Source organism: Streptomyces sp. NPDC002867 (genome assembly GCF_053591895.1).
In genome coordinates this window covers 1-56,835 of sequence record NZ_JBSFUR010000040.1, presented here as the reverse complement: position 1 = coordinate 56,835, position 56,835 = coordinate 1, and the positions used below count along the sequence as shown (strand labels likewise).

The following is a 56,835-nucleotide window of genomic DNA, read 5'->3' as shown; positions in this document are numbered from 1 at the left end:
CCGTCCGCAGGTCAGCGCGCTGCGGGTGGGGAGAAATGTGAGCAGGTCTGGGGAACCCCTGAGCACCGGGTGGGGAAATTCAACGAGCCTCATCACCTCACGGATATCTGCTGGTCTTAAGGCACGTTGGGCACGTACGTGACGTCAGAACTCCCAACCTCGTTTCGGCCGTAACGAGGTCGCACATCGAGCGTTGCCCCTGGTCGGGGACCTCGGCGGCCCGGTCGAACCGAGGTTGGGTCACCGTGAGTACGACGTACGAAGCATCCGGGCTTGGTGGACACACGCAACTACCGGAAGTGTTTCGGTCGAAACAGCTTCCTCGGTCATGGCAACACGACATTCCTTTCTTGCCTTCACCCGCGATCAGCTGCCTGAGCGCTGGCCGGTAGCGCGTGGATCATTGCCAAGGGGGCGTCGGCGTACCATCCGGGTCCAGGCCGTAGGGCCACAGCCTTTCGAGCGCCTCCCACAAGTCGTAGTCGACTTGGGCCTCGGCGTTGCCGTGGTCGGCGGCCTGCCGGGCCAGGGTTTCGGCGCCCTCCCGGTCCCCGGCTTCCTCCCGCATCCAGGCCAGGTCGTAGAGCGCGGCGGTGTTGCCGTGGCCGGCGGCCTGCCGGGCCAAGGTTTCGGCGCCCTCCCGGTCCCCTGCCTCCTCCCGCATGCGGGCCAGGAGGTCCAGGGCACGGGTGTTGCCGTGGTGGGCGGCTTGCCGGGCCAGGGTTTCGGCACCTTCCCGGTCCCCGGCCTTCTCCCGCATCTGGCAGAGGCCGACCAAGGCGCTCGTGTTGCCGTGGTGGGCGGCTTGCCGGGCCAAGGTTTCGGCACCTTCCCGGTCCCCGGCTTCCTCCCGTATCAGGGCCAGGTGGTACAGGGCGCGGGTGTTGCCGTGGTCGGCGGCCTGCCGGGCCAAGGTTTCGGCACCTTCCTGGTCCCCGGCTTCCTCCCGCATGCGGGCCAGGAGGTGCAGGGCGCGGGTGTTGCCGTGGTCGGCGGCCTGCCGGGCCAGGGTTTCGGCGCCCTCCCGGTCCCCGGCATTCTCCCGCATGCGGGCCAGGTGGTACAGGGCGTCGGGCATGCCGTGGTCGGCGGCCTGCCGGGCCAAGGTTTCGGCACCTTCCCCGTCCCTGGCCTTCTCCCGCATCTGGGCCAGGTGGACCACGGCGTTCGTGTTGCCGTGGCCGGCGGCCTGCCGGGCCAGGGTTTCGGCGCCCTCCCGGTCCCCAGTCTCCTCCCGCATCAGGGCCAAGTTGTAGAGCGCGGCGGTGTTGCCGTGGTCGGCGGCCTGTCGGGCCAGGGTTTCGGCGCCCTCCCGGTCCCCGGCCTTCTCCCGCATGCGGGCCAGGGGGGCCAGGACGTTGGTGTTGCCGTGGTCGGCGGCCTGCCGGGCCAGGGTTTCGGCACCTTCCCGGTCCCCGGTCTCCTCCCGCATCAGGGCCAGCTCGGACAGCGCGTTGGTGTTGCCGTGGTCGGCGGCCTGCCGGGCCAGGGTTTCGGCACCTTCCCGGTCCCCGGCCTTCTCCCGCATCAGGGCCAAGTTGTAGAGCGCGTTGGTGTTGCCGTGGTCGGCGGCTTGCAGGTAGAGGGTTTCGGCGCCCTCCCGGTCCCCGGCCTTCTCCCGCATCAGGGCCAGCTCGGACAGCGCGTTGGTGTTGCCGTGGTCGGCGGCTTGCAGGTAGAGGGTTTCGGCGCCCTCCCGGTCCCCGGCAGCCTCCCGCTCCCGGGCCAGGCTGTACAGCGCGTTGGGGCTGCCGTGGCCGGCGGCGCGGAGGCGGAGGTGGTAGGCCCATTGCAGGCGGAGCCGGTCTTCGGCTGCCACGGTGAGGTTGTACAGGTCCTCGGGGCTGATGAGGTGGGTGTGGGCGGCGTGCCAGAAGGAGGCGGGCGGGCACACGTGGCGGCGGGTGGTGCGGCCGTATTGCTCAAGGTAGTCGGCGAGGCGGAACACCGGCCCCGCCGGCCGCGGTGAGGGGGCGTCGGCAGGCGCGGAGGGGCTGGGTGGGCGGCGTTGCGGCCGGGGGGTGACCCGGCTCAGGGGGGCCTGCTTGCCGTGCACCTGCTCGGCGAGTTCGGCATATGCCTTCTCTGCCCAGTCTGCGGTGAGCTGGTTCCAGTCGGAGTCGTGAAGATAGTCGGGGGCGGCGTCGGTGAGGCAGGCCTGCGGCAGGTGCAGGCCAACGCCGAGACGGCGGGCGTCCATCGCCGCTTCCAGGAGTGCTTTGGCGGCCGGGCTGCCGGTGCGGTAACGCTCCAGGAGCGCGGGGCCTCCGGCGAGGTCCTGCGTCAGACGTCTGTCGGCGCGGGCGCGGGTGAGGGCGTCGGCCAGTAGCCGGTCACCGTCCTCGGCCAATGCAGTCGCCGCGGCCAGGGCGCGGGTATCGAAGGCATCGGGGACGCTCACGGTGCGTCCGGCGAGCAGCTCCCGCACCCGGCTGTGCGGATCTGGCCCGCCGGGGGCGGGCAGGGCTGTGTACTGCTTGAAGTAGTCGGGCCACAGCGTGCCCAGTACGAGGACCGGCCCGCGCTGCGGGCTGGTCAGCAGGTCGTGCACAGCTGCAGCGATCCGCTCACCGGCCGTCGGGTCACCGAGGTAGTGGTGGGCCTCGTTCAGCCACACCACCGTTCGCGGGCCGACACGGTGCAGATCCTCCAGCGCGGCCTCCGCCCGGGTGGGGTCGAAGGGATGCCACAGCCGCCACCCCTGCTCCGCCAGCGGCTGCACGGCCTCCCAGCACGCCCGCGTCTTCCCCGTCGAGGACTCACCCACCAGGACCAGCATCCGGCTGTGGCCCTGCTGCGCCTCCCGCACCGCCTCCGCCAGGATCAGGTCGTGCTCGCGGGGCACATAGCTGGGCAGTAACTGCTGCTCCAGCAAGCCGGAACCGTCCAGGACGGTACCGGCCGGGTGGACCTCCAGCGCGTGCGGATCCCACTGCCCGATCGGCTGGCCGAGCCCCGGCCGTTCGCTGTTCCCGCCACCGGCCGCGGCCCGCTGCAGCGCCTGCAGATCATCCACCGGCAGTCTCAGCGCGCTTGCCAGCGCCGTCACCGTCGGTGCCGACGGCACCGGCCCGTCGGCCTGGAACGCCTGCTGCACGGTCGTACGGCTCAGCCCAGTCCGAGCGACGAGGGCAGTCTTCTTCAGCCGGGCCCTGGCCAGCCCGCCCTCCAGCCTCCTGCGCAGTTCGGTCAGAGCCGAGTCCGGAGTGTGACCGGTCCGTTCGTCGTGCACGTGCTCGCCCCCGGGTGGTGAGGTGTTCGCCGGTGTTCATCTTCGTCCCGGCGCACCATGGCGCACACCGATTCCGAGACCTTCGTCCACGTCAACACCCCACCTCCTGACGGGAGCCTGCCGTGAACGTCGCCGTCGTCCTCCTCACCACCACACTCGTGATCGTCGTCGCGCTGCTGGCCGCCGTCGGCGCGGGCAAGCTCGCCCGCATGGACGGCGCCACCTACCCCGCCGCTCTCACCCGCGCCGCCGTCACCTTCGCCGCTGTCGTCACCCTTGCCGCCACCGTGGCCGGCACCTTCGCCACCATCCTCACCTGACCGCTCACGCGGTGGCCCAGCCACCTACCCCACCCGACTGCACTCAACAACTTGCCAGACATGCCTGAAAGCCACAGAACTACGCTGACCTGCGCTGGGGCCCAGAAGCCACTAGGTAAGAGGCGGCGACCTTCGACAGCTGGAACCTGACGCTCAGAGTAAAGGCGATGCTCACCACGCTTCCGGCAGGCTGCGGAGACGTCTCTCAGACGTCAGGAGCAGCCCCCGGTTGAGGACTCCAAGCCGACGATCCTCCTACTGGGGGTGCGTGTTGACCGACTCCGCGGCCAGCAGCCGCCGCGCCTCTGCGACCAGCGCGCCCAGCGAGGACAGAGGGGACTCGTGCGCCTCCTGGAGGAGCGGTTGCACTGGCGGCTCGGCAGCGTCGTTCACCAAAGCCTCCACCTCCGAGTCTCCCAGCGCCGGCACGTCGTGCAGCGCCTGCCGTGCAGCCGGCCGGAAGGTCTCGACGTCCTCCTCCGACTGCGCCGCGTAGCTCTCTCGCAGGAGCACCAGCATCTCGCGCGCCCGCCTTGCCTCCACCCCCACCGCACGGTCGAGACGCACCTGAGCCCGACGGGCCTCCCCGCGCAGCCCGAGCAGGACGTAGAACTCTGAGACGGACTCGCGGAGTCTCTCCGCATGCCGCACGATTGCCTCCGGCGTGACCAGAGACAACTCGGCCACCTCGTAGACCAACTGATCGACCTGCGGACCGATCTGCGCGATGCCGCTCTCCGGGTCCGAACCGTCCGGCCGGGGAAGGAACGCGGCGGAGATCTTCGCATGTGCCTGCCGGGCCGTCACCACTACGCGGGCGAGTAGCTCCCTCCGGTCCGTGTGCAGAGCCGCCAACCGCTGTGCCTCCGCCGTGATCCACGCAGCGTCCCGCGCCGCCGACGCCTGCGCCCTTCCGGCACGAGACTGGAGCCACGCCCCAATCCAGTTGCCAGCGATGCCTCCGAAGATCGCGATGAACGCCACCATCACGGTGAACGCCTTTTCGTTGCTCCCTACCAGCTCTATGAGATCCACGGCCCCATACTGCCGTCCGCCGAACAGCGCCTGAGACAACCGATCGGGTGCCCTTGGCAACGGTGGCCGCCGGTGTCGACGTCGTTGTCACTGGCCCCGGCCCGCCGCAAGCACTGCGGCCAGGAACAGCGTGCCGAGCCCACGCACGGCGGCCGATTCCCGTAGCGCCGGGTGTTCGTGGACGACGTAGGCGACAAAGGCGAGCGACAGCAGCCCTTGACGATCTGGTATAGCAGCGGGTCACGGGATGGCTCCCAGCGCACCGGGCGGAGGCGGATCGGTCGTGGTCATAGGGTCCCGATCTGCCGTAACGCCACTCCAACACGGCGCCGGTGGGAAACAATCGTGGCCAGCCGGCACCCGCAGAACGCCGCTAGCCGAGAGCGGAGACGCACAGCGTGGACGAGGTACAAGAGCTGCTCGCCGAGTATGGCGAGTGGGCCGGGGACGACACCGCGCCGGCTCGGGAGCGGGCCGAACGGCTCGCCGTAATCGTGGCGGGACTACTGCGACGTAGCGTTCCTCATAGCGCCGTTCAGATCATTGACTTCGAGGGCTTGCCTGCGGCGGTGTCCTTCGACCACGAGGGACGGGACTACGTCGTCGGCCTCGTGGTGGACAGCGGGTCGGATCGGGGACGCAGCATCGCCCGCTCCGTGGAGAGCTTTGGCATTCCCCTCCCGCCGAAGGACGTGCGCTTCGTGTTCATGCCCTGGACCGGGACGCCGGAACCGGTCGAGGAAGATCTCATCGACCGGGTACAGCCTGCTGGAGTGGTGCTGGATCGCACGCACCTGGACGCCGCAGTCGCCAGCCTTGTGCCGCTCGCTGACCTCATTCGCGACGTCTTTCGTCGGCGCCAGCCCTACCTGCCGCTCGCCGACTTGGTCGTCTCGCCCTCGCTCCAGGGCCCTCCCCTGACCATGACCCCACCCGACCGGCTGACCGCTCCGAGGAAGGTGCCGACGCAGACGTGGGCGGGTGCCACGTCGGAGGTTCTTCTCGTCGGTGAGTCGACGCAGGCGCATCCGATGGGCATGGCTTGGCGCGCTGCGAACTCGCTGCTCGTCACCTACGAATCCGGCCTGGTTGAACTCGACCCGTCGCGTGGCCGGACGCGGTGGCTCGTGGAAGTGCCCGGCTGCCACGGCGCACCGATCATCGGGCCAGCAGGGGACGTGCTGATCATGGCCGGCCCAGCCGTGATCCGTTGGCAAGAGGGCAGGCTGACGGCTGTCGCAGGAGGCTTCGATGCGGGCGCACAGCTGCTGGCCGGGCCTGGTGGCGAGCCGTGGGTGCTCTCGGGTTCCGGAGTCACGTACGGGGCCGGCGAGGGGACCTTGGCGCTGACCCGGGTCGGCCAGGCGGTCGGTGACCAGTTGCGGTACCCGGTCTCCTTCGAGGCGGCCGTGCGCTCGGCAGTCTGGATGGGCAGACGCCGGTTCTTTCTGGCTGCCAGCGGGCACAGTGCCGTCGTCGATCTCAGCCGCACCACGGGCCTCGGCCGGCAGGATGACTGGATCCGCACCGCCGGCCACTACCCCGGGCACGTGCTCGTCACGGGCACGGACACGGTGCTGAGCGCCTCGCCCGATGGTTCCGGCAACCGGATCACCCTGTACCGCACCACGGTGGGCGACGGGGCGAGTGAGCCGCTCGTGGAGTACCGCCTCGATCGCGTCCTCGGTCTGACGCAGCCCCCGGAAGCCGGCCCCGCCTATCTCCTGGCGTCGGTGCCCGACAACGACCCCGCGCACTTGCGGCCGGTCCTGACCCGTATCGCCGGGCACCGCCTCACACCCGCCGTGGCCGAAGCCGAACCGAAGCCAACCGGCTACGACCTGGTGAGCGGGTCGGCCCAGGGCGTGAAGAAGGACTACCGAATGGACCGGCTGCCGATGGACACAGGGGGCCAGGCTGACGTCTTCCGGGCCGAACACAAGGCATCGGGCACGGTCGTGGCCTACAAGCGCCGACGCAGGCAGGACTCCGGGTCCCGCCGCCGGATGGTCAGGGAGGTGACGATTGCCCAGCTTCTGGGGGGACACCCCCACGTCATGCCCGTGCTCGACTTCAGCCCCGCCTACGACTGGTTCGTCATGCCGATGGCGGAGGCCACTGTCGAGGACAAGCGCACCGAGCTGGAGAGCGATGAGGCACTGCGGGAACTCGTGGACGCCGTGGCCGCCGCGCTGGCGGAAGCGCACGAACACGGCTGGGTCCATCGGGACATCAAGCCGTCGAACATCCTGCTTCTCAACAGTCGCTGGACCGTGGCCGACTGGGGTATCGCACGACGCCCGCGCGGTGAAACGAGCGTCGACAAGTCCCTGACGAACGCGTCGATCGGCTCGATCGGCTGGGCCGCCCCGGAGCTGTCCACGGACCCGCACGACGGGGCCAGCCCGGCGAGCGACATCTACAGCCTTGGACGGGTCATCGGCTGGGTCCTCACCGGCACGTGGCCCCAGCCGAACGTCCCCCTGCTGCCTCCGCCGGGGCCGTGGCGCGGCGTCGTACGCCAGGCCACCTCGCAGGACCCGGCCGCCCGGCCCCAGGACATGGCGGCCTTCATCGCGCTCGTCGAACGGGAGACCTCTCCCCAGGCCGAGCTGCCCATCACCCGTGCACAAAGGCTCCTGGCGGCCGCTGCCGAGGGGGACGAGGACGCCGCGGCGCAGCTGATCGCCCTCGCCGTGAACCAGCCCGACAACTACGAGCTCTACCTGGATGCCGTCGCCCGCATGGACATGGAGACCGCCGAGCCCTCGCTTGTGGCCCACCCCGACCAGTCCATCGCCCTCGTGCGCGCCATGGCAGCGCAGGTCGACGGCGACCGCGGTCAGTGGCCCGCCTTCAGCGAAGCGGACCGGGCTATCAGGTGGCTGCTGCGCGTGGCCAGGACCGCCGCCCGGGAAGAGGAGTGGGATCATCTTGACGCCGCAGCGCAGGGCATGTGCATCTGGGACGCCCGCTTTGACCAGTGGAATCCGCAGGCCTCCATCAAGGGCTGGCTGCGCTCACTGTCCGGGAACGCGGCAGAAGTCGTCGCGTCGGTGCTGCGCGAACACCCTGGCAGCGCCCGGCACTTCTGGGAGCTCGCGGAGGAGCGGGGGGTCGACATGGGTCTGCGTGAAGCCGTCCAAGCAGCCCTCGCGGCGAACCGGGCTGACCAGGACTAGAAGCGATCGTGCAGGCGCCGCGTTGACGACCTCCGAACACGAGGAGCGCACGGCAGTGCGTACCTCGGATTTCGACGGCCGCCGCGGCATGTGTCGCTGAGCTGGCGTTGTGGCCAGATGGTGCGATCCGCAACCAGGTCGGCCCGGCAGCTGCTCGACGACTTCCTCTCCGACCTCGGCCGGGAGCGCGCGGCCCCGGGCCGAGCGGTGAAGTGGAACAGCCGGTGCTGACACCGGTAGGAGGGGCGGCCATCCGGTCTCCGCGGTCCAGGACTTCAGGGGCGGAAGCCGATCACGCCGAAGCCCGGCCGTCCCGCCGCGTGACGCATCCAGCCGAGACACTGCATGACGGCTTCCAGGACTTCGGGCTCCAGCGGTGGCGCCTGGCCCGACTCATCGACCGCCCGCTTGGTGGCCTCGAACTGCTCCAGCGCCTGTGCGATGTGGTCAGGTGACCACTCGCCGCAGCCCGGCGTGAACGTGTACGGAAGAGGATCAGGCAGATCGCTGTAGCTGAAGTGCTCGACAGACACGGCGGTGATGCCCAGAGCCTTCAGGCCCTCATCGACCCTCGACAGCCAGTCACCCCGGTGCGGGGTGAAGCAGTCGTTGTCCAGGAACGAGCCGGTGAGCGAGCACAGCCGCTCGTAGGCGTAGCCGTACTGGAAGGCGTCATCCTTGTTCTCGCTGAAGGGCCCACCGTGGATGACCGCACGCAGTGCCTCGTATGCCTTGGGGGCGCCTTCCTCGATTGCGTGGCTGAAATAGTCGTCGTCGCGGGCGAGGTCGTCCTCGAACCTGGTGCGGATTACCTCCAGCAACTGGTCATCGCGGGATCCGACCAAGGCACGCGTAGCGGCCACGTCGAGCAGGTAGACGCTCAGAGAAGAACTCATGGGCCGAACCTAAGGGAAGCCTCTGACACCTGTGCGTGGCCGTGGACGGGCGGCGCGGGACCACGGCATCGGAGCTCGGCAACGTCGACCAGTCCTCACAGGCGCGCGATCTGCGAAATCTATCCACAGGCGATCCGGGTGAGACTCACGGCCTCACGATGGAAGGAGTCCGTGTGCAGACCACCCGCGTCCACCTCACACGTGCCCGCCGCGCCCTGATCGCGGTAGTGGTGATCGGTGCCGTCATCGTCGCCGCGATCGGCTTCGCGGGGTCGTACGCCGCGGTCCGGGAGCTCGCCGAGCGCAAGGGTTTCGGCTCCTTCTCCCTTGTCTTTCCCATCGGAATCGACGCCGGCATCTGTGTGCTGCTCGCGCTGGACCTGCTGCTGACGTGGATGCGGATACCTTTCCCCCTGCTGCGCCAGACGGCCTGGCTGCTGACCTTCGCGACGATCGCGTTCAACGGCGCCGCAGCGTGGCCCGACCCGCTCGGCGTGGGCATGCACGCCGTCATCCCCATCCTCTTCGTCGTAGCCGTCGAGGCGGCCAGGCACGCGGTGGGCCGGATCGCGGACATCACGGCCGACAAGCACATGGAGGGCGTGCGCCTCACCCGCTGGCTGCTCTCCCCGGTCCCAACCTTCAGGCTGTGGCGGCGGATGAAGCTGTGGGAGCTGCGCAACTACGAGCAGGTGATCAAGCTCGAGCAGGACCGGCTGATCTACCAGGCCCGCCTTCAGGCCCGCTTCGGCCGGGCCTGGCGACGTAGGGCCCCGGTCGAGTCGCTGATGCCGCTGCGCCTCGCGAAGTACGGCGTGCCGCTCGCGGAGACGGCCCCGGCCGGTCTGGCCGCCGCAGGCATCGAGCCGGTGCTGCTGCCGCCGGCCCCGGCGCAGCCGGAGCTGGCGCGCACCGCAGAGCTGCCAGCCCCGCGGGATGCGACACCGGTCTTTGACGGCAGGGGCGCTCAGCGCGGTGCGGCCGACGAGCGTACGGCGGAGCCGGAGCTCCGAGAGATCGAACCGGACGATCCGACCACCAACGACGAGCGCGAGGATCAGGCCCACGCGGCGGCTGACGCAGAACATGCCGCCCCTGGCGGTCTGGAGGCACGGGGCATGGACCACGAGCGAGGAAGGCGAGAAGAGAGAGCGGACGACGTGGAAGCGAACGGCAAAGGCGAAGCCAGCCGGGCCGATCGGCACACGCAGGCCATGGCCGCGATGAAGAACGCCGACGCGGTTCGCTTTGCGATCGAAGTGCTCGACTGTGTGGAGACGCCAGTTCTCCGGGAGTGGCTGAAGCGGCATGGCAAGGACGTCAACAGTGGCCAGATCTACAAGATCGCCAAAGCTGAAGCGCAGGAGCGTGCCCGTATGCAGGAGGGACAAGCCGAGCTCGTGGCAACCGCAGCCGCGTCCTGAGCTCGTCCGAGAGGCAGTGTTGCAGCGGTGCACGGAGCTGGCCGTGCAGTTCCTGTGCACCCGCGCAGCGGCATGCAACTGCAGCTGTGCAGGCGGCCGACTGCGCAGCGCAGCGCTGCTCGACCGAATGCTCGGGCTGCTCGAGTCGGAGTGAGGATCATCTGGCGGCCGGCTGGGTGGTGCGACGCGAGCCGGCTTGTGCACGCTTCGGCAGGGCCCTTGCAGTGGAAGCCCGGGCGCTGCACCGGCTGGGTCTACGGCGGGGACTCGAGGCGAGGCAGTCGTACGGACGAGCTGCGGCCCGCAGCGGAGTCTGTGCATTCCGCGGCCGGCCCGGACTGCACCAAGCGTCCTGAGCACTTGTCTGACTGTGCACCGGGGCATCGGGAGCAGCAGATCGGCACGTACTGCATCGCCTGCAGCGCTGCACAGGTCGCTTCTGTGCAGCGCGGGAAACAGTCATGCAGCCCGCGTGCCGCTGCACGTCTGCTGCACGCAGCCCGTGCTCGCTGCCGTGGAACCCGCCGATGCAGCGACCTCGCAGAGCAGCGCTCCATCGGCGAAATCTATCCACAGGTAACTCGGCTTAGCGTGCTGCAAGATCGCCGCCCGTGACCGACGGCGGCACCCCCTGTCAAGGAGACCGGCGATGGCGCGCAGTGAGGTGGACAAGCAGATCGAAGAGGCCATCGAAGCCGCCCTCTTCGGCTTCGGACGGTTCCTGTCCGGGAGGGACATGGACGGTGTCCGACGCACCAACGCCACCTTCCTCAAGTCCGGAACCTCCGTCCTCGACGGAGTCGACGGCCGGGTCGGACCGATGTCCTACCGGCCCGGATGGCAGCGCGCTGCAGCCCGCGTAACCGGTGCCGGCGCGATCGCAGGCGGCGGCTGGTCCTACTGGATCGACCCCGAACAGACCCTGGAGGCTCTCCAGTACGGGGCGGCCGGTGCCGGCGGCCTGCTCCTTGCCGGTGGAGTGATCCACGCGGTGCGCACTCGCGGCCGGCGGGAACTCATGCGCGAGTGGATCGAGCCCCTGCACCTGGCGCTCGCCGACCCCCTCGGCATACCTCCCGCCACCCGTCCCCGCTCCTACCTGCACATCCCGCAGAACTTCTCCGACGACGACGCCGAGATCCGCATCGATCTGCCGGTCAATCTCAAGTTCAACGAGCAGGCCGTCACCGAGATGGTCGTCAAGAAGCTTGCGCTGCAGGGCGTCTCTTTCAGCTGGAAGTACGACGGCCGGAGGCCGTACGTGACGGTGAAGAAGGTGCACCGCCCGCCGAGCAAGGTCATATTCAGCGACCCCAAGGTGAAAGAACTCGTTCAGAAAGCACCCGAATCGGCGCCGCTCATCGGACTGACACGAGGACACAAAGTCGTCTCGGTCGACCTCGACGCCGAGTCGCCGCACGTATTGGTATCGGCGGGCACCGGCGGCGGTAAGAGCGTCATCCTGCGTACCATCGCCTCACAGCTCATTCATTACGGCGCCCGCGCATACATCCTCGACTTCAAGCGCGTTTCGCACCTGTGGGCGCGCGGAGTGAAGAATGTTGAATACTGTCGCGATATAGCTGACATTCACGAGGCGCTGATATCGCTCGGAGCCGAAGGGCAACGACGAATTCACAGGGCAGAGCAGCTCGGAGATGACGCGGACCCGGCGGAGGTTGGTCCTCGCATCGTGATCCTCCTCGAAGAGATCAACGCGACGATGAAGCAGCTCACTCGCTACTGGGAGAAGATCAAGGAAAAGGGCGATCCGAAGATCTCCCCGGCGGTTGACGCGCTCGCAGAGATCCTTTTCATGGGGCGCGCCGTTCGTCTTCACGTACTCCTCGTTGCGCAGTCGGCCACAGCGCGTGCTCTTGGCGGCCCTGAAATGCGTGAGAACTTCGCCACCCGGATTCTCGCCCGCTACACCCAGAACGCATGGCGAATGCTCGTCCCAGAGGTGCAGCCGGCTCCCAAGTCCACCCGGCATATCGGTCGCGCCCAAGTGGTGCTGGGAGGCTCCGCCCATGAGACCCAAGTGATGTTCATGACGGATGCAGAGGCGCGCACGTGGGCGATGGGCCGCACCCCTGCGGAACCGTCTGCCGCCGGCGACAGGGACGAGGCCTCACAGGCTCACAGGCTCACAGGTCAGCCTGTCCTCCTGGGGAAACAGGGGGATGACCTCACAGGCTCACAGGGCGAACAGGGTATTTCGGGCTCCCTGGGGGAGGGTGCCTCACAGGTGGACGGGACAGCCCACAGCGGGCAATCGATGGAGATCGCAGAGGACGAGTCGCCCGGGCAAGCCGTCTTGGAGCCAGACTCCCAGGCACACGAGAACCCTGCGGATCAGGCGCACGTCGAAACACGTGGCGATGTCATCGACGATGTGCCGATGAGCCTTCGGGACGCCCAGGAAAAATACCTGCCGGACATTGCACTGACGGCGCTTCGCCGGGCGCGCGCCGACGACCCGGCATTCCCAGCGCACGTGAAGAAGAAGGGGCAGTTGATGCTGTACCTGCCGAGCGATCTACTCAAGTGGGAGCGCAATCGGCAACGTTCAGTGACGAGCACGCCGTACGACGAGACCGTCGACTTCTCCTGACTGCTTGCGGCGAACACGAAGGGCCCGCACTCGGTGCGGGCCCTTCGTTTTTGTGAGCGATTGGCGAATGGTGCCTCGGCTCCGAGAAATCTATCCACAGGTCATTCGGCATAGCTTTTCTTCGTGGGGTTCTTGCGCAGTGCGCGACGGGCCTTGCTGATGCATTGTGCCTGGCCGGGCATAGCCCCGGCCGCAATACGGCCGAGGAGTCCGAATGAGTTGGTGGCGGAAGGTCTTGAACCTTCCCAAGAAGAGCGCCGCTGGGGGTGACGAGCTTGCCGAAGCCCTCGCCGGCCGATCGGATCATGCATCCAAGGAAAAGAACGATGCACGGCCGGTCGAATCACGGGAGGGAAGTCCCCTGTGGGCTGAGGAGGATGAGCGTTCAGGGAGTGTCATCGCGCGCCGGACCGGTCGCCTCGTGGTGTGGAGTGTCATTGGCCTGCTCGCTTTCATCGGCGTGCGCAGCATCGTCTTCCCACCGGATCCGCCGGTAGCTCAACAGCTGGCCGACCCGCAGGCCGAAGCCCAGAAGGACGACGTGCCGGAAGCCGCCGCGCAGCAGGTCGCCGCCCGCTTCGCCCGCTCGTACATGACGTGGAACGAGAAGGATCCGAAGTCGCGGGAGAAGGAACTGGCTGCAGATCTGCCGAAGGGCGCGGACGCCCAGGTCGGATGGGACGGGCAGGGAGTTCAGCTCGTCGCCCAGAGCATCCCCGGCGAGGTCGTGCAGACGTCGCCGCGGCGCGCCCGGGTCTCGGTCGACGTGCGCGTCTCCTCGACTGCCGGCACTGGGACGAAGGCGCGAACCGTCTCGTCATGGCGCCGACTTCAGGTGCCCGTGGGCGTCAGCAGCGGCCGTGTGCTGGTGACGGGGCAGCCGGCCCTCGTCGGTGTGGAACAGCCGGTCGACTGGCGCGAGCCGGAACCGCCGACGGCCGACACGGTGCTTTCCGGCACCACGCGGACGCCAGTCGAGAACTTCTTCAAGGCGTGGGTCGCCGGCACGGCTGACCAGGCGGCGGCGCCCGGTGCGCAGATCGGGCCCCTGGGCAGTGATCTGCACCTGCAGTCTCTCGACACGTGGACGGTGCACAGCGGCTCCGGCTCACGGCGTACGGGCGTGGCGAGCGTCCGCTGGAAGTTGGCCGGCGCGGAGCTGCAGCAGACGTACCGCGTGACGCTCGCCGAAGTCCGGGCGGACGGCGCGTCCCGCTGGCAGGTCTGGCACGTGTCGGCCCAGTAGTGCAGCCACACATCCGGCGGCGCCCCTGCCTTCGCGCTGCCCATCCGATCGATCCCTCGTATCACTACCCGACCAAGGAGAGTCATGGGCGGCAACAACGAGCTGGCCTCCTACCTCATCAGCATCGTCGCGTCGATCTTCGGCGCCGTCCTCGCGATACGCACGTTCGCCCACTGGGGCAAGAGCGAGTGGGGCAAGCTCGTCACCTGCATCCTCGGGGCCGCGGTCGCCGCGTACTGCATCTTCAACTCCGCCCAGGCCATCGCACTCCTCAGCTTCCTCGGCTCGAAGATCGCCACGATCTTCCCGGCCGCCTGAGCCGGCGGGTCGACGATGCGCGAATCCCGCACCTACACACGCCACTGGGATCTGGAGACCCGGCAGCACGAGCTGCTCGGGATCGACCTGGGCGAAGGCATCCCCCGCACCACCCTTCGCTACGGGCTCCTCTTCTTCGGCACGTGGTGGACCGGATGGCTGGTGCTGTTCGGCTTCCCCGCCCAGCCGGTCGTCCCCTTCTTCCTCCTGCCGCCGATCTGGCTGACGTACGCCGGCGCGAAGCGGTCCCTCACCTACTGGCGGCGCACGAACCTCTTGGTGTGGGGGGTGCACGCGCAGTACCTCCTGCGCGGTGTCCAGCCGGTGATCGGTCGCGGCCGGATCCCCGCGCCGCGGCTCGGGCTTCGCCTTCGGGCGCGGCGGCTGGGCGAGCGGATGCCGCACCTGCCGCAGGTTCCGGGCGCCGGAGCGCTGTTCGCGGCGAAGGGCCCGGATGCGGCCCACTCGACCGGCGCGCCTGTCCGTATCCGGCCGCGGGTGCGGCTGTACGGGCCGGACGCGGTGGCCAAGTCCCGTCGGCGGCTGCGTCGCACGCGCCGAGCAACCCCCGACCTGGAGACGTCATGACCGCCCAGACCACCATGCCCATCGAAGCGCTGCGCAGCGCGGTGCACCTGTCCGACGAACCCACCATCCGGGCGCTGCAGCACGGCGACCGGATCCTGCTCGGCCTGGCCGACGGCGACGACCCTGTCTTCCTGCCCGCTGAGCCCGCCCACGTCCTGGTCGCCACGGGCGGGGCTGGGGGAACTAGGGTCCGTCTTCAAAGATCATCGGATGGTGGATCATGGTGGGGTGATACGCCGTCATGAACTCACCGATCAGGAGTGGGAGTTGCTGGCTCCGCTGATACCGCGTGCTGCAACGGGCCGACCGCGTGTATCGGACCGGCAGGTCATCAACGGGATGGTCTACAAGATCCGGACCGGGATCTCCTGGCGTGACCTGCCGGAACGCTACGGGCCGTGGAAGACGGTCTACACCCGCTTCCGCCGCTACGCGCTGGACGGCGTGTTCACCCGGGCTCTCCAGCAGATCCAAGCTCACGCCGACGCGGCCGGCGACATCGACTGGCTGGTGCAGATCGACTCCACGATCGTCCGCGCCCACCAGCACGCCGCCGCCACCGGCCGAAAAGGGGGACCCACCGGCCGGACGAACCGGACGATCACGCCCTCGGCCGATCCCGAGGAGGACTGACCACCAAAGTCCACCTCGCCTGCGACGGCCGTGGCCGGCCCCTCGCGATCCTGCTGACACCCGGCCAACGCCACGACAGCATCTGCGCACGCCCCCTGCTGGAACGCATCCGCGTCCCACGCACCGGTCAGGGCCGCCCACGCTGCAGGCCCGACCAGGTCATCGCCGACAAGGCCTACAGCTCCCGAGGCTTCCGCGCCTACCTGCGCCGACGCGGCATCGCGCACACCATCCCGGAGAAGACCGACCAGCGAAGGCACCGGCACAACCGAGGCCGGCGCGGAGGCCGTCCACCGGCATTCGACCGGCAGATCTACCGTCGGCGCAACATCGTTGAGCGCTGCTTCAACCGGCTCAAAGGCTTCCGCGGAATCGCCACCAGATACGACAAGACCGCCACTTCGTACGAAGCAGCGGTCAGTCTCGCGTCATTCCTGCTCTGGGCAAGATCCGTTTGAAGACGGACCCTACTACGGTTCTGCGCTCGATCGCCGCGCAGGCCCTGCACCACGGCGCGCACGTGGACTTCCTCGATCTCGACCGTCGCCGCCCCTCTCACCGGTGGGCCACCTCCCTTCCGGGGGCCCTCGTCCACTCCCGTGTCGAGGACGTCGAGAAGTTCCTCGTCGGCATGCTCGACCGGCTGCGCAGTGAACACGGCGAGGTGGCCGACGACTGGAGCCAGCGCCGGATCATCGTCATCGAGCATGGTGAGCGGCTGCTGGACGCGCTGCGCCACCACTTCGGGCAGACCAACGCGGACACGCAGCTCGACGAGGCCCCCGCCGTCGAAGCGCTGAGCATCCTGCTGGAAGTCGGCCACCACAGCGGGATTCAGATCGTCGCCGGGAACACCCGCGGCCTGCCGCCGTACCTCGGCACCCACGCCCGCGACGGGTTCCCCGTCCGCGTTCTGGCGTACGCCGGCGACACGATGTGGACCCGGATCGCTCCTGAGGTCTGGCCCGTGCCGCCCTACTCCGTCATCCCCGGCCGCATGCACGCCGTCCACGAGGGCTCCGCCCGGCGCATGCAGGCCCTGTACCTGAGCGAGTCCCAGGCCCGCGCCTGGGCGCGTCGCTCCGTTCCGAAGGAGTACCGATGAGCACCGCGAAGACGACGAAGAAGGGTGCATCGCGCCTGGGCAGGATGCTGGGCCTGGGCGCCGAACGGTTCATGCCCGTACCGCAGCTGGTCGCGTTGGCCGACGGCCTCGTCGTCACGACCACGAGCGCGGAGGCCTGGTTCGTGCTCTCTTCCGCGAACACCGACCTGATGCCCGAGGAGTCCCAGGACGTCGAGCAGGACGCGGCCGCGCTGGCGCTCAGCAAGATCCTGCCCGGCTACGACTGCCACCTGAAGGTCGTGTGGTCGCAGCTGGACGGCGAGATGTACCGCACCGAAGCGCACGAGATGTTCACCGCAGGCGACATCGAGGCCTTCGCCTCAATGTGGGCCGCGCGTCTGGACGGCCTCGACCTGCCGCAGCGCCACCTCCTGCTCGGCGTGAGGATCGGTGAACGGTCGACCGCCGCGAACGCCACAGTGAAGAACACCGCCGCATCCGCACTCGGCCTGCGCCACACCGGCCTGCCCGAAGGTGAACTCGCTCAACTGGATGCCGCAGCCCGCAGGCTGGAGCGCCGGCTCGAGGCGACTCCGTGGCGTGCGCGGATCGCACCGGTCGAACTCCTCGCCTGGGCCGTCTCCCGCGAGTCCTACCGGCCTCAGCCGGCGCCGCCCGCTCTGCCGACGGTCACCGGCGCGTCGCTGGTGCGGCTGACCCAGTCCCGCGCCGTGCCGCACTCCGACCACGTCCAGCTCCTCGACGCCCGCGGCGCAACCGCGGCGTGGGTGGCCATGCTCGCGATGCCGTCGTTCCCCGAGCAGCTGTACACGCCGGGCGAGCAGGAGTGGCTGCGTTGCCTGTCGGAGATCCGCTACACCCACGCGTCGGGCGACGAGCTCCTGGTCTGCCCGGAAGCGAGCGTGCGGTTCTCGGTGTGGCGCAAGGGCGCTGCGATCAAGGCGGTCGACAAAGTGCGGCAGTCGGCAAAGGAGCAGCGGCGCAGCGCAGCCGAGGGATCGGCGGGCGAGACCCTCGCCGAGACCGAGGAGACCGAGGCCACGATGGAGGCGCTGCGGCAGCGGATGTCGCGCGACAGCATGACTCTCCTCGAGGACCACCCGCGGCTCCTGGTCGCCTCCACCGATTCGCTCGAGGACCTGCAGGCCCGCTGCGACGCGGTGATCTCACACTTCGCCGGATTGTCGATCGACGTCATCGTCGCCGCGGACGAGCAGCGGGAGATGTGGCTGGAGAGCCAGCTCGGAGACATGCTGCGCGTCGCCGACCTCGGGCACATCCGCGAGACCGACGCGCTGGCCGCGTCCATGTTCTGGGGCGGCAGCGAGGCCGGTGACGACGAGGGACCGATCGCGGGGCTGCTGACCGGAACCACACCCGGGGTGTGCCGCTTCGACATCACCGCAGGCAGTGCTCGCGGTGATGCCACGACCACGGCCTTCCTGGGCCGGTCCGGCCGGGGCAAGACGACGTCGATGATGCTCGCCACCCTCACGGCCGCAATGCGCGGCGCGTTCGCGTTGATGCTCGGCTTCAAGGGCGACGAGGGCGGCCTGGTGAAGGCCGGCGAGTACCTCGGGCTGAACGCGCACCACGTCACCTGCGGTACCAACACCCCAGGTGTGGCAGACCTGTTCCGGATGCTGCCGCGTGGCGAGGCGGCGCTGCAGGTGGTCTCTCAGATGCTGATCATGCTGCCGGAGCGCATGCGCGGCCAGGGTGTCGAGACCCACCTGCTGCGCGCGGCCAACGAGGTCGCCGAGCACCACGATCCCGCGTCGTGGCGAGTGCTCGACGTGCTCAAGGACAGTGCCAACGAACTCGCCCATGACGCGGGCCAAGCACTGACGGAGGTCGCGCGGACTCAACTCGGGGCGCCGGTGATGGGCAAACCGAGCGAGGGAGCTTCGCCGCTTCGGCCGGAGCCGGGCCTGTGGTTGGTGCAGGTTCCGGGCCTGACCATGCCGCAGGCCGGCACGCGGCCGGCCGACATGACGATGAACGAGCGCGTCTCGCTCGCGCTGATGCGCGGGTTGATCGCTTACGCGCTCAATACCTCCTCGCGGGCCGACCTGCGGAACCTGCCCAAGGTCATCTCGGTGCCCGAGGTGCACGTGCTGACCGGGACCGACGACGGGAAACGGTTCCTGGACCTGGTCGCCCGCATGGGCCGGGCACTGGACACGAGCCTGGCCATCGACAGTCAAGACCCGCACTCACTCCTCGGGCTGGACGGCGTCCTGGAGGCCATCACCACGGTCTTCGGATTCGAGCAGTCCACCAAGGTCCAGCAGGACGCGCTCGCCGAACTCTTGCGCCTGCCCGTCGGGGAAGCGAGCCGTGCCCTGATCCACGGCATCGGCAAGACCGCCCGCGGCGTCATCCGGCACGGTCACTGCATCGTCCGCGACCGGTCCGACCGGGTGGCGACGATGCAGTGGGACGCGCCCAGCGCCGAGCTCCTGCGTGCCCTGTCGACGAACCCGAAGGACCAGGCGGAAGACACCGAAGCGAAGCAACGCAGCGACGCTGAGGTCGAGTTGGAGCCGCAGGACGAGGGGCCGGATGCAGGCGCCGATTTCGTCAAGGCAGGATCGGAGGCTGCGTGATCACCCGTAACCACCGATCAAGGAGCTCGCATGAACCCGCGTATCCGCTGCGTCACCGCTGCCGTGCTGGCCGGTTTGGCCACAGCCGCCCTCGCCTCGTGCTCGTCGTCGAACTCGCCGTCCGACAAGTCGGCCGCCGGGCCGAGCACTACCGAACTGGTGACGAAGTCCGCCCACGACTACATGCATGCCTGGATGGCGGTCGAGCCGTCGAACGCCAGCGCGATGTGCAAGCTGCAGACGAAGGCCGCCCGCCCGAACTTCGACAAGGACGGCGGCACGCTGCAGGGCTGCATCGCCGAGCGCGAGACCATCAGCGCCGGCAGTTCGACCGACCCGTCCCGCGGTGCGCTGGACATCACCATCAGTCACGTGCAGGACGTCCCGGCCTCCGCGACGCATCCGGCCGGCAAGGGCGCCCTGGCCACCATGAAGCGGCCCGACGAGGACCAATTCCGCTACGCACTACGTCTCGTGAAGGAGGGTGACACGTGGCTCATCGAGCAGACGACCGACGTCGGCGAGCGATACGCGCAGACCGCCGACCCCGTCGCACCGGTTCTGGCACAACAGACGGACTGATCCGCCGGGCCCGACGGCGGATCAATGCCTGGCGTGCCCCGCGGCCGCGGACCCTGCTCCTGTGGTTCGTCGGAATCGTCACCACCTACATGGTCACCGCGCCGGCCGCGGCCGCCGACGACGGCAACAAGTACGAGCCGAGCGGCGTCGGCGACATGATGCCGTCGCCGATCAAGCCGCCGAACGGTCAAGGCACGCTCTTCGAGATGTACGGGCCCACCGCCTACCAGCTCGACAAGCAGCTGTCGTCCGACCTCACCGGCGGCGACCTCCTCGACCAGACCATGCACGGTGTGGCGTCGCTGCTGATGGACGCCCTGATCATGGTCGGCCGGGCGGCGGTCACGATCACCCAGTGGTGCTTCAACGTCGTCAGCCTGCCCGAGGTCGAGCCCGCCATCTCGCGCGCGATCGGCGCGGCCGCCACACCCATGGCGACGATGTTCCTGCCCACCGCCCTGGCGGTCGGAATGTTCATCGCCTGGGCACGCCGGTCGGACCAGAGCATGCTCGGCCAACTCGCCTGGGTCGCAGCCTCAGCCGCCATCGCCTCGACCTTCTTCACCTCGCCGCAGACCTGGGTCAACGGCGTCGACGAAGCACGCAAGGCAGGCGCGGGCATCGCCATGACGACGATCGACGGAGGCCTCTCAGGCTCCTCCAAGGACGCGATGCCGTTCCCCACACCCGAGCCCGCGATGACCGGCATCCAGAAGGACGACACCCTCCGCAAGGCCTCGGACGCCGTATGGCGCACCTACGTCGCCACACCGTGGTGCATCGCAGACCTCGGATCGATCGAAGCATGCAAGCGGTGGGGACCCGAACTCCTCAAGCGCGGCAACGACATGAAGGACCGCGAGAACTACCTGATCGACGCCATGAACACGGACACCGTCGGACACGAGGCGGTCCAGTGGCGCCAGGGCCACACCCCATCCGGCCGCATCGGCGTCCTCCTCGCCGCACTGATCACCGCGGTCATCTTCGCCGCCCTCGTGATCGTCCTCGCGGCCACCACCCTCGCCAGCCTGCTCGGTGCGCTGATGCTCCTGGTGTGTGGCGTGGTGTTCGCCTGCCTGTGGTGCATTCCAGGCCGACCGCGTCAGTGGGGGGTGTCCTGGTTCGAGACGCTCATCGGACTGACCGTCGTCAGCTTCACGTCGACGATGCTGCTGGGCAGCGTCATGATCGTCAACCTTGCCCTCGTCAGCCTGCTGGACGTGTACGGCTGGCTGATCGTCTCCATGCTGAACATCGCCACCGCGGCCATGGCAGGCAAGCTCAAGGGCAAACTCGACGGCATCGTGTCCGCCGGCGGCGCGCAGCTCGCCGGGCGTGGCGTCCTCAGCACCGTCGGCACCATGGCCTCCCGCTACCGCCTCGCCAGGCGGCTGGGCTCCAACGGCTCCTCCAACCGAGGCGGCGGCCGCGGCCTGGTCGGCATGATGCGACGCGGCGGCCGACTCATGGGAGGCCTCGCCGGAATGGGCGGCGCTCTGCGGGGACGCGGCGGGCGAAGCGAGGACTGGACAACCCAGGCCCCGCCCACGGCAGGCGGCAGCGGAGGTGCCAGCCAGAACATCCGCGTCCCCAACGCCCGGACCTACCCGCCTCCGCCCGGCTACCAGCAGGCGCCGGCCGGCTCGTACGGCAACCACGCAGCCACACGGCCCGGGCTGCCCGGCGGTCCAGGAGGACCCAGCAGCCGCGGCCCCAGCAGCCCGCCTGGCGGCGGGCCCGGCCCCGGCAGTCCTGCCCGGCCGCCCGTCGACCCCACGGCGGCACGCTCCGCCAAGGCAGACCTGGCCCGCCAACGCGCGGCCGCCAGTGGCGCGCGCAACGGATATCCGGTCCGCCCGGGCGCTCCCGACCCGTCCGGGATTCCGCACCACCCGCGCCAGAACGGGCCCAGGGTCGTCCGCGGCCAGGTCGTGGACCCGCCGAATCCCGTCGGGGCTCGGTTCAGGACCTATCCGCCGGCCCCGCCGCAGCGCTCCTCCACGACCAGGCCGCCCGCGCCACGGTCCGTGAGCCGCAGGGAGCTCCCGCCGGGTCGAGGGCCCGCTTCATAACCCGGGCTACGACCGGACTTTCCTGACACCCCCTCCCTTTCCTGTGAGACCCCCGCGGTCCGGCCGTCGGCAGACGGCCGGACCGCCCCGGGGCCATCTCGCCATGCCGCCATGCGCACTTACGGAGCCGACATGACCACTCCCGAGCATCCCCAGCCTTCACCTGACACCCGCGAGGTCCCGTCGACGAAGCGTGCCCGCCACGGCGATGCGCGTTCCGCCGCCCAGTGGCGACAGCTCCTACGCGACGACCCTCCGCCCGAGCACCTCGAGGAGTTGCCCTACTTTCGGCGCCGTCGTGCCCGGAAGGCCTGGCGCTCCGCTCGGCGTGAGGCACGCACCCAGTGGGTCAGGACCGAACGCCGGAACGTGCCGACTCCCGTCACCGTGCCGATCGTCGCTCTCGTCGTCGCGGGCCTGGTGGCCGGCGCGGCATGGCTGTGGCCGGACCAGGAGCACAACGGCGGACGCACCGACGCGGCCTCCGCCCCCACGGCCCCGGCCGCGCCGACCCTGAGCAGCACAGCCGAGCCGACGCCCTCGGCAAGCGCGACTGTCGCAGTCCCCGCCACGCCGGACGAGATCGCCCATTCCTTCGTCACCGCATACACCACACGAAAGCCAGCGCAGGACGGCACGCACGCAGCATCCGTCCAGCGCGCCTCACCGTTCGCCTCCACTGCCCTGGTCGACAACCTGCGTCGGCATGACGACCTCGACTTCAACCAGCTCGTCGCCGCGCAAGCCACCTCGGCCACACCGTCGCAGGTGACGATCGGCCGGCCACCGGCTGCAGACCGGCCCGCCCCCGACACGTCGATCCGGATCTACCGGCAGGCCACAGTACGCATCGACGTCGAAGGAACCGACGACTACAGCTACACCCGGCAGTTGACCCTCGAGGTGTCACGCGCCGACGTCGGCCAGCCGTGGATGGTCACGCGAGTCCTCGGCGTCGAGGAGACGCCGTGAGCCAGGACGTCGCACAGGTCGCCCTGCAGGCCGCCGGCGTTGCCAAGAAGGGGCTGATGCTCAAGGTCGGCGTCGCCGCCGGCGTTCTCTTCCTCGCCGGGCTGCTGCTGATGGGGATGCTCATGCCGATGCCCGCCGCCACCGCCTCCTCGTGCGAGGACACCGGTGCCGGCACGGGCGCCGTCGCACCCGACAGCGGCAGCCCGCCCGCCACGGGCAGCCTCCGTAAGCAGCAACGGGCGCACGCCAAGACGATCGACACCGTCGCCGAGCGACTTCGCCTGCCCGGGAAAGCAACCCTGATCGCCTTGATGACCGCCATGCAGGAATCGACTCTGCAGAACCTCGACCACGGCGACCGGGACTCGGTCGGCCTCTTCCAGCAGCGGCCCTCCCAGAAGTGGGGAACACGCGCCCAGATCATGAACCCGGAGTTCGCAGCCACCTCCTTCTTCCAGGGCCGCGGCGGCAACAAGGGCTTGGTCGACATCAAGAACTGGCAGACCCGGCCCCCCGGCGACGTCGCCCAGGACGTGCAGAACAGCGACCACCCCGAGCTGTACGCCGGCCACGAGAGCGCCATGCGCACCCTGGCCAGGGAAGCCGGCATCGACCTCGGCCGTGCAGGATCGGGTGCCGGCGGCAGCACCCCAGCAGCCGACGCCGCCGGCGATGCCCCCAGCACCTGCGAGGACGCCAAGCCCCCCACGGGCGGAGGCGGAACATTCACCGACGGCACCGCGACGTGGGAGCTGAACAACCCCCGCACCGTGGAGCAGGCCATCATCTGGGCGCGAGCGAACGCAGGCGTCAACTCCACGAGCCTGTGGTACCAGCGCTGCCTTGCCTACACCGCGATCGTCTACGGCTGGAACTTCAGCGGCGTCGACTACGCCATCGACCACTACACGGTCGTACCCGCGGACATGCGCCACGACGGCGACCGCAACCCCCCGCCTGGCGCGCTCATGTATTGGGACACCGGCCGCCGGGCCGGGCACATCGCCGTCTACCTCGGCAACGGGCAAGTGGCCTCGAACGACATCCTGCGGCCCAACTACATCGACATCGTCGACGCCGGCCTCTTCGAGTCGAAATGGGGAGCGAAGTACATCGGCTGGACGCCGCCCTACTTTCCCCGTGCCGGGTGACCAACCCCGCGCGCCCGCGAGATCGCGGCGCACGCAGAGCCGATCCGCCGCGCAGCGCCGCTCCCATCGCGAGAGGACCCCGAATCTCCATGACTACGCCCACCACTTCACGTGTGACCACGCCGACCGTTGGACCTGTCACCTACGGTGCCGTCCTCCGCCACCCGTACGTCCTGCGGCTCCTCGCCGGCACGCTCGTCGGCCGGCTCCCCAACACCATGGCGCCCATCGCCATCCTGCTCCACATCACCGCGGGCGGCGGCACCCTCGCCTTCGGCGGCCTCCTTGGCGCGCTGTACGTTCTGGCGTCCGCTCTTTCGCAGCCGGTCAAAGGCCGTCTGCTCGCCCGCTACGGACAGACCCGTATCTCGGGCGCCGCCGTCGTCATCAATGCGAGCGGTCTGCTGGCGCTGGCCGTCGGACACTCGGCGCCGGCCACGTTCGCCACGACATGCGTCCTGGTTGCCGGGGCCTGCACTCCACCGCTCGAGGCCGGCCTGCGTGCCCTGTGGGCCACGGTGATCGCGCGGCCGGCGGAACGCAGGGCAGCACTCGCCCTCGACACCGGGACCCAAGGGTTCCTCCACATTGCTGGCCCCATGCTGGTCGCTGCCATCGCCAGCGTCTGGGGCTCCGCATGCGCCCTGACCGCCACCGCCGCTCTTGGTCTTGCGGGCGCCGCGGTCGTTCTCACCTCCGCACCGTCACTTGCCTGGCGAGCCAGGACCGGCAACAGCAGCGAACCATGCAGCCCCTTGCGTCACCGAGGTCTTCGCGTTCTCTTTCTCACCCTCGCCGCGACAGGATTCGCGGTCGGAGCCTTGCAGGTCTGGGCTGTCACTCTCGCCGACGACCACGACATGGACCTGCTGTCCGGCCTCATGCCGGCCGTCTTCTCCACCGGGTCGTTCATCGGCGCGTACGTCTTCGGCCGCCGCACCTGGGCGGCCAGCACCGCGTCACAACTGGCATTGTTCACCGTCGGCTTCGCGGTCTGCTGGATCCCTGTATTCGCGACAACCGGCCCGGCGGCCGCGACCGCACTGACCGCCTGGCCCGGCGCCTTCTTCCCGCTCGTAGTCGCATCCGCCTTTCTGCTGGCAGAGCAACTCGCGCCCCAAATGGTCACCACCGCCTACGCCTGGCTGATCCTCTCTCTCGGAGTCGGCTCCGCCGCAGGGACTGCCCTCGCCGGCACACTCGCCCACCACCCCCTGGGTGGACCCGTGCTGCCTCTCGCCGGAGCAGCCGCTGCCCTGAGCGTTGTCCTTGCCGCCCGCGACCGCCTGACCCGACACGCTCCCGAATCTCCATGAACGGGAGCGGCCTCAGAACTGGTGCTAATTAGGGCAAATTTAGAGGTGCTTGCCGGATGTCGGGTGTCGCGTGCCGGGCACGGAGAGGCCCCCTGCGCTGCAGAAATCTATCCACAGGCACTTCGGCACAGGATGGATCACGGCCTGCGGCCTCGCGGTCGCAGCGAAGGCCCCTGCCGCTATTCATCCCACTGGAGAGGCGACCCCTTTCATGCGCAGAACCCGATCCCGCCTGCTGCGGCGCGTCGCGGCCTCCGTCGCACTGACGGCGGCCGCGGGCTTGTTCGCCGCGCCGAGTGCCTCTGCCGCAGACCTTGCAGCAGACGCGAAGTCGACCGCGACAACTCCCGACGCGCCCCAGCGCGCGGAACAGCCGGCCGTCGTGGAGGAGGCCCCAAACCCCATCGACACCATTGCCGACCTCATCGACCCCGGCGAGGACCCTCCGTCGACCGACCCGGGCGAAGGCACGGACCCGACCCCCGATCCTGACCCGACCGATCCTGGTGACGGCACGGACCCGACACCGGACCCCGACCCCACCAACCCGGGCGACGGGACCGATCCGACGCCGGACCCGGACCCGACCGATCCCACGCCGGACCCCGACCCCACGGACCCCGACCCCACGGACCCCGGCACCGATCCCACGCCGGACCCGGACCCGACCGAGCCGACGCCGGACCCGGACCCGACCGAGCCGACACCAGACCCCGACCCCACGGACCCCGGCACCGATCCCACGCCGGACCCGGACCCGACCGACCCGACGCCGGACCCGGCTCCCACGCCGGCTCCCGGAGACGGAGCGCCGAGCACCGGACCGGACAACGACACCCAGGCCCCGAACAACGAGCCCTCGGGCGAGGGTGACCCGGATGGCGCACCGACCGACATCGCGCAGCCGGTCGCTGACGACGCCCTGGCATCGACCGGTTCTGCAGGCACCACCGAGCTCGGTCTCGCCACAGGAGTCCTGCTCGCCACAGGCATCGCGGCCGTCGGCGCGGGCGTAGCGCAGCGCAGGCGCACGACTTCGGAAGCCAGCAGCAGCCAGTCCTGATCACCGCTCGTACCCGAGGCGTGGGGCCCACGCGCGCCCCACGCCTCCCGGGCTCGGCCAGCCCCCGCGCGGTCGGCACGCCGTTCAGTCCCGCTCACCGTCGATGGCCTGGCTCCCCGAGCGGGCGCCAGCGGACCTCATCGCCGTGCGCTACTCGCCCTGAACATCAGCGTGGCCGCTGCCCTCGACCCCACACCCATGAGGAAGAGTCGCCCATGTCCCACCCCATGCTGCTCGTCGTCGGATCGTCTCCCGAGCTGATGCGCCGCTACATGCTCGAGGCAGCCGCTTCCGACCACCCAGTGCTCCTCCTGGACCGGCAGGAACCGACGTGGCAGAAGCCCTACATCGTCGACCATGAGATCGCCGACCTGCACCAGTTCACCGCTGTATGCGCCTCGGCCGAGCGGCTGGCCCGGCGCTGGGACCTCGCCGGCATCGTCACCTTCGACGAGTACCTCCTCACCACGAGTGCACGGCTCGCCGAGTACCTGTCCCTCCCAGGGAACACATCGACGGCTGTCGCGGCAGCACGGGACAAGGCCACGAGCCGTCAGCTGTTCGCTTCCGCAGACGTGCCGTCCGCGGCCTTCACCTGGGTGCACAGCATGGAAGCCGCGGCTGCGGCCGCCGAGCGGATCGGCGACTATCCCGTGGTCCTCAAACCCGTCTCCCACGCCGGCAGCATGGGCGTGGTCCGCGTCGACGCGATTACCGACCTTCCCGCGTGCTGGGCCATCGCGTGTGAGAGCGCGGAGCACCAAGGGCCGGAGGGCCAGGGCGTGCTGCTCGAGGAGTACCTCGAGGGCCCCGAAATATCGGTGGAGACCGTGACGGAGCGCGGCGGCACCACGGCGGTAGCCGTCACCCATAAGTCCCTCGGCTTTGCCCCGTACTTCATGGAGACGGGGCACGTCGTCACCGCGTGCGACCCGCTCCTCAAAAGCGTGGCGCCGACCGCAGCTGCAGCACTCCGCGCCATCGGCATCACGCACGGAGTCAGTCACGTGGAGATGAAGCTCACGAAGAGTGGTCCCCGGCTCATCGAAGTCAACGCACGCCTCGGCGGTGACCGCATCGGCGAGCTCGTGCGCTACGCCACTGGCATCGACCTCGCGAAGGCTGCCGCAGACCTTGCTCTCGGGCGCACACCAGACCTGCAGCCGACCGTGGAGCGCTCCGCCGGCATCGGGATGGTCTACCCGCCTGGCTCCGGCATCGTGACGGGGCTGTCCCTGCGAGACGGCGACGACCGCCGCCTCGAGCAGTTCCACTGGCTGTGCGACATCGGCGACGAAGTCAGCCTGACCCCCTCTCCGCACACTCCCAACAGCATCCGCGCCGGCTTCGCCATCGCGACCGGAAAGACCGCCGACGACGTCCGCCGGCGCCTCGACGACGTCCTCTCACGGGCCCTGGTCGAAGTGCGGACGACCATGGCCCGGGCCGCATGATGCCCGCAGCCCGGCTGACACCGACACTCCCGTACGGCGGACGCCGGCTCACTCCCGCAGCCGCCTGGCTCACCGAACGCCTCAACGGGCCCCGCCCGCAGCTCGGTGTATTCCTGCCTGCCGGCTTCCCTGATGCCCGCTCCGACGTGATCGCGCTGCGCCTGTTCGCTGCCCACGGCGCTGGCATCCTCGAGGTCGGCATCCCCCACACCGCCCCCGTCTACGACGGGGCGCTGATCACAGCTGCCTACCAGGCAGCACTGGGCCACGGCACGGGAGTGGTCGAAGCGCTGGAAACCGTCCACCGGGCCGCGGTCACGACGACGGCCTCCGTCGTCGTGATGACCTACTGGGCTCCTGTCCGCGCCTACGGAGTAGACCGATTCGCCGACGACCTTGCCGCCGCCGGGGCAGCCGGCGCCATGATTGTGGACCTGCCGGACAAGCACGCCGACTCCTGGGTGGCAGCCGCCCGCGTCGCCGGCATCCACACTCCCCACTTCGTCCGACGCGACGCCACCAACGCTGAACTGTGTCAGGTCGCCGCCCGGGCATCCGGCTGGCTGTACGCTCCAGCGGCGGACGCACGTACCGGCTACACCGGGGCCCTGAACATCATCGAGCTGCAAACCTTCACCCACAGGCTGCGCAGCGTCGCCGCCACGACGCCGGTCGTAACCGGCATCGGGATCTCAACGCCGACAAAGGCCGCCACGGTGCAAGGGCTCGTGGACGGAGTGGTGGTGGGGACTCCGATCGTGCGGCCCCTACTCCAACTCGGCGCGTCCGCCGGCCTACGTGCCGCTGCGCAGAACGTCGCCGCGTTCGCCGATTCGCTGCACGCCGACTGAGCTGTCGCGCGCCACGCCTCATCTCGAACGCTTGTGCGGCACAATGTCGTTGGCGCCGCAGGTTTCGCTCGCACTTCTTCCCTGGCAGACAGTTGAGCCGCATGCCAGCCCGTCACCCAGCGCAACTCATGACACCAGGAGCACCATTGACCCCCACACCGACCCCACGCACGGGTGAGCCGATTCCGCATCGCCGGCAGCCTCCAGTTGCCCCCCTGCCCGACTTCCGGCACGTCTTCGTCGAACCCGTCTTCAGCGACCCGGGCGCGGCAGAGGTCGTTGACGAGGAGTGTCAGGAAGAACACCGGGCAGCCGACCGCCAGCGGTGACGCGTTGCCCCCATGCGGTTCGCCTGACTGTTCAACCTGCCACGGCAAGACGAACCTGGCCGTGATCCGATCAGATGAAGAAAGGTCTCCTCTCATGGCACTCCCCACCTTGACGCCGGAACAGCGCTCGGAAGCGCTGCAGAAGGCAGTCGCAGTCCGCAAGGAGCGCGCGGCAGTCCTCGAGGACCTGAAGAGCCAGAAGCGCTCCCTTCACGACGTGCTGGAGGGAGACTCGGGGGTCATCGGCAAGACCAAGGTCCGCCGCCTCCTTGAAGCGCTTCCGGGCGTGGGCAAGGCCCGCGCCGGCCAGATCATGGAGGAACTGCAGATCGCGGACGGACGGCGCGTCCAGGGCCTGGGCACCCGACAGCGGCAGCAGTTGCTGGAGAAGTTCCCCACGCCCGCCTGACAAGGTCTCCGTACGACAGCGGTGCGGTACTCGCTGCGAGGACGGAAGCCGCAGATGGCAGCGGCTTCCGTCCTCTTTGCACAGGCCCACGCCTTCTACCGGCGACGCCGGTGCCGGCTCCGGTCGGCGGGACAAGGCTGGACCCCTACCGCAGGCCGCCGCTCGTGTCGCCGAAGCGCGGCACCTCGCTCACCTGCATGTCGGTGCGGATCCGAAGAACCCGCACCAGGTGCCGCCACCGGCCGCCCGAGTCGATGGCTGTGTCCCCGCTGAACTCGGCCACCAGTACGGGCTCTACCAGCGTCGTGTCCAGCGGCTCCGCCCGGCCCCAGGCCGCGGAGAACACCGCCCCCGTCCAAGGGTGGTCCCCGACAGCGGGCGTCAGCCGGTCGGCAAGGGTCTGCCGGACATCCGCGGATACGGGCGTGCTGCGCCCGATGTATCGAAGGCGGTCGACGTCGTCGAAGCGGCCGAGGAGAACGCTGGAGGGCCGGAGAAGCGTCCCGGTGATGGCGCCCACAACACCCTCGCTGGTGCTGCGCGAGCGTACCTTCAGCCACCCCCGCTGTCCCGCACGGTAGGGCTGGCCCAGCGGCTTGGCGACCACGCCCTCGATCCCGGCGACCGCCCACCGTGTCATCCATTCACCGGCCTGGGCACGGTCGAGGGTTATCGGGCACAGCGTCCAAGGCGGACCCAACTCGAGCTCGCTGAACATCGCCTCCAGACGGCGACGGCGCTGCTGGTACGGAAACGTGGTGAGATCGCGACCGAAGGCCAGCAGGTCGAAAACCACGAAGTGAGCAGGCGCCTCGGCGATCTCGCGTGCCACGGTTCCAGCCCCGCGGTTCATGCGGCGTTGCAGCCGGTCGAACGCCAGCTTGCCTTCGCGGAAGACGACCAGCTCGCCATCGAGAATGACGTCCTGGTCCTTGGGCAGGTCTCTGTCGGCTGCCGCCGCAATGTCGGCGAACGACCGTGTCAGGTCGGTGCCGTTGCGCGACAGCAACCGTGTCTGCGTGCCGGCCGCCCGAACCGCCAGGCAGCGGAAGCCGTCCCACTTCGCCTCGAACCCGTAGGCGCCCTCGGGAAGCGACTCCACAGCCCGAGCGAGCATGACCTCCGGCACCTTGAGCACCATCCCGCTGTTCTACACCGAAGGCGGCCGCGACAAGCGGAGGCGTCGCTTCTTCCAGTGAGGAGGTGAGTCGGCCAGCGAGCGCGAACCAGCCCCCGGGCGGAAGATCAGCGCGACGCTATCGGGTGTCCGGCACGCTCGAGGTTTCCCCTTCGGCCTGATGTGAGGGGACACCGATTTCCGCCGCTGCCCAGCAACTGCTCTGGAGACCGTTGGCGCCTGCAGACCCAGGCGCACCCCGACGGCTGATCCGTGCGCCGCCCTCGGTGCAGTGCGGCGTGCTGTCAGCTCTTCGTTGATGTCCGGTGCTGCGCGTGCAATTCGGCGGCCTGCTTCCACCAGGTCTCCCGCACCGCAGTTTCCTTGCTGGCTTGTCTGCACAGTCCGCGGTGAGCGCCCATTCCCCCGGTCAGCGGGGTGTGCAGGTGCGGCACGGCAGGGCGCAGGAGGGCGGCGTACTCGGTGCCCCCGAGGAAGATGACGTGTGCGTCGTCGAGGCCGAGCTCAGCGGTGTGGTTCGCCATCTTCTCGGCGGTCACGGCCTTCGGGTCGCCGATGGTGACGTCGTAGGGGTGCAGCGGGCGGGTGAGCTCGACGAGACCGTGTCGCGCTGAGGCGATGCGGATCAGGGACTGATCTGTGAGGGCGTCAGCTGCTCGTCGCAGGGATGCGTGGTACTGACCCGTGTAGAGGTCGCCGGCCGGCCAACCCTGGCGCTGCCCCTCAGGGACGGGCCGTTTCCGCGATCCGCACGCGATGATCACGATCCGGCGGGGGCTGATATCAACGTTGCCGCGCAACCGGGCGTACTCCCGCCCGGCAGGGGTCAGGAACAGGGACCGGCCGGTGGTTTCGTAGGACACCGGACCCTGGTCCCAGGGCCTCGGGCGGATGTCGGCGTATCCGGCTTCGTACACGGCACGCAGCGTGGGGCCGCGGAACCACGGCTGCCCGCTCCAGTAGACGTCGTGGTCGTCCCTGCCCGGGACGCGCTGGTCGGGGCGGCGGGCGGCGGTCATCACAGCCTCGTGCTGCTTGCCCGGCAACTTGCGGGGTATGAGGTGCGCCAGTGCGGGGCCGGCGCGTGCTCGTGGTCCCGGCGCCACTCGTGCAAGGCTTGCCATCCGGCCTCCGTGATGCGGTGCACGCCGCTTCCATCGGGCGCCGGAGCGACGAGTTTGTCGGCGCGGAGGCGGGCCATTGCGGCGGCGTGGCCGGTGACGATGCCGTCGGTGTTGCTGTCGAGGATGCGCGCGCAGGTCGGGCTGAGGGTCACTGCAGAGTGTTCCTTGCGGGAGGTCGGGCCGGAAGGGGGAAGATCGGGCGGTTGTTCCTTGGGCGCGGGGCGGAGCCGGTGCGTGCCGTCTCCGCCCCGCGGACGGAAAGGGTCAGACGGCTGCGGGCTGCGCAGGACTCCGGTCACAGGGCGGTGCGGCGGCCGGGCGCTGAAGCGCTCCGTCTACGGGCCTGCTCGGCGAAGTGGCGGGATGTCCGTACCACCCGCTGGCCCGGGGCGGGAAGGGCTGGAGGCGTCGGGCGTTGCGGATCGAGGACGGCGGGCTTGCTGCAGTGTCCCGCCCGACCGGGGCCTCCACAGGAGCTGCGGTGCGGGCAATCGTCGGGTGCGGGACGGTGATCTGTTCAACGGGAGCCTGGTCGGCGGGCCCTGAGAGTTCCAGCAGCTCGTCTACCGTGTCCGGGACCCGCGGCGTCGATGTGGTCTGCGGGTCCTCGACGACGGACAGGTCGACGCGAAGCATGCGCTGCAGCTCCGCCTGGACCTCATGGTCGGCGACTTCCCAGGCGTTGACGCCGCCAGCCTCCGCCCAGACTTCTGCCGCGACCGCGCCTGCCTGCTCCCACAGTGGACGGGACGGGTCCCGGTGGCCAGCGTCGGCCGCGCCTTGAGCAAGGAACCCGGTCAGAGCGGTCAGGGTCGTGCTGCGAAAGTCCTTCGCGCGGATGCGCAGGGTCGTCGGGTCTTCGTACTCGAGGTGCCCCGACAGCTGGGCGAGCAGGGAGCGACGCCAGCTGCCGAAGGCGCGGGCAGCGCGGGTTGCCAGCCGCTCGAGGGCGGTCAGCACCCTGCGCAGCGATGCAAGGTAGCGGGCCAGGGAGCGCGGCTTGCCGTGCACCTTCAACCGGCGGTGGTCGAGGCTGCCGTGGCGTTCACCATTGCCCCACTGCTCCTCGTACACGCTCCAGCGCGGGTTGAGCTTGTAGGGCGTCTGGGCTTCGACGTCGTGAATGCGGGCGAGTTCCCAGGCGATGCTCTGGTGCTGTTCGGCGCGCTGGCGACTGGATGCCGGGAACGTCAGCTCGACGTCGAAGCGGCCCGGGCTGTACTCGTACGGCCGGGGGATCTCGACGTAGGGACGATGGGTCATGCGTGTCCTTCGTGCGTGTCGTGGTCGGGTCTCGGAGCGGAGCGGAGCAGGCCGGCGGGCCTCTGGGCAGGTCCGGCCGACAGCGGTTATGCGGCACGGGTGCTCACCTCTGCCGGGACTTGAGGGAGATAGGCGGCGAAGTGGGCCTCGAGGGTGGGGCGGATGCGCAGCCGACGGCTCACGCGTGCTTCCCGTGCGCGGAGCCGGTCGAGTTCCTGGTTCACTGCGGCGCGACTGGCGGCGGCCTTCTGCTTGCCCGCCGCGATACGCAGCGCTGTCAGATCGGGCCGGCCAAGAAGGTAGGGGCGAGCTCCCGCAAGACTGCTCCACAGTGCTGTGCGGTAGGACCGGGGGCACGCACCGAGGCCGGTGCTGTGCGTACGTCGCTGCACCCGCCGTGGCTCCAACCACCCGTTATCTGGCAGTCGTTGATGTGATCGCCTCGCCGGATGACGTGTCGGGGCAAAGATGAAGGTGCCCCGTTTGCGCCGGGCGCGCACGGCGTAGCGGGTCTGGCCGTGTTCGAGAACGCGGGTGGCCACGGAGAGGGACGGGCGCCCGGGCAGGTTAAGGGGCAGCGTGAGCTGTGCATCCTGGTCGCTGATCGTGATCCTCCTCGGCACGGCTGGGCAGTGCGGTGCTTGGACCGGGCGGCGGAGTGGGTCAGCGGGGCAACATGATGCGCAGGGCTTCGAGGTAGCTGGGTTCTACGGCGAGCGCGATCTCATCGAGCGTCTCTTCGATCTCGGTGCCGCCGAGGGCTGTCTGGTGGATCGTCGTGGTGCCGCCCCGATGGAGAACCAGTTCCGTCAGCGACCACGGCGAGGTGTCGGACTCGCTCACCCAGGGGAAGGTGACGGCATCGGGCAGCGGCTCGAGCGCCTCGCGGCGAAGGTGCTCGGCGATCTGCTCGCGCAACTGCTCCCAGAGCTCGTCAGGGGCGACGTAAAGGCCAGGCTGGTCGTCCGACAGCGGCTTTCCCTGACGGTCCCAGCCGCAATTGCCGCACAGGCCCTTTTCGCGGAGGTTGTGCTGGCTGCACGCGGGGTTGCGGCACTTCCACATCAGGCCGGCCGAAACGGCAGCGTCGCGAATGACGCTCCGGCCGGCGGTGTCGGAGTGTTCGAGGAGCGAGGCGAGTTCGCTGGTGGGCACACGGGTCCTGTCTGCTCGGGTTGGGGTGAGTTGCGGGCATCAGCCCAACGTCTCTTAGGACACTACAGGCCGGGTGCGCAAAGGGCAAGTCTTAAGAGTCGTGAGATATTGAACTGCTATGGCTGGCAGCGCAGATGGCGGCGCTGCATCGTGGCTGGCAGAGGGCGCTTAGACCTGGGCTTTCTCCTGCGCGGCGCGCATAGCACTGTCTCTGCGCAGCGGATCAGCAGGTGTGCCACGCAGGTCGGGGAAGCGTGGCAGAGGTCCGAGGCGACGGGCTCGTTGCCGTGCCCACAGGCCCGGCAGTTGGCCGTCGGTGCGCTCGCGCTTTCCGCGTGACGCTTGGGGCCGGGCGGAGGCACGCCAGGCCGTGCGGTGATGTGCGGGCAGGGGCGTCACCGCGGGTGTCGGGTGACGCGCTCGGATGCGGCGGCACCCGACAAACGAGGGACGCCCTCAGTTGTCGCGGCGAAGTTCGTTGCCGCGCTTGGTGATGTGGGCTCCGAGCGTAGTGCCGGAGCCGTCGGGAAGCAGCAGGGGATGGCCTTCTGCCTGGCGCAGGCGCACACGGTTCATGAGGTCGGCGAGATCGTCGAATGACATTCCCGGCTGCAGGGCCTCGAGCGCCAGGTCGGAAGGGGGCTGGAGGGGTTCACCCTGTTCCAGCCAGGCCTTGATGCGGGCGGCGAATCGTGCGCCCGGCTTCTGCTCGATGCAACCGGACAGGTCATCGGTCGGGGGCTTGACGACGACGAGGGTGTGCGAGTGGTCCATCGTGGCCACGATGTCCCAGTCGTACTCCATGCCGTCCCTGCCGACCGGGGCGAGGCCGACGATTCTGCGGGTGATCCGGCCGGTGTCGTCGGGCTCGGCGAGATACTCCAGCTTGTCGCGGACCGTGACCACAACGTGGCCGGGATAGCCGAGGAGGGCGTCGAGCATGTGCCGCTCGATGGGGCGCACTTCCCTCCAACCGCTCCAGCTGCCCGACGCCCCGCGCTTGGCTGCACGGTCGACCTGTTCGAGGACGCCGCCGGGACCGCTCCAGAAGTGGCTGAGTGTGGCGATCACGACGGTGTCGTAGCCCTGGTCGGCGCAGTGGGCGAGTGCGGTGATCAGCGTGCTCGGCGAGCAGTAGGCCAGGGGCGGGCACGCGTCGAAAGGGAAGACGTCGGCGTAAGCCTTCGCTTTGCCTCGCTGGGTATCGATGACGGCGACGCGGTTGCCGATCGACGTTGCCAGGGCGAGTGCGGTGTAGGTGGTTCCGGCGCCGGGCGCTCCGTCGAGCATGATCCGGGCGTACCGCTGGTGTCGGACCGCCGCGGTGAAGAGGAAGCGCTCGTCGCGACTGGCGTGCGAGGCAGACGTGTCCGGCTGCGGATGCGTGATGGTATCCGTCAAGGTTCCTCCGGGAACCAGTCGGGTGCTCGGGCGGGCCCCAGCACCGGCACGGCAGTCGAGCCGCGCATAGGTGCCGAGACCATCGCCTCATGACTCTTAAAACTATACCATCATTCGCTTGTTTCCGCAGCTCAGAACCGCTCCGTCTTGTTGTGCTCCTTGAGAATTCGATTGGCGGTCGGAACCCACCAGAAGCTGCGTCCGATCTCGTCGGTCCCGTCAGGCTCGGTGAACCGCTCACGGCTGAGGGCGACCTCGATCGACTCGTTGCGGATGCCCAGCTTCTGCGCAAGGTGATTGGTGTAGACGCGCTTTTTCCGCGTCGCCGGGTCCACGGTCGGCGCGACCGGCAGCCAGCGCCCTCGCCCCTTGTTGCGGATCTCCTCCACGATGTGGCCGGCAGAATCGAGGTAGCCGAGCGCCTTGCCGAGCGCGAGGACGACTTGCGCCGGGTACATCGGCTTCGAACCCTCGAGAACGTCCGCGCCGAGCGGAACACCCATCGCCTCTGCGACGGCCTGGAGGGCCGGCTTGTTCGTCGGCGCCTTGCCGCCCATCGCGGCCTGCTTCGGCGGCTTGTGCCACTTCTGGGCGGAGCTTCGCGAAGCTAGGCCGAGAGCTCGGCTGATGTCGCTCAGGCTGAGGGGTTCGGTGCGCTTGTTCAGGTCAATCGTCTCGTCGGGACTGGTCACGTCAAACTTCCTGTCTCTTAAGGCTTGCGTCGGGGATGAGGATACGTGAGTCAGGGCGATGCTTTACACCTTTTGGTTCGGCTGACCGCCCCCGTAGCAGTGACTGGCGGGGCGGTCGGCAGCGGGCCGGCGGCCCGCATGAGTTCGCCGCTTGGAGGTCTCGAGGCGGCGGTAGGCCACCGGTGAACGCAGCTACTCGACGGTCGAGCGCTGCGGCTGAACTCGCAGTGGCGACCAGGCCACCGTCCACGCGCGACATGCATTGCGGCCGCTCGGGAGTCAGCAGCCTCAGGCCACCGACTGTTTGCCGCGCAGTCCGGTCGGCGGAAAGGTGCGCCCGGCGCCTGACTGCAGGTGCCGGCGCTCGCCGCCGCCGCGCCCGGTTCCTGGAGAGAGGGGCTGGACCCTCTCAGAGCGCACGCTCCTGCGCTGCAAGGGAAGGCGGTCGTCCACCCGGCGCGGCCGTGGTCGGGAGCCGCTGCGGCCGCAGCCCAACCGTGCGGCCGGGCCGATGCCTTGCTCCTCGCACAGCTCCACGACCTCGACCGTGGCCAGGCGCCGGCCGAGTTCGGCGCGCAACTCGGTGATGCCGAAGTCGAGAGTCGTGGCGCCAACCGGACCCTTCAGGCCCCGGGTGTCGATCGCAACCCGGGCGTTGCCCAGGGTGAAGTTAGGGATCACACGCGTCCGCAGGGGATCCCGCAGGCGGGCCTCCCGGATGGCGTCGGCGGCCGCGTGCCTGTCGAGCTCGATGTTCGCGCTCATCCGCCGGACCTCCCGGTGCCGATTGCTGGTTGCCCGCTTTGAGTCCTTGTTCGTGGCCGGAGCTGAACATAGGCCGGCTCTTAAGACGGTACAGACCTCTCGCGCACCGTGCAAGTCTTAAGAGGCGGGAACCGTCGCCGCGGATGATGCGAGGAGGTCGGTACGCCAGGAAGATCGTCAATTCAGGAGAAAGCGCGATCTCCGCGCAGATTTGCCTCCCTTCATGTACGTTCGCCCTAGGCCCCGCGTCCCCCCGTACGCGGGGCCTTCACCTTGGCCCACCAGGGCGGGCGGGCCAACGACCGCCGAGGGGCTGGTGCCCGTCGGCCCGTTGCGCGTCTGGCCCTACGGCAGCTGCTCCGCTGCAGGGGGCAACGGGCGGTGGGCCTGGATCAAGGTGCAAGACAGCGCTGTGTCGCCCTCGGTAGCCGTGAGGACGTCGAGCTGGTCGACGACGAGGCCCTGTTCGGCGAGCAGCCCCGCCCATAGATCGGGACTGAGCACCCACATGTGGACAGAAAGCGGATCGCCGCCGGCCAACGGCAGGATTTCTGGCCGGGCGACAACCGACGTCGAAGGAGGTCGGCCGCTCGAGTTCGTGTGCAACGCAGAGAAGACCAGCCGACCGCCTTGCCTGAGTGCCGGCACCAAAGCCGGCAACAGGCGGTGCGGGTCGATGTAGGGAATGCCGTGGATTGAGTAGACGACGTCGTACGGCTCCGCCTGCATCAGGTGGACGACGGCATCGGAGTGGATCAGCCGGAGGCCCGGCTGCCGGCTGTAGCGAGCGACGGCGCGCTCATGCTGAGTGCGTGATGCTTCGACGGCATCAATGGGATATCCCAGTCGGGCAAGGTGGGCGGGGTACTTGCCGATACCGGATCCGATGTCCAGCACGCGGCGGTCCGCCAAGTCGCCGAGCACCTCCTCGGCGGGGCCCGTGGGCCAGTACCCCCAGGCGAGACGGTCGACGTCAGGGACCTTGGTGCCCCGGGCCGTGTGGTGAACCCCGTAGCGGTTCCAGGCGGTGGCGGTCTGCTCTTCGATGTCCAGCACGGGTTGCTCCTCGAGTGTGTGGTTCAGGGGCGGAGTGCGTAGCAACGGAGAACGTTTAGATCGGCAGTTCGGACGGCGGACCAGCCCGCGGTGAGCGCTTCGACCTCGGCAGGAGTGATCCCGAGGTTGGTGACGCGGGCAGGGCGATGGCGCTCACCGCCGACCCGGACAGGCTCGCGGCCTCACTGCCGAGCAGATTCCGGAAGGCCGGGATCGCCCAAGCGGAGGTCCGCGGGGGCCGGGCAACGACCGTCATCCCGCCTCACCCCCGCCTGCCAGCTCCGGGGCGACGACGTTGGCGTACCGGCGCCCGGCGGCGAAGTGGCGCAGGACCTCGTGGGTGAAGGGGTGGCAGTCGGTGGGCGGGCCAGCGGGGTGGACCCAGACCAGCTCGCTGTGGGTGCCTGGCTCCCGGTTGTACGGCTCGCCCTCCCAGCTGTTGGCGAGGAACACGACGCCCGTCACCCGTTCCCCGTCCGCGGCGTGGAGATGGGTGAGCTGGCAGAACTCAAGCCGGTCCAGTGCGATGTGGACGCCGGTCTCCTCGGCGAGCTCGCGTGCCGCGCCTTCGTCGAAGAACTCACTGGCTTCGAGCCGACCGCCGATCAGGGTCAGCAGGCCGGGTGAGTGCCAGGAGTTCGGCTGGTGCCGGACCGTGAGCACCCGTCCGTCACTGGGGCGCTGGAGCAGCACCATGACGTGGACGATGCTGCGGTGGGCGTCGCTCACGGCCTGTTCTCCCTCATGAGCCGGTCCAGGGTCCGCCGGCCCCGGCCGGTGACTTCTGGGTGGTTGTTGTCCAGACCCCAGGCCAGGCAGTTGACCGCGTCCAGCGCGGTCAGGCAGCGCAGCGCGTGCCGCTCGGCGCAGGTGAGGTCCCGCCCGTACCCCTGGAAGAACGCCTTCTCGCGGTCGGGGTGGTCGAGCCACTCGGTCACGGCGAGGATGACGAGGTCTTGCACGCGGGCGGCCGGGCGCGTGTGCTCGAAGTCGACGAGCGCGAGCCCCGCCGGAGGTACCAGCCAGTTCCGCGGCTGGTTGTCACCGTGGATGTAACCGACGGGCACCGGGCCGACGCGGCGGAGCTGGGCGGCATGGTCGCGGATCATCTGCTGCTCGTCCGGGGTGAGCCGAGCCCCGGTACGGGCCAGGTACTTCTCCGCTCCCTCGGCTGCGACATTCAGGGACGCCTCGGCCTCCGTCCGGTCAGAGCGGTCGAGTTCACCGGCTTCGTGGAGGCGGGCGCACAGCACGCCGGCCTGCCGGTGCACGGCCCGCCACTCCCCGGTGGTCAAGGCGAGCCCCGGCGCCGGTGCGCCGGGCACCGCGGTGAGGAGCAGGACCAGGTCCTCCGCACGGCTGTCGACGAGGTCAGGCGCCCGGCTGTGGCCAAGCACGGGGACGATGTGGCGGTAGGCCCGGGTCTCGCGGGTGAAGAACTTCTCGCTGGGCGAGACCTTCACATACCAGTGGGGTGCACCGCTGCCCTCCAGTTCCCACACCTTGGAGCGGTACCAGTCGTGTGAGGCGTCGCGTACGGCCACGACGGGCCCGATCCGCTGCTCCGCCCAGCGCTGCACCGTCGCGGGCAAGGGTTTCGTCCGCCTCACGCCGCGCACCTGCCGCGCGGACGCGAAGCGGTCAAGGAACGGGGCACGCGGCCGTCGACAGCGGCGAGGGATGGGGGCACGGCTCCTCCTTGGCGGCGCCCGTCCCGCCGGGCGGCAGGACGGGTGGGGCGAAAGCGATCAGCGATCCTGGGACAGCTCGAGCAGCTCGGCGAAAGTTCCGCCGCAGTGGACGAGGTCGTCGTAGCGGCCCTGTTCGGTGATCCGGCCGTGCTCCATCACGACGATGTGGTCGGCGATCCGTGTGTTCTCCAGGCGGTGGGTGACCACGATGGTGATGCGGTCTGCGGCGATGGCCTTGATCTGCTCGAAGATCTGGTGCTCTCCACGCGGGTCCATCTGGGAGGTGGGCTCGTCGAGGATCAGCAGCTCGGGCCGTCGGTACAGGGCCCTGGAGCAGGCGACGCGCTGCCACTGGCCGCCGGAGAGCTCCGAGCCGCCGAAGACGTCGCGGGCCAGGAGGGTGTCCAGGCCCGCGGGCAGTTCCTCGACGGCTTCGCGCAGGCCGACCGCGTCGACGGCTTCCCACACCGGCGCGTCGTCGTGGGTGCGGGGCTGGCCGAGGGTGATGTTCTCGCGCACCCGCAGTGGCCACTGGGCGAAGATCTGGGGTACCAGGCCGGTGTTCGACCAGACGGTGGCGGGGTCGGCGTCGGCGAGGTCGGTGCCGTTCCACGTGACCTTCCCCTTGTCCGGGAGGTAGATCCCCGTGAGCAGGCGGGTGAGCGTGGACTTCCCCGAGCCGTTCGCGCCGACGATCGCGAGGATCTGGCCGCGCTCCAGCGTGAGGGAGACACCGTCCACGGCGGGCTTGTCCTTGCCGGGGTACTGGTAGACGACCTCCTCGAGCCGGATCTCCTCGACCGGCGCGGTGAGCTCGCGGGGGCCGCGCCGGGGCGCGCGGGCGGAGGCGTCGTCGAGGAAGGACTGCATGTCGCTCAGGTACAGGCTGGTGTGGAACACGGCGGCCCCGTTGATGACGACCTGTGAGAGGGCGGCGAGCGTGGTCTGCACGGCGATGACGGCCGTGGCGGCGACCGCGAGTTCGATCCGGCCGGTCACGGCGAGCCACGCGAGGGCTCCCCAGGTCGCGACCAGAAACACACCGCCGGCCAGCGCCGAGAGCAGAGCGATCCGCAGGGTCCGCGGCGCGGCGGCCAGGGTGCGCCGGTCACACCGGTCGGACAGTGCCCGGTACCAGAACACCAGGTAATCGGTCATCGAGTTGGCGCGGACCTCGTCGCCGTACTTCGACGTGGTTGCCCACCAGCGCATCATGCCGCGCACGTTGCGGTCGGACACATTGGCGTAGTGGATCTCGTAATCGACCCGGGCGGTCAGGATGGCGCCGACACCGGCCGGCAGCACCGCCAGGAGGAGCAGCGGCAGCATCAGCACGTTCAGCACCGACAGCACACCGCCGGCGGTGACCATGCGGATCAGCGCGGACAGGAACCGCTGAGAGTCGGTGACCATCACGTGGGTGCGGATCACCCCCATCTCGGCCGCTTCCTGCCGGTCCGAGAACCCGGCCTCCGCATATGCCGCGGCTTCGACCCGGCACACCGCCTCGACCAGCGCGCTGTCCGTCTCCGTGGTCAGGCGGGGCGTGATCCGCCGCTCCGCATACGTGGCCACCGCTCCCGCGCCGCGGCCCAGCGCGGCGGCGAGCGCCACCACCAACAGCGCGGGCAGGGCCCCGCGCAGCCGGTCGGAGGGGGGCCCCTCACCGAGGACGGGTTCCATGGCGCGAGCGGTAGCGGCGAGCAAGACGGCGGCCGCCATCCCTGTGACCACCTGGCAGCCGACGAGGATCTGCACGGCGCGTCGATCGGTCCGCCACGACAGCCGGGCGATCCTGCCCAGGACGGCCGGGATCTGCGCGCACATCCGCCGGAAGCTGACCTCGGCGAGCGGATTGACGGAGTACTGCCCGCTGTAAGTGATCTCCGCAGGCGGCGGTGGAGGAGGAGCGCCGTTCTGTTTGCTGCGGGCTTCTGCCGAGGTCATCCGGTCCCCCTGGATCGCCGATTGGACGCTGTCGGGAGCTCAACGACAGCGGGCGGAATATCGAACACACGTGTTTCAGACGCGACCGAATCCGCATGACTGCGGGAGATTCGGAGCGTGGGCAATGCACCGACCCGTGCCGTGCACGCATGCCACTCAGCGGGCCAATGGCCGAAACGCCGATGCCCACGCCGCCTCAGCTGGGCCCGGCGCCCTCGAACGCAGAGGCGCGCTCGACCCGGCCGGGTCCGGGCGCTGGCCGCGGTCTGGTTTCAAGATCGTTCTTGCTCGATCGTGCGGCCGCTCGGAATGCGGGGCGCGGGGCGCGACTCCGTACGGGCAACGCATTCCCGAAGCGTGCGGCTGCTGGAACGCAGCGCCGCGAAGAGTTGGTCACGCAGTTCGTCGGGGAGCTTCCCTGTACCGAGCGAGCAAGCGTCCACGATGTCCTGACAATTCTTCTGCTGGCCGTCACTCGCGAGAGCGGTGAACAAGGAATGCGTCAGGCTCTCCCGGGCGGCGTATCCGTCGTTCAGTTTCGTCGCTCGGCGGTGCAGTTCATTGACGACCCGGCGCGCGGAGGGCTCCTCGCTGCTGTCGGCGACATCCAGGATCGTCAGTCCGAGCCGGGCGTAGAAGACGGCCATCCCTGGTTCAGGCTCCAGCTCTGCGTAGATGTCCGCCAGCCCGTGTGCGTTGCGGTCGACCGGTTGCCCGGCAGCGCGCCGGCACAGTGCAGTCAGGCACGCTGTCACCGCCTGCTCCCGTGGTTCACCGGGAACGGTGTCCCCAAGGAGCGTTGCGCCGCGGTCCGGGTCACCCGCGGCGAGGGCGGCGAGGACGGCGACTTGGCGACCGTCGAGCATGCGCTGTCCGATGCCGCGGTGCGCCTCGACGTGGGCGAGGGCTTCGGTCCAGCGGCCGGCAGCGGTCAGGGCGCGAGTCCCGTCGGTGAGGATGACGCTCCACAGCCACGCACGGACCTCTTGGCGGTCGTCCGCGGCTACGAGGTCAGCGGGTATGGCGATGTCCTCGACCTGGACGTCGCTGCCGGTGGTGACGGCGTCGAACAGTGTCTCGAGGTACTGGAAGGCGTCGTCGGCTCGCCCGGCGCGGATGTGCAGGCGTGCGAGGTTGACGACGGGTTCGAGGGCGCGGATTGCGGCCTTGCCGGAGAGCGGGGCGGCGTGCAGGTAGGCAGCAGCATGCTCGTGGCACATCGTGCGGGCGATGTCCGGGGTGCCTACGTCGGAAGCGATCAACGCGGCCTGGTTGTAGACCGTGGAGGCCACGCTCGGATCGCCGAGCCTCGCCGCGGTGTCGGCGAGTTCGGTCAGCGCATGCACCCGCTGTGGCAGAGGGAGGCAGGCGGGGCGGGGGCGGGCGACGAGCGGGAAGCGCTGGGCGATGGCGTCAGGGAGTTTCCACACGGTCGGCGGCGCTCCTCTCGATGGTGGGGTCGAGGCCCAAGATGGCTGTCCTGGCGGCGACTGCGAGGGTGGCCTGCGTGTCATAGGGCAGGCCGAGCCGGTTCCAGGCGAAGAGCACGTGATGGGCCAGGACGTCTCGCAGGCCGCGGCGAAGCTGCCCGGAATGTGCGAGGCGGACCAGGTCCCCTCCGGCGTCGGTGTAGGCCCGGGCCCATCCAGCAGCGTGGGCCAGTTTCCCGCCCGTGCACATGAGTTCTTCCCCGTTGACGGAGACGAGCCGGTGCACGGCAGCCTGCAGTCGATCAATGCTGTCCCGGGCGACGCCGGTGGGCACTGCGCGGTGGGCGGCGACACGTGCCCACACGTCGCCCTGCTCGTACCAGTCGAGTTCGGCGGAGCGCATCAGGAGGCTGCACAGCATGAGGGATAGCTCGCGCCGGTGTCTGCCGGCGGCGCCGCCGAGGTGGTCGATCAGGCAGCGGCTGTCGCGGTGGAAGAGGCGGTGCGCGGATGCCATGGCCTCGGTGCCGCCGAAGGCGTGGACCTCGGGTTCGTAGATGATCTCCGTCCATCCGCTGATGTGCCTCTCGGCGACCACCGCGTCCAGGCCCGGGCCGAGGCGGTCCTGCGCGCCGGCGACGGGCAGGTAGCGCACGCGCCAGCACGGGCGTTTACGGACGATGAACCACGCGGTGAGGGCGCCTTCGTCCTCCGCAGTGCGCAGGAGCGGGGCGATGTGGGCCAGGGCGATTGTCTCGGCGCGCTCCCAGTCCGGGAAGGCGACATTGGCCTGGCGCCAGGTGGATGAGTTCATGAGGCGGCTCCGGGGGTGTTCACGCCAGTGCGAGGAAGGTGTCCCAGTGCGGTGCGGGCGCGCTGCCCGTTCCGAGGGTGTGCAGGGCGAGGGCTGCTCCGGCGGCTCCGTCGAGGAGTTCCGGGTCGTGGCCGCCCTGGTCGAGCGTGGTGATCAGGCGGTTGGCCAGGATCGGCAGCTCCGCAGTGATGGCGGTGTTGCCGGTCTCGGTGGCCATCCGCCAAGAGGCGTGCAGCAAGCCGGCCGTGCCGTGGCACAGGCCGATCTCGGGAACATTGTCGAGTTGGAGCGGGTCGCGCAGAGTTGTGAGGATCGCGCTCTCGGCTGCCTGTACGCGTGCCGGGTCGCGGAGGGCGAGTCCGGCCAGCTGCTGGGCGCGGGCGGTTCCGCTGACGCCGTAGCACCAGGAGGGCCGGGGGCGAAGGTCCGGATGGACGTGCCCGTCGCTTGCCTGCTCCCTCGAGATCAGCCCCGGCCACCATGGTCCGGCTTCATCTCCTTGGCGCCACTGGTCCATCCAGGCGCAGATCCGTTTGACCGCGTCGACCATGCCGGGTACGGCCAGGTCGCGCAGCAGGGACTGTGACAGTACGGACAGGGTGGAGCCGATGCCGTGGGAGAGTCCGAAGTTCCCGTGGCCCTGGAGGTAGTCGGCGCTGGGTGCACCGGTCGGTCCGACGTTCATCCACCACGGCGGCAGCCCGGCCGGATCGGGCAGAGGTTCGGTCAGGCGTACCAGGTAGGACAGGACGTCACGGGTGATCTCGTGGTGCGGGTGTCGGCTCAGGTGGTAGGCGGCCAGCCCGGACAGGCCTTGGATCAGGTCGAACTCTTCCATGGGTGGACGCTCGGCGTGGTCGATGCGCCGGTGGGCGGCGGCCAGGCGGGTCCGGGTGACGGTGAGGGTCGCCTCGCCCAGGCGCTCCAGGACGCGCAGGTACCGGCTCGATGCGCCGGCCGCGAGGTGCGTGATGAAGGCGAGGGCCGGAGCACCGAAGTACAGGTTCGCGTTCGCCGCTGCGCTTACTTCGCCGTGCACGGCCGCGGCCAGCCAGGTGTGCGCGGTGTCCCAGTCGCCGCGGCCGGCCCGGGCGCGCTCGATGTGCAGCAGGGCGATGCCGGAGGCGCCTCCGGCGAGCGACTGCGGCCAGGCGCGGCCGCCGCTGGGTCGGCCGCCGGGCCACACGGTGTGCGGGTCGGCCAGGGCGTGGGCCAACTGGTCGGCGGTCGACAGCGCGGTGGTGGGAGCTGCGGTGGTCACGGTGTCCTTGTCCTCCTTGCTCGGGCCGTCCAGCTCAGGGCGGCGGCTCTGGCCAGGTGCAGGTGTGTGCGTTCCTCGGGCAGTCCCGGCCCGTGCATCCGGACGTGGTGGAGGTGCAGTAGGTCCGGCAGCATGTCGTCTGGGTTCGTGTCCGCCTCTGAGAGCGCGTGGCGGTAGACGGCCAGTGCCTCGCGCCGCGCTGACCAGGCCGCATTGACCGCCTTGTCCAGGCCGGCACGGGGTGCGTTCACCAGGTCGACGGCTTGGCGATAGACGGCGCGGGGCGGAGCGGCCGGGTCCGTGCGGGTGTGCTCGATGAGCCAGTTCATCGCCGCGGCGCGGTCGCCGAGAAGGCCGGTGGTGATGTCCACCATGCTTGCGGCCGTCACCGCGCGGGGGTTCGGCGCGCCCGTGCGGGTTTGAGCGGCGAGTTGGGCCAGAGCGGCGGAGGAGTCGGCGGCGAAGTACCGCTCGGCCGCGTCGAGTGCGGTGGGGCCGCCGAACCGCGCGGTCTCCGGGTGGTAGGTCTCCACGCTGGCGTGAGTGATCAGGCCCTGGCGCCGGAGCCGGCGAGCCCACTCCCCGATGTGCTCGAAGACAGTGCCGAGGGTGCCGGGCGCGCAGGTCAGACGAACGCGAAGGTGGTCCTCGGGGTCTTGGTAGCGGACGAACCACCATCGGCGGTCATCCAGTTCCGCGAGCAGGGTCGGCAGGTGCCGGGTCAAGAGCGGGTTCTGCCGGTCACGATGTCCGTGGAGCTGGAGGTAGATGCGGTTGTCGCAGCCGGGCAGGTGGCCGTGCTCGCGGGAGACGGCGTAGCCCGCTGTCCGGACGGGGGCGACTGATTGGGCTGCTGCGGCCAGGGGGATGACGACTTCGTGGGCGCGGCCGCCGGTCCATCCCAGGTCCCTGGGCCCGGGCGCGGGGCGGAGCGTCACCTTGCCGTCGCGGTCCAGGTGCGTGCGGAGCAGGGCCCGGTGTGAGGGCTCCGTCAGGTCGAGGGCCATGCACTGGTCGGCCTCGCTCAGGTACACCCGTTCGGGCAGGCGTACGTCGCGGCACCATCGCGTCAGGGCCTCGTCCCATTGAGGCCACGGCGTCGACGTGGCGGGCAGGTCGTCGCGGTCGAGGAGCCAACGGGCCGGGGACAGGATCGTCTGCCGGTAGCGGAGTGCCGGCAGGAACGGCAGGTTGGAGGCGGCGCTTCCCCACATGAATCCCGTGCAGGGGACGGCCAGCGCGACGGGTGCCTCGGCCAGGAACCGGGCCAGCGGATGGGAGTGGTGGCCGAGGTCCACTGCGTTGAGCAGCAAGGTGTGCACGGGGCGGCGGCGGGAGAGTGAGACCAGGTGCAGCCGTTCGGCGTCGGCGGTGACCGCAAGGTCCGTCACGGGGACGACCTTGGTCTCCGGGCTCTGGTAGTCGCCGAGCGAGATCACCAGTTCGGTCGCCTGCGGGGCGCGCGCGACGTTCTCCGCACGTAAGGACAGCGGGGTGGAGCTGATCTGCGCGACGAGCGCACCGTGATGCACCCCGGGCAGTCCGGCGTACACAGCGGTCATACGGCGGCGGTCCTCGTCGTCCAGCAGGCCCAGGAAGCGGCCGGTGGTCGCTCTCGCCGATCGTGCCACCCCGACGACGTGCAGAGTGAACTCACCCTTCTGGAGGGCGGGAACGCTCGCGGCGTCGATGCGGATGGTCAGCTCGGTACTCGGCTGCACGGGGTGGCCAGGATCGGTGGTCGCCAGCTCCTCCAACGCAGCGTCGTCGAGCTCCACTTCAAGGCGGCCCTGCATCCCGGCGGTGTGGGCGAGCTTGATGAGTCGGCCGTCGCGGTCAGGCAGCGGCGAGGACGCCGGCGCGGTCGTGGACCCGAGGTAGCCGGACGGGTACCCGAGCGCATCGATGGCGTCCACGACAGGAACGACCGCCCGCGGCCCGTACCGCTCAAGAAACCGGCTGTGCCAGTCGGCCCAGCCGGTCAACGCCGCACGGGGCGCGAGGCGGGTGAGTGCCTTCGCTGCGGCTGCCGCCTCCAGGGCAACCGACTCCGGGACGGTCAGGTCCCAGCCCACCCGCAAGCCCAGCGCCGGCCTAGGGATTCCACGTAACTCCGCTACCTCGGCGGGCGCCAGGTGCTGCGCATGTCCGAGGAGGAAGGCGAGCGGGTCGGTGACCGTCATCCCAGGGCGGAGACTGGTGAGCAGGACCCGCTGCTCGACCAAGCCCGCGAGAAGCTTGTCGACCGCGGCGGGCGTCGCGGCCGGGAAGGCAGCGGACAGCTTGGCGGCGAGGTCGCTCCACAGGACCGGAGTCCGGGCTCCATCCAGGGCTTCGCGGACCGGCGCCGTCAGTCGGATCTGCACGTGCTCCGGGCCTTTGCCGGACGTGCCGCTCGCGCGATGCTCGATCACGACGTGGCCGTCGCGTTCGAGGGCGAGGCTCGAGGCCAGCAGCATCAAGTGGGGCCGCAGGCCTTCGTGTTCCTCGAACCGGTCGACGAGGGCCGCGATGCGTGCAGCGTCAGGTCCGGCGACGGCCATGCGCTCGGAACTCACTCGCAGCGCGGCCACGGCGCCTATTCGCGCGGCCGCGACTCCGGCGAACAGCCCGAACGGAGTGGCGCGCGTACGGGCACGCAGCAGGTACCGCAGGACGGAGAGCACCGTGCGGCGTACGACGGGCTCCGGCACCGACCGGCCGGCACAGATCTGGTCCACCCGTGTTGCGAGGTCCGGACTGGCGGCTGTGACGGCGGCGGCGAAGTCCTCCGACCAGGTCAGTCGAAGCCAGACCCGCCACGATGCCGTGTTCGCGGACGGGCCGGTCAGGTCCGGCCAGAGTGTCTGGCGGTCGGGGCTCTGCGCGGATGCCCGGACCGCTGCTGCGTCAACGTAGCGATACACACGCCCTCCTGTGGCTGCGCGGTGCCCGGCCGCGCCCTGAAGCGGACGCGGCCGGGCACTGCTGTGAACTGGTTCGGTGCTGCTACGGGCAGCTCACGCACGCGGTCGCGCACGTGGAGTTACAGCCGTCGCTCGTCAGGCGGATGAGCTGGTCCGCGGCCGGGCCGCCCTCGACGATGGTGATGTCCAGGTCGAAGCCGGCGAGGTCCTGCTGCTCGGCGGCCGGCTGCGCGGGCGCAACCGGGCGATCCATCTGAACGGTCATGCGTGCCTCCTTGGGGCAGTTGGTTGATGGTGCACGGCCCGGATCCCCACAACGGGGCCCGGGAGTCTCAGTGCCAGGTGGCCGTGACGATGCCGTGGCGTCGCAGTACGGCGTCCTGGGGCAGGGGGGAGGGGGCGGGGCCCGGCAGGTACCGGAACGTCGCGGCTCCCCGGCGGCGATGGTCGGCGGCCCAGCGGCGGAGGAGGCTCACATACTCCTCGGCGAGGATTTCCGCATGTGGGCCGTGGGCGATCACGCCGCTCTCGAAGCCGCCGGTGTCCCCGTTCTCCCGGCGGGTGCGGTAGGCGATGCTGTCGTCGCTGACGAGGGCGGGCACGCCCAGCCGGGCGGAGGCTTCGACGAGCCCGCGCTCGATGACCTCCTGGTCCGCGTGCAGCCGGGCCACGCTGGACAGGTTGAGCGTGAGGTACAGCTCCAGCTCGTCGGGCAGGTCGTAGGCCGCGCCCGACCAGCGCTCCAGCCGCGCGGTGTCGAGGGCGCGGTCCAGCGCTTGGCCGTTGAGGGGCACTCGGACGTCGTCGGTCTGCAGGGCGATGCCGTTCCGCAGCATCGCCTTGCGTTCCTCGGCAGCGCCTTCGCCCTGCATCGGCACGAAATGCGCCAGGCCGTAGGAGCGGCTGATCAGGCCTTCACCGTCGCGGTCGAAGGCGATCGAGCGGGTCGTGCCGCACACGGTCAGCGGGACGACGAGCCGGCCCATCTCGGCGAGTCCGTCGATCCACGACGGGGGGATGTCCCACGCGGCCGCGGTGACGATGATCCGGTCGTACGGGGCGCCGTCGGGGACGCCGCTCTCGCCATCAGCGACGACGGTCTTCACCTGGGTGTATCCGGCGTCGTCCAGGCACAGGCGCGCACGGTCGATGATGTCCCGATCGATGTCGACGGTGGTGACGTCGCCCTCACTGCCGACGAGTTCCTGCAGATACGCCGCGTTGACGCCGCCGGAGCCGATCTCCAGGACCTTCATGCCGGGCTCGATGCCAGCCTGCTCCAGCATCACGGCCTGGAGGTGGGCAGCGGACATGACGCTGATGTCCAGTCCGTGTTCGTCCTTCTTGACCGGCACGGTGCGGTGCAGGTCGTAGGCAAGCGCAACAGGCGCGTCCGGCGCGAACCGGTGCCGCGGCACTGCGGCAAAAGCAGCGGCGACGGGCTCGGACTTGATCCCGTCCTGCTCGCGGAGGGCGCGAACCATGTCCGCACGCAGTACGTCGGGATCGCGGACCGTCGAGTCGTCAATGGCAGTCATCCGATTACCTACTTCTGTTTGGGAGGTTGGTGCTTGCGGCAGCGCAGCTCGGCACGGTGGTCAGCGAGGACGCTAGCCACGACCCCGCTTCTTGGGGGCGGCTACGCGCTGCAGCGCGGGGTAGCTGCTGGAGTTCGACTGGAACTGAACGTTCTTCCTCCTCTGGAACAAGTTGGGCGTGTGGGAAGAGCCAATGGGGAGAGGACTCCTCCCCACTGCGGCCTGCCGGGCCTCACACGGCAGCCCCGTTGCTAGTCAGGGCGCCCGCAGCTACGAGCTCGCTCACGTCGACCGGTGTGCAGCCATGCAGGACGACGACGTCCCGGGCGGCCAGAGTCCATGGCAGCCGCTCATCGTCGTAGGCCACGAAAGTCAGGTCCTGGTCGTCCTGGCCGGGGAGCGGCAGCAGAGCCTTCGGGTCGTACACGATGCCGGCGACGCCCCACGCAGGGGCGTAGTCCACCAGCGCCGCCACGTGTCCCTTCCGCAGATGAGGACAGTCCTGCGCGGCCTCGATAGCACAGTCGCGGTGAATGGGCGGAACTGCCGTCTTCTCGCCTTCGGCGATCGGTCGGGCCGCCTTGTCACGCATGAGGAAGAGGTGCCGGCCATCCGGCTGCCTGGCAGGTCGGCCGCAGACTTGGCACAGCATGTGGTGCATCGCCTGACGCTGTCGCAGCGCATGCACGCTGGCGAGCTGCGGGCCTCCGATGCCGCGTGCCGACGGAACTCTCACCCACAGCGCGCCGTTGCGGCGATCGGTGCGGTCGTCTTCGTCGGCGTAACCGATACCCCGGCCTCTGGAGCCGATCCCCGGAACGATGGCCGCGACCAGGGGCTGCTCCCTGGTCCAGGGGGCGATCCAGGGGACGCGCAGTCCGCGCCAGGAGAACTGCCTGGGGCCTGCGCCCACCGTGCTGCGAGTGCTCATGCGGCTGGGCGTGTGGTCGGCGTTGCGCGGCTTGGCCGAACGACGCAGCCCTGCGGTACCTGTGCGCCAGAGGTGTCGAAGACGACGAGTCCGTTGCACAACAGCGACCACCCGAGTGTCTCGTCACTCTGCACAACGTGTGCCGCTTCACGGTCAGATCCCGTGGCTGACGGACAGGGATGTTCATGCGTGCACATCGCGTACTCCCGTTTCGGCTGAGGGTTGCCCTCCTCGACCGGTCGATCCGCGGGGGTTCGGAACCCGACCGGTCGAGGAGGGGGCTGGTGGGCGCCTGCTTTGGTCTGGCAGCAGAAGCGCCTATTCGGCGTCAGTCGGACAGCCGAACGTAGTTGGCCTCGACAAGTGCTTCGAGGAGGTCGTGCGTGGCCCACGCGAGATGCCGGAGACCGCCCAGAGACACACGGGCTTCTCCTGCCTGCACAGCGGTCAGCTCCTGCGCACGTGCGACCAGCGGGTGAGCAGCGGCGGCCGGGTCGGCGTCGATGGCCACGCGGACGAGATGACCTAGTGCGCTGCTGAGGCGCTCGATGAGGACGTCGACCAGCTCGTCTGGAGGCGCGTGCTCCTCCAGGACCTGGTTGAGGTCGTCGAAAACTGCATCGGGCACGCGGGGATCGGTTCGCCGCAGTGCGGTGAGCGCTCGTAACAAGGTGTCGGCCTGCCAGGGGGCCTCCCACCGCGGCGCTGCCGTGACCGTCGAGTTCATCGGACACTCCATCCGCTCTCCGGCCGGTCGTCGGCCGGCTCGCAATGGGCGATCAGGAGGTTGACCCACACGTCCTTGCCAGCCGGGTGGGGAGAGACGCCGTAGTCGTCGGCGATGGCCTGCAGGAGGAGCAGCCCGCGGCCGCTCTCGTCGTCTGCAGTTGGATGCTGCGCTGCCGGCCGGCGCGGGTCGGTGTCGCGAACATTCACGCACAGCCCGCCTGGGAGCCGCTGTACGAGGAGCTTTGCCGGGCGCCGACCGTGCCGGTCAGGCGGGGTGTGGTCGTGCACGTTGGTCAACAACTCGCTGACGGCGAGCTCTGCCCGCTCCATGAGGGTGTTCATCGGAGGTCCCCATAGCTCCAGGTGTGCGGCAACGATGCGACGAACTGAGGAGACGGCGTCGGGCGTCACGTCCAGACTCATGTCGAGCTGTCCGGGAACGCTTGCCGTGACGGCTCGCGCGGCGGCACCGGTCACTGTGGAAGCAGTGAGGGGAGTGGGCATCGCAGTTCCGTTCGGTCTGTCCGAACCTCATCGTCGGGGTCCGGTAGCGGTGTGTACTGGGTACGAACCGTTCAGCAACCATTGAGGCAGCACGGGCCGTGCTCGTGCAGTGCCTGATGCCGACACCGTGAGATATCGGCATCACGACGTCGGGGGCGCTCATGCCACAGCCGGAGAAGAAGCTCGATCCCGCGCAATCACCCCAAGCCTGGTTCGGCTGCGAACTGCGCCACCGGCGAAAGCAAGAAGGCCTCTCGGCCCGGCAGCTGGGACATTTAGTGCAGGTCAGCGACGATGTCATCCTCGCTGTCGAGAAGGGCAGGTACCCGAGTTGCCAGCAGGCGCTCGCGCTCCAGCTCGACACCGTCCTGGACACCGGCGGCGTCTTCGCGCGCGCGTGGCCCATGGCCTTCGGATCTGATGCCGACAAGAAGCGCGCCGATGCCGATAAGCAAGACGAACGCCCCGTGAAGGACCCCAAACCAGTTGCCGAAGACCGCATCCTGAGCAGAGACACATCAGCACCTCTGACCGGGAGCCCCGTGCCTGTGGACCGTCGTTCCTTCCTTCAAGCAAGCGGTCTCGCCGCGCTCGTGCCCACCGACCTCGTGCAGCTGGTGTCCCCCGCGACACCGGCGCAGCAACCGCAGACGATCCGGGCACAGGACATAGATCAGGTGCTCGGCATCGCCAACAGCATCAGCCGCTGGGACAACTCCTTCGGCGGCGGCGGGATGGTCCGCGATGTCTCCAGTCGTGCGATGCAGTGGGCCGCCGGCCTGCTCTACGCCGACTGTTCCGACGTCCTGCGGCCCGAACTGTTCGCCGCAGTGGCGCGGCTGGGCATCGTCGTGGGGGCCAGCGCGTTCGACGCCTACGCGCACGACGACGCCCGCCGGACATGGCGGTTCGCCGCCGAGTGCGCGGAAGAAGCCGGCGACTGGCATTTGAGGGCCAAGACCTACTCGTTCCTGGCCAGGCAGGCGGTCTGGGTGGGGGAGCCGGACGAAGGCCTCACGCATGCGGAGAAGGGCCTCGTTCGGTCCGACCGGCTCACGGCCACCGAGCGGGCGATGCTGCACACCGCCCGGGCACGAGCGTTCGCCAAGATGAAAGATGTCCAGAACACCCTGGCGGCTGTCGGGCAGGCCGACGACGCGTTCGCCGACCGCAACGCGGCTGAAGACCCGCTCTGGATGGCCTATTACGACGAGGCACAGCACGCGGGCGACACCGCGCACGCCCTCTTCGACCTGGCGGTCCTCGCCGGGCAAGACCCTGGGAAGGCCGGACAGCGGTTCGCCCTCGCCGTACAGGGGCACGACCCGGCCTTTCGGCGCTCACGCGCCATCTCCCGGACCAAACTGGCCGCCCTGACGATGGCCAAGGGAGATCCGCGGCAGGCCGCCCGGATCGGGCACGACGCCCTCGACGAAGTCGGCCGCCTCACCTCCCGGCGCGCCGTAGACGACCTGCGACAACTCGGTAGGTTCGCCGGAGCGCATCCCAAGGTTCAAGACGCCATGGACCTCAGGGAACGGATCGCGGCTACCGTGCGGGCATGACTACAGCGGCCGCCTCCCGTCACGTGCTCGAAGCGGCCTGCGCGTCCGCCGGGCTTGAAGCAGCCGGCGCTGACCCCGTACGACTTGCCGAGAACGAGATATGGCGACTGCCCCGCGGCCTCATCGTACGGATCGCTCCAACTGGCCAGTCGGCAGCCGCCCAGCGTGAGGTACAGGTCGCGGCCTGGCTCGCTCAGCATGAAGTTCCTGCCGTGCGAGTTCATGACGTACCGCAACCCCAGTTCGTGCGCGGCCGGCCGGTAACGTTCTGGAATGAGCTGCCGCCTCATGAGCCGGGGAGCCCGCTGGACATCGCCAGTGTCCTGAAGCGCCTGCACAGCCTCCCCGCACCGGACTTCGACATCGGCACCCTGGACCCCTTCGTAAGGATCGCCGAACGCATCGACGCGGCAGCCACCCTCCACGAAGACGACAGGCTGTGGCTCCACGAAAGACGAGCGGTCCTGCTCGAGCAGTGGAGACACCGGCCGACGGGCATGGCCGCGTCCGCCGTTCACGGAGACGCGTGGGCCGGCAACTTCGTGCGAACCGCGACCGGCCCGGTGATGCTGGACCTCGAGCGGTTCTCCCTCGGACCGCCCGAATGGGACCTGGTGTCCACCGCCGTGAAGCTCACCACCACCGGAGCCGTCACTGCTGCCGAATACGCCGACTTCTGCCATGCCTACGGCGCCGACGTCACCGCTTGGAGCGGGTACGAACTCTTCGCCTCGATCCGCGAATTGCGCATGGTCACCTACGCCGCCCAGCACGCCGCAACTCGCCCTGAATGGCGTGCTCAGGCGCAGCACCGCGTTGACTGCCTGCGCGGGCGTCTCGGACCGCGGCCGTGGCACTGGCGAGGCATCGCGTAGGCAGCGTGCTGGCGTTCAAGTGCGGCCCTAGAAGGCTGGCTCCACGCTCGTGTGCGAGTGATCGGCGTAGCTGCTCGAACGGATCCGCAGCCGGTAGTCGCAGTCGACAGGTGCGCCTGGCCGAGTGTCGAGCTCGTCGAGCATCAGGACCAGCGCATTCTCGTCGGCGAGTTCCGCCGCGAGGTAGGTGCCGCAGGCGCAAGGGGCGATGAGCGTGAGGACGTGCTGTACGTCCCCGTCCTCCCCGCTCTCGACACGCCGGGTGTAGTGCAGCCACCAGCCGCGGCGGCCATCGTGGGAACCCAAGTACGCGACGGCGCAAGCCTCGAGAAGCATCTGTGGACGACCGCGAAATTCCCCAGGCGGAAGTTCACGTAATTCCCCAGCTACTGACGTGAGCTGACGGTGAGGCAGACCGTGAGCTGTTTCCAACCTCAGGTTGAGCAGGTCAGATGCAAGGTGAGGACCGCACCCGCAGCAACCGCTTCAAGCGCTGAACACTTCGCGAAGCGCTGCAGGCGGTCGCGAGCTGGCAGGTCGGCAACGACGACGAAAGGCGGATCAGCGCGCCGGCTCAGACGTGCCTCGCGCCTGGTCGCGGCTGGCGACCACCAGGTATCCATCGCTCTCGGGGTCGAAGGTGGTGGACTGCACCGTGAGCCCGACGCTCCGCAACTGTGCCACGAGGTCCTCGTACCGGTAGGGCCAGATGGACAACCGCTCCGAGCAGGCTCGCACTGCCCCATCCGGCTCGATCTGGGCGACCACGATCTCGAGGAAGTGTTCCTGCTCCCAGTGCTGCTCGATCTGCCAGTAGTAGCTGACGACCGCATCGCGGTCGTTGCGGCGGATGAGTCGATCGCGGACGTCTACCCGTGAGCCGGCGGAGCGCACGAGCTCCCAGTTGCGTGAGTGGAGCACAAGGCGTCCGCCCGAATTCAGCAGCCGCGACATCGCGTCCAGTGCGGTCAGGCGCCCGGCTGCGCCCTTGGCGTGCCCGAGCGAATTGCCGACGCAGAACACCAGATCGAACGTGGAGTCCTCCAGGTGGTCGGGCAGCTCGTCCCAGCTCGCGCGGAGGGCTCGAAGCGAGACACCCTGCTCGTCGGCAGCCTTCTCGGTCCGGCGAACCATCCCATCACTGGCGTCTGCGGCGACCACGTCAAGGCCAAGACTCGCGAGACCGACGGCGAGCTGGCCGGTTCCACACGCGCAGTCGAGGACGCGCGCGTTGGGCGGCAGAGAGCCCACGACATTGCTGTAGTAAACCGCGGCTGCCTTGGCGGGGGTCAACCTGTCGTCCCCGATCAGCCACTCGTATACGTCGGAAAGCGCCCCATAACCAGCCACCGCGATAACCTCCATCACTCGACGACACGCGGCTAGACCGCGCCTGCGATTCGGACCTTGCGCCTCGCACTGTGCCGGGCCGTGTCAGCGAAGCATTGAGGAGGACCCAACCAGTTCCGGCCGCTGAGACTCCACCGGATTTCGTGGGAAACCGCGACACGCCGCACCGACGCAGGTCCCCACTCCACCGGCGCCCCAACGGCCACGATGGGGACCGCGGCCGGCAAGCGCGCGTTCACTGCGGAGCGCTTTAGACACAGCCATCCAAACTGATTGCCGAAACGCCGCGTCCGGATGAAGGGCCGCCAGGGAGCGCCTCTACTGCCACGTATCCGTCCACCGGTTTTTCCTATTTGGTCTTGTCGGTGGGGTTCCTGGGCCGCTTGTTCGGGCGGTAGCTAGGCCCGTTCATGATCACCTGATGGCTGGTGTTGATGAGCCGGTCCAGGAGAGACTCGGCGACGACGGGGTTAGGGAAGAGGGGATACCAGTCGCTGGGCGCCCTGTTGCTGGTGATGATCAGCGAGCGTCCCTGCCGCTCGGAGACGAGCTCATAGAGGTCGTCGGCCTGGGCCGCGGACAGCTGGCGCATGGCGAAGTCGTCGAGGATGAGGACGTCAGGGCGGACGAGTTCACGGATCCGTTTCTCCCATGTGCGGTCCGCGTGGCCGCCGGCGAGGTCAGCGAGGATGCGGCTGGTCTTGGCGAAGCGGACGTGGGCGCCCTGGCGGACGGCGAGGTGGCCGAGGGCCTGGGCGATGTGGGTCTTGCCGACGCCGACGGGGCCGAAGAGGATGACCGATTCGCCGGCGTGGAGCCAGCGCAGGGCTCCCAGGTCGCGGATCTGGGCGGCGGGCAGTTTCGAGGAGGCGGTGAAGTCGAACTCCTCCAGGGTGACCTGCTGCTCGAACTTAGCCCGCTGCAAGCGCCGTTGGAACGCGACGGTCTCCCGGCGGGTGATCTCGTCCTGACAGAGGACCTGGAGGAAGTCGAGGTGGCCGAGCTCGCCTCCGTGGGCCTGGGCGAGGCGAGCGTCGAGGGTCTCCAGCATGCCTGACAGTCGCAGGGCCTTGAGCGACTCCCGCAGGGCGGCGTCCATCACGGTCATCGGCCTTCCACCTCGGCTTCGTCGTGCACCTGATCGTCGTGGTCGTCATCCGTCGCGTCGGGGGTCGCGACGGTGGCGAAGAGCCGGGCGGGGCCGTGCAGGAAGGCGGCAGCCCCGGCATCACCGCTGGTCTCGGGCTCGGGGTCGGTTTCGGTGCCAGCGATGAGGATGCCCTTGATGGTGCGGTAGGACGGGTCGCCAACCGC

Annotated in this window: 51 protein-coding genes and 1 pseudogene; 22 read left to right on the top strand and 30 right to left on the bottom strand. The window is 69.4% G+C overall.

Annotation, left to right across the window (positions count from 1 at the left end; translation table 11 throughout):
• Window positions 1-400 precede the first annotated feature (400 nt).
• A complete protein-coding gene (locus ACWD0A_RS27715; RefSeq protein WP_451302412.1) occupies window positions 401-3,232 on the bottom strand; it encodes a hypothetical protein in 2,832 nt (943 codons plus the stop codon).
• A gap of 122 nt (window positions 3,233-3,354) precedes the next feature.
• On the opposite strand from ACWD0A_RS27715, the gene ACWD0A_RS27710 reads away from it, so the two are divergent.
• Window positions 3,355-3,552: a hypothetical protein gene (locus ACWD0A_RS27710; protein ID WP_451302410.1), complete on the top strand. Its 198-nt coding sequence runs from the start codon at window positions 3,355-3,357 to the stop codon at window positions 3,550-3,552.
• Window positions 3,553-3,807: 255 nt separating this feature from the next.
• On the opposite strand, the gene ACWD0A_RS27705 is transcribed toward ACWD0A_RS27710, so the two are convergent.
• Window positions 3,808-4,626 (bottom strand): hypothetical protein, encoded by an 819-nt coding sequence (locus ACWD0A_RS27705; protein ID WP_451302408.1) that lies wholly within the window; start codon window positions 4,624-4,626, stop codon window positions 3,808-3,810.
• A gap of 359 nt (window positions 4,627-4,985) precedes the next feature.
• On the opposite strand from ACWD0A_RS27705, the gene ACWD0A_RS27700 reads away from it, so the two are divergent.
• The gene (locus tag ACWD0A_RS27700; protein WP_451302406.1) at window positions 4,986-7,769 is read left to right on the top strand and encodes a protein kinase domain-containing protein; all 2,784 of its coding nucleotides are present in this window, start codon (window positions 4,986-4,988) and stop codon (window positions 7,767-7,769) included.
• A 275-nt stretch (window positions 7,770-8,044) separates the two neighbouring features.
• Here the strand turns inward: ACWD0A_RS27700 and ACWD0A_RS27695 are convergent, their stop codons facing one another.
• On the bottom strand, window positions 8,045-8,665 hold the full coding sequence (locus ACWD0A_RS27695; protein WP_451302404.1) for a DUF7691 family protein: 621 nt from the start codon (window positions 8,663-8,665) through the stop codon (window positions 8,045-8,047).
• Between the two features lie 158 nt (window positions 8,666-8,823).
• Here ACWD0A_RS27695 and ACWD0A_RS27690 point away from each other — a divergent pair, with 158 nt between their 5' ends.
• The 18 genes from ACWD0A_RS27690 (at window position 8,824) to mihF (ending at window position 29,386) form a co-directional block, all read left to right on the top strand.
• Window positions 8,824-10,089, top strand: a complete 1,266-nt coding sequence (locus ACWD0A_RS27690; RefSeq protein ID WP_451302416.1) for a DUF2637 domain-containing protein — start codon at window positions 8,824-8,826, stop codon at window positions 10,087-10,089.
• Window positions 10,090-10,738: 649 nt separating this feature from the next.
• Window positions 10,739-12,703 carry a pRL2-11 gene (locus ACWD0A_RS27685; RefSeq protein WP_451302402.1) on the top strand — a complete coding sequence of 655 codons (1,965 nt, stop codon included), beginning with the start codon at window positions 10,739-10,741 and terminating at the stop codon, window positions 12,701-12,703.
• A 235-nt stretch (window positions 12,704-12,938) separates the two neighbouring features.
• Complete coding sequence (locus tag ACWD0A_RS27680; protein WP_451302400.1) at window positions 12,939-13,949, top strand: conjugal transfer protein; 1,011 nt, start codon at window positions 12,939-12,941, stop codon at window positions 13,947-13,949.
• 84 nt (window positions 13,950-14,033) lie between these two features.
• Window positions 14,034-14,267 (top strand): hypothetical protein, encoded by a 234-nt coding sequence (locus ACWD0A_RS27675; protein WP_451302398.1) that lies wholly within the window; start codon window positions 14,034-14,036, stop codon window positions 14,265-14,267.
• A gap of 15 nt (window positions 14,268-14,282) precedes the next feature.
• Window positions 14,283-14,855 carry a hypothetical protein gene (locus tag ACWD0A_RS27670; protein ID WP_451302396.1) on the top strand — a complete coding sequence of 191 codons (573 nt, stop codon included), beginning with the start codon at window positions 14,283-14,285 and terminating at the stop codon, window positions 14,853-14,855.
• Window positions 14,852-15,100 carry a hypothetical protein gene (locus tag ACWD0A_RS27665; RefSeq protein ID WP_451302394.1) on the top strand — a complete coding sequence of 83 codons (249 nt, stop codon included), beginning with the start codon at window positions 14,852-14,854 and terminating at the stop codon, window positions 15,098-15,100. The genes ACWD0A_RS27670 and ACWD0A_RS27665 overlap by 4 nt, the downstream gene beginning before the upstream one ends.
• A protein-coding gene (locus tag ACWD0A_RS27660) for an IS5 family transposase (protein WP_451302414.1) occupies window positions 15,087-15,946 on the top strand; the annotation gives its coding sequence in 2 pieces (ribosomal slippage) (window positions 15,087-15,432 and window positions 15,432-15,946; 861 coding nt in all). The genes ACWD0A_RS27665 and ACWD0A_RS27660 overlap by 14 nt, the downstream gene beginning before the upstream one ends.
• Window positions 15,943-16,593 (top strand): cell division protein FtsK, encoded by a 651-nt coding sequence (locus ACWD0A_RS27655; RefSeq protein ID WP_451302392.1) that lies wholly within the window; start codon window positions 15,943-15,945, stop codon window positions 16,591-16,593. The genes ACWD0A_RS27660 and ACWD0A_RS27655 overlap by 4 nt, the downstream gene beginning before the upstream one ends.
• Window positions 16,590-19,184, top strand: a complete 2,595-nt coding sequence (locus tag ACWD0A_RS27650; RefSeq protein ID WP_451302390.1) for an ATP-binding protein — start codon at window positions 16,590-16,592, stop codon at window positions 19,182-19,184. Before ACWD0A_RS27655 ends, ACWD0A_RS27650 begins: the two co-directional genes overlap by 4 nt.
• Before the next feature lie 30 nt (window positions 19,185-19,214).
• Window positions 19,215-19,766, top strand: a complete 552-nt coding sequence (locus tag ACWD0A_RS27645; protein WP_451302388.1) for a hypothetical protein — start codon at window positions 19,215-19,217, stop codon at window positions 19,764-19,766.
• An 89-nt stretch (window positions 19,767-19,855) separates the two neighbouring features.
• Window positions 19,856-21,841, top strand: a complete 1,986-nt coding sequence (locus ACWD0A_RS27640) for a hypothetical protein (RefSeq protein ID WP_451302386.1) — start codon at window positions 19,856-19,858, stop codon at window positions 21,839-21,841.
• Window positions 21,842-22,210: 369 nt separating this feature from the next.
• A complete protein-coding gene (locus ACWD0A_RS27635; protein WP_451302384.1) occupies window positions 22,211-22,813 on the top strand; it encodes a hypothetical protein in 603 nt (200 codons plus the stop codon).
• Window positions 22,810-23,964: a peptidase M23 gene (locus tag ACWD0A_RS27630; RefSeq protein WP_451302382.1), complete on the top strand. Its 1,155-nt coding sequence runs from the start codon at window positions 22,810-22,812 to the stop codon at window positions 23,962-23,964. The genes ACWD0A_RS27635 and ACWD0A_RS27630 overlap by 4 nt, the downstream gene beginning before the upstream one ends.
• A 113-nt stretch (window positions 23,965-24,077) precedes the next feature.
• The gene (locus ACWD0A_RS27625) at window positions 24,078-25,280 is read left to right on the top strand and encodes an MFS transporter (RefSeq protein ID WP_451302380.1); all 1,203 of its coding nucleotides are present in this window, start codon (window positions 24,078-24,080) and stop codon (window positions 25,278-25,280) included.
• Between the two features lie 211 nt (window positions 25,281-25,491).
• Window positions 25,492-26,343 (top strand): hypothetical protein, encoded by an 852-nt coding sequence (locus ACWD0A_RS27620; RefSeq protein WP_451302378.1) that lies wholly within the window; start codon window positions 25,492-25,494, stop codon window positions 26,341-26,343.
• A 215-nt stretch (window positions 26,344-26,558) separates the two neighbouring features.
• Complete coding sequence (locus ACWD0A_RS27615) at window positions 26,559-27,797, top strand: ATP-grasp domain-containing protein (RefSeq protein WP_451302376.1); 1,239 nt, start codon at window positions 26,559-26,561, stop codon at window positions 27,795-27,797.
• A complete protein-coding gene (trpA, locus tag ACWD0A_RS27610; protein WP_451302374.1) occupies window positions 27,794-28,648 on the top strand; it encodes a tryptophan synthase subunit alpha in 855 nt (284 codons plus the stop codon). The genes ACWD0A_RS27615 and trpA overlap by 4 nt, the downstream gene beginning before the upstream one ends.
• A 423-nt stretch (window positions 28,649-29,071) precedes the next feature.
• Complete coding sequence (gene mihF / locus ACWD0A_RS27605) at window positions 29,072-29,386, top strand: integration host factor, actinobacterial type (protein WP_451302372.1); 315 nt, start codon at window positions 29,072-29,074, stop codon at window positions 29,384-29,386.
• 145 nt (window positions 29,387-29,531) lie between these two features.
• Here the strand turns inward: mihF and ACWD0A_RS27600 are convergent, their stop codons facing one another.
• The 23 genes from ACWD0A_RS27600 to ACWD0A_RS27490 form a co-directional block, all read right to left on the bottom strand.
• Window positions 29,532-30,527, bottom strand: coding sequence for an ATP-dependent DNA ligase (locus tag ACWD0A_RS27600; protein ID WP_451302370.1), 996 nt, complete (start codon window positions 30,525-30,527; stop codon window positions 29,532-29,534).
• Window positions 30,528-30,808: 281 nt separating this feature from the next.
• Window positions 30,809-31,543: a DUF6884 domain-containing protein gene (locus tag ACWD0A_RS27595; protein WP_451302368.1), complete on the bottom strand. Its 735-nt coding sequence runs from the start codon at window positions 31,541-31,543 to the stop codon at window positions 30,809-30,811.
• Complete coding sequence (locus tag ACWD0A_RS27590) at window positions 31,543-31,800, bottom strand: hypothetical protein (protein ID WP_451302367.1); 258 nt, start codon at window positions 31,798-31,800, stop codon at window positions 31,543-31,545. The genes ACWD0A_RS27595 and ACWD0A_RS27590 overlap by 1 nt, the downstream gene beginning before the upstream one ends.
• A 112-nt stretch (window positions 31,801-31,912) precedes the next feature.
• Window positions 31,913-32,911, bottom strand: a complete 999-nt coding sequence (locus ACWD0A_RS27585; protein WP_451302365.1) for a hypothetical protein — start codon at window positions 32,909-32,911, stop codon at window positions 31,913-31,915.
• A gap of 86 nt (window positions 32,912-32,997) precedes the next feature.
• Complete coding sequence (locus ACWD0A_RS27580; RefSeq protein WP_451302363.1) at window positions 32,998-33,303, bottom strand: hypothetical protein; 306 nt, start codon at window positions 33,301-33,303, stop codon at window positions 32,998-33,000.
• 271 nt (window positions 33,304-33,574) lie between these two features.
• Window positions 33,575-34,066, bottom strand: a complete 492-nt coding sequence (locus ACWD0A_RS27575; protein WP_451302361.1) for a hypothetical protein — start codon at window positions 34,064-34,066, stop codon at window positions 33,575-33,577.
• A 456-nt stretch (window positions 34,067-34,522) separates the two neighbouring features.
• Window positions 34,523-35,467, bottom strand: coding sequence for an AAA family ATPase (locus ACWD0A_RS27570; protein WP_451302359.1), 945 nt, complete (start codon window positions 35,465-35,467; stop codon window positions 34,523-34,525).
• A 131-nt stretch (window positions 35,468-35,598) separates the two neighbouring features.
• Window positions 35,599-36,159 (bottom strand): hypothetical protein, encoded by a 561-nt coding sequence (locus ACWD0A_RS27565; protein ID WP_356625287.1) that lies wholly within the window; start codon window positions 36,157-36,159, stop codon window positions 35,599-35,601.
• 288 nt (window positions 36,160-36,447) lie between these two features.
• Window positions 36,448-36,924 (bottom strand): hypothetical protein, encoded by a 477-nt coding sequence (locus ACWD0A_RS27560; protein WP_451302357.1) that lies wholly within the window; start codon window positions 36,922-36,924, stop codon window positions 36,448-36,450.
• A gap of 345 nt (window positions 36,925-37,269) precedes the next feature.
• Window positions 37,270-37,980: a class I SAM-dependent methyltransferase gene (locus ACWD0A_RS27555; RefSeq protein WP_451302355.1), complete on the bottom strand. Its 711-nt coding sequence runs from the start codon at window positions 37,978-37,980 to the stop codon at window positions 37,270-37,272.
• 252 nt (window positions 37,981-38,232) lie between these two features.
• Window positions 38,233-38,709, bottom strand: coding sequence for an NUDIX domain-containing protein (locus ACWD0A_RS27550; RefSeq protein ID WP_451302353.1), 477 nt, complete (start codon window positions 38,707-38,709; stop codon window positions 38,233-38,235).
• Window positions 38,706-39,590 (bottom strand): phosphotransferase, encoded by an 885-nt coding sequence (locus tag ACWD0A_RS27545; protein WP_451302351.1) that lies wholly within the window; start codon window positions 39,588-39,590, stop codon window positions 38,706-38,708. Before ACWD0A_RS27545 ends, ACWD0A_RS27550 begins: the two co-directional genes overlap by 4 nt.
• A gap of 138 nt (window positions 39,591-39,728) precedes the next feature.
• Window positions 39,729-41,618, bottom strand: a complete 1,890-nt coding sequence (locus ACWD0A_RS27540) for an ABC transporter ATP-binding protein (RefSeq protein ID WP_451302349.1) — start codon at window positions 41,616-41,618, stop codon at window positions 39,729-39,731.
• A 272-nt stretch (window positions 41,619-41,890) separates the two neighbouring features.
• Window positions 41,891-43,048: a hypothetical protein gene (locus ACWD0A_RS27535; protein WP_451302347.1), complete on the bottom strand. Its 1,158-nt coding sequence runs from the start codon at window positions 43,046-43,048 to the stop codon at window positions 41,891-41,893.
• Window positions 43,032-43,862: a thiopeptide-type bacteriocin biosynthesis protein gene (locus ACWD0A_RS27530; protein ID WP_451302345.1), complete on the bottom strand. Its 831-nt coding sequence runs from the start codon at window positions 43,860-43,862 to the stop codon at window positions 43,032-43,034. The genes ACWD0A_RS27535 and ACWD0A_RS27530 overlap by 17 nt, the downstream gene beginning before the upstream one ends.
• Before the next feature lie 19 nt (window positions 43,863-43,881).
• Window positions 43,882-45,123: a lanthionine synthetase C family protein gene (locus ACWD0A_RS27525; protein ID WP_451302343.1), complete on the bottom strand. Its 1,242-nt coding sequence runs from the start codon at window positions 45,121-45,123 to the stop codon at window positions 43,882-43,884.
• Complete coding sequence (locus tag ACWD0A_RS27520) at window positions 45,120-48,029, bottom strand: lantibiotic dehydratase (protein ID WP_451302341.1); 2,910 nt, start codon at window positions 48,027-48,029, stop codon at window positions 45,120-45,122. The genes ACWD0A_RS27525 and ACWD0A_RS27520 overlap by 4 nt, the downstream gene beginning before the upstream one ends.
• Window positions 48,030-48,111: 82 nt before the next feature.
• Window positions 48,112-48,294 (bottom strand): FxLD family lanthipeptide, encoded by a 183-nt coding sequence (locus tag ACWD0A_RS27515; RefSeq protein ID WP_451302339.1) that lies wholly within the window; start codon window positions 48,292-48,294, stop codon window positions 48,112-48,114.
• 67 nt (window positions 48,295-48,361) lie between these two features.
• Window positions 48,362-49,567: a methyltransferase, FxLD system gene (gene fxlM / locus ACWD0A_RS27510; RefSeq protein WP_451302337.1), complete on the bottom strand. Its 1,206-nt coding sequence runs from the start codon at window positions 49,565-49,567 to the stop codon at window positions 48,362-48,364.
• Window positions 49,568-49,799: 232 nt separating this feature from the next.
• A complete protein-coding gene (locus ACWD0A_RS27505) occupies window positions 49,800-50,498 on the bottom strand; it encodes a hypothetical protein (protein ID WP_451302335.1) in 699 nt (232 codons plus the stop codon).
• A complete protein-coding gene (locus ACWD0A_RS27500; protein WP_451302333.1) occupies window positions 50,495-50,695 on the bottom strand; it encodes a DUF5999 family protein in 201 nt (66 codons plus the stop codon). Before ACWD0A_RS27500 ends, ACWD0A_RS27505 begins: the two co-directional genes overlap by 4 nt.
• 131 nt (window positions 50,696-50,826) lie before the next feature.
• Window positions 50,827-51,225, bottom strand: a complete 399-nt coding sequence (locus tag ACWD0A_RS27495; protein WP_451302331.1) for a DUF6415 family natural product biosynthesis protein — start codon at window positions 51,223-51,225, stop codon at window positions 50,827-50,829.
• Window positions 51,222-51,731: an ATP-binding protein gene (locus ACWD0A_RS27490; protein WP_451302329.1), complete on the bottom strand. Its 510-nt coding sequence runs from the start codon at window positions 51,729-51,731 to the stop codon at window positions 51,222-51,224. The genes ACWD0A_RS27495 and ACWD0A_RS27490 overlap by 4 nt, the downstream gene beginning before the upstream one ends.
• A gap of 161 nt (window positions 51,732-51,892) precedes the next feature.
• Here ACWD0A_RS27490 and ACWD0A_RS27485 point away from each other — a divergent pair, with 161 nt between their 5' ends.
• Together ACWD0A_RS27485 and ACWD0A_RS27480 are read left to right on the top strand one after the other, a co-directional pair.
• Window positions 51,893-53,296, top strand: coding sequence for a helix-turn-helix domain-containing protein (locus ACWD0A_RS27485; RefSeq protein ID WP_451302327.1), 1,404 nt, complete (start codon window positions 51,893-51,895; stop codon window positions 53,294-53,296).
• A 23-nt stretch (window positions 53,297-53,319) separates the two neighbouring features.
• Entirely contained in the window at window positions 53,320-54,171 is an 852-nt protein-coding gene (locus ACWD0A_RS27480; RefSeq protein ID WP_451302325.1) for an aminoglycoside phosphotransferase family protein, read from the top strand.
• Window positions 54,172-54,198: 27 nt separating this feature from the next.
• Here the strand turns inward: ACWD0A_RS27480 and ACWD0A_RS27475 are convergent, their stop codons facing one another.
• From ACWD0A_RS27475 to ACWD0A_RS27460, 4 genes and pseudogenes are all read right to left on the bottom strand, one after another.
• Window positions 54,199-54,477, bottom strand: a complete 279-nt coding sequence (locus ACWD0A_RS27475; protein WP_451302323.1) for a hypothetical protein — start codon at window positions 54,475-54,477, stop codon at window positions 54,199-54,201.
• A gap of 255 nt (window positions 54,478-54,732) precedes the next feature.
• Window positions 54,733-55,536 carry a class I SAM-dependent methyltransferase gene (locus tag ACWD0A_RS27470; RefSeq protein ID WP_451302321.1) on the bottom strand — a complete coding sequence of 268 codons (804 nt, stop codon included), beginning with the start codon at window positions 55,534-55,536 and terminating at the stop codon, window positions 54,733-54,735.
• Window positions 55,537-55,870: 334 nt separating this feature from the next.
• A complete protein-coding gene (gene istB / locus ACWD0A_RS27465) occupies window positions 55,871-56,629 on the bottom strand; it encodes an IS21-like element helper ATPase IstB (RefSeq protein WP_451302319.1) in 759 nt (252 codons plus the stop codon).
• Window positions 56,626-56,835, bottom strand: a pseudogene (locus tag ACWD0A_RS27460) (IS21 family transposase); the annotation flags it as partial. The gene istB and the pseudogene ACWD0A_RS27460, both read right to left, overlap by 4 nt.

What these genes read in the sequence shown, in the direction of transcription:
- ACWD0A_RS27695 (WP_451302404.1), bottom strand. Translation starts at nt 8,665, where the DNA reads ATGAGTTCTTCTCTGAGCGTCTACCTGCTCGACGTGGCCGCTACGCGT.
- ACWD0A_RS27690 (WP_451302416.1), top strand. Translation starts at nt 8,824, where the DNA reads ATGGAAGGAGTCCGTGTGCAGACCACCCGCGTCCACCTCACACGTGCC.
- ACWD0A_RS27685 (WP_451302402.1), top strand. Translation starts at nt 10,739, where the DNA reads ATGGCGCGCAGTGAGGTGGACAAGCAGATCGAAGAGGCCATCGAAGCC.
- ACWD0A_RS27675 (WP_451302398.1), top strand. Translation starts at nt 14,034, where the DNA reads ATGGGCGGCAACAACGAGCTGGCCTCCTACCTCATCAGCATCGTCGCG.
- ACWD0A_RS27670 (WP_451302396.1), top strand. Translation starts at nt 14,283, where the DNA reads ATGCGCGAATCCCGCACCTACACACGCCACTGGGATCTGGAGACCCGG.
- ACWD0A_RS27665 (WP_451302394.1), top strand. Translation starts at nt 14,852, where the DNA reads ATGACCGCCCAGACCACCATGCCCATCGAAGCGCTGCGCAGCGCGGTG.
- ACWD0A_RS27650 (WP_451302390.1), top strand. Translation starts at nt 16,590, where the DNA reads ATGAGCACCGCGAAGACGACGAAGAAGGGTGCATCGCGCCTGGGCAGG.
- ACWD0A_RS27645 (WP_451302388.1), top strand. Translation starts at nt 19,215, where the DNA reads ATGAACCCGCGTATCCGCTGCGTCACCGCTGCCGTGCTGGCCGGTTTG.
- ACWD0A_RS27640 (WP_451302386.1), top strand. Translation starts at nt 19,856, where the DNA reads ATGGTCACCGCGCCGGCCGCGGCCGCCGACGACGGCAACAAGTACGAG.
- ACWD0A_RS27620 (WP_451302378.1), top strand. Translation starts at nt 25,492, where the DNA reads ATGCGCAGAACCCGATCCCGCCTGCTGCGGCGCGTCGCGGCCTCCGTC.
- ACWD0A_RS27615 (WP_451302376.1), top strand. Translation starts at nt 26,559, where the DNA reads ATGTCCCACCCCATGCTGCTCGTCGTCGGATCGTCTCCCGAGCTGATG.
- trpA (WP_451302374.1), top strand. Translation starts at nt 27,794, where the DNA reads ATGATGCCCGCAGCCCGGCTGACACCGACACTCCCGTACGGCGGACGC.
- mihF (WP_451302372.1), top strand. Translation starts at nt 29,072, where the DNA reads ATGGCACTCCCCACCTTGACGCCGGAACAGCGCTCGGAAGCGCTGCAG.
- ACWD0A_RS27600 (WP_451302370.1), bottom strand. Translation starts at nt 30,527, where the DNA reads ATGGTGCTCAAGGTGCCGGAGGTCATGCTCGCTCGGGCTGTGGAGTCG.
- ACWD0A_RS27595 (WP_451302368.1), bottom strand. Translation starts at nt 31,543, where the DNA reads ATGACCGCCGCCCGCCGCCCCGACCAGCGCGTCCCGGGCAGGGACGAC.
- ACWD0A_RS27585 (WP_451302365.1), bottom strand. Translation starts at nt 32,911, where the DNA reads ATGACCCATCGTCCCTACGTCGAGATCCCCCGGCCGTACGAGTACAGC.
- ACWD0A_RS27560 (WP_451302357.1), bottom strand. Translation starts at nt 36,924, where the DNA reads ATGAGCGCGAACATCGAGCTCGACAGGCACGCGGCCGCCGACGCCATC.
- ACWD0A_RS27540 (WP_451302349.1), bottom strand. Translation starts at nt 41,618, where the DNA reads ATGACCTCGGCAGAAGCCCGCAGCAAACAGAACGGCGCTCCTCCTCCA.
- ACWD0A_RS27530 (WP_451302345.1), bottom strand. Translation starts at nt 43,862, where the DNA reads ATGAACTCATCCACCTGGCGCCAGGCCAATGTCGCCTTCCCGGACTGG.
- ACWD0A_RS27515 (WP_451302339.1), bottom strand. Translation starts at nt 48,294, where the DNA reads ATGACCGTTCAGATGGATCGCCCGGTTGCGCCCGCGCAGCCGGCCGCC.
- fxlM (WP_451302337.1), bottom strand. Translation starts at nt 49,567, where the DNA reads ATGACTGCCATTGACGACTCGACGGTCCGCGATCCCGACGTACTGCGT.
- ACWD0A_RS27505 (WP_451302335.1), bottom strand. Translation starts at nt 50,498, where the DNA reads ATGAGCACTCGCAGCACGGTGGGCGCAGGCCCCAGGCAGTTCTCCTGG.
- ACWD0A_RS27500 (WP_451302333.1), bottom strand. Translation starts at nt 50,695, where the DNA reads ATGTGCACGCATGAACATCCCTGTCCGTCAGCCACGGGATCTGACCGT.
- ACWD0A_RS27495 (WP_451302331.1), bottom strand. Translation starts at nt 51,225, where the DNA reads ATGAACTCGACGGTCACGGCAGCGCCGCGGTGGGAGGCCCCCTGGCAG.
- ACWD0A_RS27490 (WP_451302329.1), bottom strand. Translation starts at nt 51,731, where the DNA reads ATGCCCACTCCCCTCACTGCTTCCACAGTGACCGGTGCCGCCGCGCGA.
- ACWD0A_RS27485 (WP_451302327.1), top strand. Translation starts at nt 51,893, where the DNA reads ATGCCACAGCCGGAGAAGAAGCTCGATCCCGCGCAATCACCCCAAGCC.
- ACWD0A_RS27470 (WP_451302321.1), bottom strand. Translation starts at nt 55,536, where the DNA reads ATGGAGGTTATCGCGGTGGCTGGTTATGGGGCGCTTTCCGACGTATAC.
- istB (WP_451302319.1), bottom strand. Translation starts at nt 56,629, where the DNA reads ATGACCGTGATGGACGCCGCCCTGCGGGAGTCGCTCAAGGCCCTGCGA.